General features: G+C 68.9%; 47 protein-coding genes. 18 read left to right on the forward strand and 29 right to left on the reverse strand.

Translation table 11 applies throughout. The annotated features are described in order from the left end of the window. Positions 1–396: 396 nt before the first annotated feature. Together B0F77_RS41610 and B0F77_RS41615 are read right to left on the reverse strand one after the other, a co-directional pair. A complete protein-coding gene (locus tag B0F77_RS41610) occupies positions 397–1,857 on the reverse strand; it encodes an NF041680 family putative transposase (RefSeq protein WP_086668576.1) in 1,461 nt (486 codons plus the stop codon). 120 nt (positions 1,858–1,977) lie between these two features. Further along, on the reverse strand, positions 1,978–2,361 hold the full coding sequence (locus B0F77_RS41615; RefSeq protein WP_086668577.1) for a helix-turn-helix domain-containing protein: 384 nt from the start codon (positions 2,359–2,361) through the stop codon (positions 1,978–1,980). A 42-nt stretch (positions 2,362–2,403) separates the two neighbouring features. Here B0F77_RS41615 and B0F77_RS41620 point away from each other — a divergent pair, with 42 nt between their 5' ends. Further along, positions 2,404–3,213, forward strand: a complete 810-nt coding sequence (locus B0F77_RS41620; protein ID WP_086668578.1) for a class I SAM-dependent methyltransferase — start codon at positions 2,404–2,406, stop codon at positions 3,211–3,213. Here B0F77_RS41620 and hsaB read toward each other — a convergent pair. From hsaB to B0F77_RS41660, 8 genes are read right to left on the reverse strand one after another with little or no spacing between them, the layout of a single operon-like run. Then, complete coding sequence (gene hsaB, locus B0F77_RS41625) at positions 3,199–3,762, reverse strand: 3-hydroxy-9,10-secoandrosta-1,3,5(10)-triene-9,17-dione monooxygenase reductase subunit (RefSeq protein WP_086668579.1); 564 nt, start codon at positions 3,760–3,762, stop codon at positions 3,199–3,201. The genes B0F77_RS41620 and hsaB overlap by 15 nt on opposite strands. Then, positions 3,762–4,664, reverse strand: coding sequence for an iron-dependent extradiol dioxygenase HsaC (gene hsaC / locus B0F77_RS41630; protein WP_086668580.1), 903 nt, complete (start codon positions 4,662–4,664; stop codon positions 3,762–3,764). The genes hsaB and hsaC overlap by 1 nt, the downstream gene beginning before the upstream one ends. Further along, positions 4,664–5,473 carry a 4,5:9,10-diseco-3-hydroxy-5,9,17-trioxoandrosta-1(10),2-diene-4-oate hydrolase gene (gene hsaD, locus B0F77_RS41635; RefSeq protein ID WP_086668581.1) on the reverse strand — a complete coding sequence of 270 codons (810 nt, stop codon included), beginning with the start codon at positions 5,471–5,473 and terminating at the stop codon, positions 4,664–4,666. The genes hsaC and hsaD overlap by 1 nt, the downstream gene beginning before the upstream one ends. Before the next feature lie 10 nt (positions 5,474–5,483). After that, positions 5,484–6,650, reverse strand: a complete 1,167-nt coding sequence (gene hsaA / locus B0F77_RS41640) for a 3-hydroxy-9,10-secoandrosta-1,3,5(10)-triene-9,17-dione monooxygenase oxygenase subunit (protein WP_086668582.1) — start codon at positions 6,648–6,650, stop codon at positions 5,484–5,486. Further along, positions 6,647–7,657, reverse strand: coding sequence for a 4-hydroxy-2-oxovalerate aldolase (dmpG, locus tag B0F77_RS41645; RefSeq protein ID WP_086668583.1), 1,011 nt, complete (start codon positions 7,655–7,657; stop codon positions 6,647–6,649). Before dmpG ends, hsaA begins: the two co-directional genes overlap by 4 nt. Further along, positions 7,623–8,501 (reverse strand): acetaldehyde dehydrogenase (acetylating), encoded by an 879-nt coding sequence (locus B0F77_RS41650; RefSeq protein WP_086668584.1) that lies wholly within the window; start codon positions 8,499–8,501, stop codon positions 7,623–7,625. The genes dmpG and B0F77_RS41650 overlap by 35 nt, the downstream gene beginning before the upstream one ends. Before the next feature lie 10 nt (positions 8,502–8,511). Further along, positions 8,512–9,282: a fumarylacetoacetate hydrolase family protein gene (locus B0F77_RS41655; protein ID WP_086668585.1), complete on the reverse strand. Its 771-nt coding sequence runs from the start codon at positions 9,280–9,282 to the stop codon at positions 8,512–8,514. Further along, complete coding sequence (locus tag B0F77_RS41660; protein ID WP_086668586.1) at positions 9,276–10,733, reverse strand: FAD-binding protein; 1,458 nt, start codon at positions 10,731–10,733, stop codon at positions 9,276–9,278. The genes B0F77_RS41655 and B0F77_RS41660 overlap by 7 nt, the downstream gene beginning before the upstream one ends. 131 nt (positions 10,734–10,864) lie before the next feature. Here B0F77_RS41660 and B0F77_RS41665 point away from each other — a divergent pair, with 131 nt between their 5' ends. Genes B0F77_RS41665 through B0F77_RS41685 form a run of 5 tightly spaced genes read left to right on the forward strand, consistent with a single transcriptional unit; the run spans position 10,865 to position 15,627 of the window. Further along, positions 10,865–12,436 (forward strand): FAD-dependent oxidoreductase, encoded by a 1,572-nt coding sequence (locus B0F77_RS41665; RefSeq protein ID WP_086668587.1) that lies wholly within the window; start codon positions 10,865–10,867, stop codon positions 12,434–12,436. After that, positions 12,433–13,575, forward strand: coding sequence for a 3-ketosteroid-9-alpha-monooxygenase, oxygenase component (locus tag B0F77_RS41670; RefSeq protein WP_086668588.1), 1,143 nt, complete (start codon positions 12,433–12,435; stop codon positions 13,573–13,575). The genes B0F77_RS41665 and B0F77_RS41670 overlap by 4 nt, the downstream gene beginning before the upstream one ends. Beyond that, complete coding sequence (locus B0F77_RS41675) at positions 13,572–13,811, forward strand: hypothetical protein (RefSeq protein WP_425435806.1); 240 nt, start codon at positions 13,572–13,574, stop codon at positions 13,809–13,811. The genes B0F77_RS41670 and B0F77_RS41675 overlap by 4 nt, the downstream gene beginning before the upstream one ends. Beyond that, positions 13,804–14,772 carry a ferredoxin--NADP reductase gene (locus B0F77_RS41680; protein WP_086668589.1) on the forward strand — a complete coding sequence of 323 codons (969 nt, stop codon included), beginning with the start codon at positions 13,804–13,806 and terminating at the stop codon, positions 14,770–14,772. The genes B0F77_RS41675 and B0F77_RS41680 overlap by 8 nt, the downstream gene beginning before the upstream one ends. Positions 14,773–14,784: 12 nt before the next feature. After that, entirely contained in the window at positions 14,785–15,627 is an 843-nt protein-coding gene (locus B0F77_RS41685) for a MaoC/PaaZ C-terminal domain-containing protein (RefSeq protein WP_086668590.1), read from the forward strand. On the opposite strand, the gene B0F77_RS41690 is transcribed toward B0F77_RS41685, so the two are convergent. The 7 genes from B0F77_RS41690 to B0F77_RS41720 form a co-directional block, all read right to left on the reverse strand. Continuing rightward, a complete protein-coding gene (locus B0F77_RS41690) occupies positions 15,599–17,053 on the reverse strand; it encodes an arabinofuranosidase catalytic domain-containing protein (protein ID WP_086668591.1) in 1,455 nt (484 codons plus the stop codon). The two genes, B0F77_RS41685 and B0F77_RS41690, sit on opposite strands and share 29 nt — an antisense overlap. Positions 17,054–17,189: 136 nt before the next feature. Then, positions 17,190–18,350: a lipid-transfer protein gene (locus B0F77_RS41695; RefSeq protein ID WP_086668592.1), complete on the reverse strand. Its 1,161-nt coding sequence runs from the start codon at positions 18,348–18,350 to the stop codon at positions 17,190–17,192. Further along, positions 18,347–18,730: a MaoC family dehydratase gene (locus tag B0F77_RS41700; protein WP_086668593.1), complete on the reverse strand. Its 384-nt coding sequence runs from the start codon at positions 18,728–18,730 to the stop codon at positions 18,347–18,349. The genes B0F77_RS41695 and B0F77_RS41700 overlap by 4 nt, the downstream gene beginning before the upstream one ends. After that, positions 18,717–19,604, reverse strand: a complete 888-nt coding sequence (locus tag B0F77_RS41705) for a bifunctional MaoC family dehydratase N-terminal/OB-fold nucleic acid binding domain-containing protein (RefSeq protein ID WP_086668618.1) — start codon at positions 19,602–19,604, stop codon at positions 18,717–18,719. Before B0F77_RS41705 ends, B0F77_RS41700 begins: the two co-directional genes overlap by 14 nt. After that, positions 19,604–20,731, reverse strand: coding sequence for an acyl-CoA dehydrogenase family protein (locus B0F77_RS41710; protein ID WP_086668594.1), 1,128 nt, complete (start codon positions 20,729–20,731; stop codon positions 19,604–19,606). The genes B0F77_RS41705 and B0F77_RS41710 overlap by 1 nt, the downstream gene beginning before the upstream one ends. Then, entirely contained in the window at positions 20,721–21,683 is a 963-nt protein-coding gene (locus tag B0F77_RS41715; RefSeq protein ID WP_086668595.1) for an acyl-CoA dehydrogenase family protein, read from the reverse strand. The genes B0F77_RS41710 and B0F77_RS41715 overlap by 11 nt, the downstream gene beginning before the upstream one ends. Positions 21,684–21,756: 73 nt before the next feature. Beyond that, positions 21,757–23,652 (reverse strand): acyl-CoA dehydrogenase family protein, encoded by a 1,896-nt coding sequence (locus B0F77_RS41720; RefSeq protein ID WP_086668596.1) that lies wholly within the window; start codon positions 23,650–23,652, stop codon positions 21,757–21,759. A gap of 159 nt (positions 23,653–23,811) precedes the next feature. Here B0F77_RS41720 and kstR point away from each other — a divergent pair, with 159 nt between their 5' ends. After that, entirely contained in the window at positions 23,812–24,387 is a 576-nt protein-coding gene (kstR, locus tag B0F77_RS41725) for a cholesterol catabolism transcriptional regulator KstR (RefSeq protein ID WP_242642927.1), read from the forward strand. A gap of 21 nt (positions 24,388–24,408) precedes the next feature. After that, complete coding sequence (locus B0F77_RS41730) at positions 24,409–27,714, forward strand: HEAT repeat domain-containing protein (protein ID WP_086668598.1); 3,306 nt, start codon at positions 24,409–24,411, stop codon at positions 27,712–27,714. Here B0F77_RS41730 and B0F77_RS41735 read toward each other — a convergent pair. Then, positions 27,699–28,841: a phage tail sheath family protein gene (locus B0F77_RS41735; protein WP_158102973.1), complete on the reverse strand. Its 1,143-nt coding sequence runs from the start codon at positions 28,839–28,841 to the stop codon at positions 27,699–27,701. The two genes, B0F77_RS41730 and B0F77_RS41735, sit on opposite strands and share 16 nt — an antisense overlap. 129 nt (positions 28,842–28,970) lie before the next feature. Between B0F77_RS41735 and B0F77_RS41740 the strand changes: the two genes are divergently transcribed. The 4 genes from B0F77_RS41740 to B0F77_RS41755 all read left to right on the forward strand — a co-directional run bounded on the left by B0F77_RS41740 (position 28,971) and on the right by B0F77_RS41755 (position 33,224). Further along, a complete protein-coding gene (locus B0F77_RS41740; protein ID WP_086668600.1) occupies positions 28,971–29,369 on the forward strand; it encodes a hypothetical protein in 399 nt (132 codons plus the stop codon). A 161-nt stretch (positions 29,370–29,530) separates the two neighbouring features. Continuing rightward, a complete protein-coding gene (locus tag B0F77_RS41745; protein WP_086668601.1) occupies positions 29,531–30,106 on the forward strand; it encodes a (2Fe-2S)-binding protein in 576 nt (191 codons plus the stop codon). Next, positions 30,106–31,083: an FAD binding domain-containing protein gene (locus B0F77_RS41750; protein ID WP_086668602.1), complete on the forward strand. Its 978-nt coding sequence runs from the start codon at positions 30,106–30,108 to the stop codon at positions 31,081–31,083. The genes B0F77_RS41745 and B0F77_RS41750 overlap by 1 nt, the downstream gene beginning before the upstream one ends. Beyond that, positions 31,080–33,224, forward strand: coding sequence for a xanthine dehydrogenase family protein molybdopterin-binding subunit (locus tag B0F77_RS41755; RefSeq protein ID WP_086668603.1), 2,145 nt, complete (start codon positions 31,080–31,082; stop codon positions 33,222–33,224). The genes B0F77_RS41750 and B0F77_RS41755 overlap by 4 nt, the downstream gene beginning before the upstream one ends. Positions 33,225–33,560: 336 nt before the next feature. Here B0F77_RS41755 and B0F77_RS41760 read toward each other — a convergent pair whose 3' ends face one another. The 5 genes from B0F77_RS41760 to B0F77_RS41780 are packed head-to-tail and all read right to left on the reverse strand — an operon-like array spanning position 33,561 to position 39,301. Then, the gene (locus tag B0F77_RS41760) at positions 33,561–34,922 is read right to left on the reverse strand and encodes a cellulose binding domain-containing protein (RefSeq protein WP_211294295.1); all 1,362 of its coding nucleotides are present in this window, start codon (positions 34,920–34,922) and stop codon (positions 33,561–33,563) included. Beyond that, positions 34,907–36,310 carry a beta-N-acetylhexosaminidase gene (locus tag B0F77_RS41765; RefSeq protein ID WP_086668604.1) on the reverse strand — a complete coding sequence of 468 codons (1,404 nt, stop codon included), beginning with the start codon at positions 36,308–36,310 and terminating at the stop codon, positions 34,907–34,909. The genes B0F77_RS41760 and B0F77_RS41765 overlap by 16 nt, the downstream gene beginning before the upstream one ends. Beyond that, complete coding sequence (locus tag B0F77_RS41770; RefSeq protein WP_086668605.1) at positions 36,307–37,125, reverse strand: carbohydrate ABC transporter permease; 819 nt, start codon at positions 37,123–37,125, stop codon at positions 36,307–36,309. The genes B0F77_RS41765 and B0F77_RS41770 overlap by 4 nt, the downstream gene beginning before the upstream one ends. Then, a complete protein-coding gene (locus tag B0F77_RS41775; RefSeq protein WP_211294296.1) occupies positions 37,122–38,066 on the reverse strand; it encodes a carbohydrate ABC transporter permease in 945 nt (314 codons plus the stop codon). Before B0F77_RS41775 ends, B0F77_RS41770 begins: the two co-directional genes overlap by 4 nt. Next, positions 38,063–39,301, reverse strand: a complete 1,239-nt coding sequence (locus B0F77_RS41780) for an extracellular solute-binding protein (protein ID WP_211294297.1) — start codon at positions 39,299–39,301, stop codon at positions 38,063–38,065. The genes B0F77_RS41775 and B0F77_RS41780 overlap by 4 nt, the downstream gene beginning before the upstream one ends. A gap of 178 nt (positions 39,302–39,479) precedes the next feature. Between B0F77_RS41780 and B0F77_RS41785 the strand changes: the two genes are divergently transcribed. Then, on the forward strand, positions 39,480–40,244 hold the full coding sequence (locus tag B0F77_RS41785; protein WP_086668606.1) for a GntR family transcriptional regulator: 765 nt from the start codon (positions 39,480–39,482) through the stop codon (positions 40,242–40,244). Between the two features lie 24 nt (positions 40,245–40,268). Here B0F77_RS41785 and B0F77_RS41790 read toward each other — a convergent pair whose 3' ends face one another. Further along, positions 40,269–41,966 (reverse strand): cation:proton antiporter, encoded by a 1,698-nt coding sequence (locus tag B0F77_RS41790; protein ID WP_086668607.1) that lies wholly within the window; start codon positions 41,964–41,966, stop codon positions 40,269–40,271. Between the two features lie 133 nt (positions 41,967–42,099). Between B0F77_RS41790 and B0F77_RS41795 the strand changes: the two genes are divergently transcribed. Continuing rightward, positions 42,100–43,281 (forward strand): chymotrypsin family serine protease, encoded by a 1,182-nt coding sequence (locus tag B0F77_RS41795; RefSeq protein WP_143467198.1) that lies wholly within the window; start codon positions 42,100–42,102, stop codon positions 43,279–43,281. Here the strand turns inward: B0F77_RS41795 and B0F77_RS41800 are convergent. After that, the gene (locus tag B0F77_RS41800; RefSeq protein ID WP_086668609.1) at positions 43,262–44,887 is read right to left on the reverse strand and encodes a purine-cytosine permease family protein; all 1,626 of its coding nucleotides are present in this window, start codon (positions 44,885–44,887) and stop codon (positions 43,262–43,264) included. The genes B0F77_RS41795 and B0F77_RS41800 overlap by 20 nt on opposite strands. 78 nt (positions 44,888–44,965) lie before the next feature. Between B0F77_RS41800 and B0F77_RS41805 the strand changes: the two genes are divergently transcribed. After that, positions 44,966–45,433 carry a hypothetical protein gene (locus tag B0F77_RS41805; protein ID WP_086668610.1) on the forward strand — a complete coding sequence of 156 codons (468 nt, stop codon included), beginning with the start codon at positions 44,966–44,968 and terminating at the stop codon, positions 45,431–45,433. Here B0F77_RS41805 and B0F77_RS41810 read toward each other — a convergent pair. Then, on the reverse strand, positions 45,430–47,409 hold the full coding sequence (locus B0F77_RS41810) for a serine/threonine-protein kinase (RefSeq protein ID WP_143467199.1): 1,980 nt from the start codon (positions 47,407–47,409) through the stop codon (positions 45,430–45,432). The genes B0F77_RS41805 and B0F77_RS41810 overlap by 4 nt on opposite strands. A gap of 123 nt (positions 47,410–47,532) precedes the next feature. Continuing rightward, the gene (locus B0F77_RS41815; RefSeq protein ID WP_086668612.1) at positions 47,533–48,159 is read right to left on the reverse strand and encodes a class I SAM-dependent methyltransferase; all 627 of its coding nucleotides are present in this window, start codon (positions 48,157–48,159) and stop codon (positions 47,533–47,535) included. Between the two features lie 70 nt (positions 48,160–48,229). On the opposite strand from B0F77_RS41815, the gene B0F77_RS41820 reads away from it, so the two are divergent. The 3 genes from B0F77_RS41820 (at position 48,230) to B0F77_RS41830 (ending at position 52,337) form a co-directional block, all read left to right on the forward strand. Continuing rightward, positions 48,230–49,141: a helix-turn-helix transcriptional regulator gene (locus B0F77_RS41820; RefSeq protein ID WP_211294298.1), complete on the forward strand. Its 912-nt coding sequence runs from the start codon at positions 48,230–48,232 to the stop codon at positions 49,139–49,141. A gap of 98 nt (positions 49,142–49,239) precedes the next feature. After that, positions 49,240–49,713 (forward strand): GtrA family protein, encoded by a 474-nt coding sequence (locus B0F77_RS41825; RefSeq protein WP_245849346.1) that lies wholly within the window; start codon positions 49,240–49,242, stop codon positions 49,711–49,713. A 149-nt stretch (positions 49,714–49,862) separates the two neighbouring features. Continuing rightward, complete coding sequence (locus tag B0F77_RS41830) at positions 49,863–52,337, forward strand: AAA family ATPase (RefSeq protein WP_086668614.1); 2,475 nt, start codon at positions 49,863–49,865, stop codon at positions 52,335–52,337. On the opposite strand, the gene B0F77_RS41835 is transcribed toward B0F77_RS41830, so the two are convergent. Both B0F77_RS41835 and B0F77_RS41840 read right to left on the reverse strand, forming a co-directional pair. Further along, positions 52,285–52,626, reverse strand: coding sequence for an EthD family reductase (locus B0F77_RS41835; protein WP_086668615.1), 342 nt, complete (start codon positions 52,624–52,626; stop codon positions 52,285–52,287). The two genes, B0F77_RS41830 and B0F77_RS41835, sit on opposite strands and share 53 nt — an antisense overlap. Positions 52,627–52,637: 11 nt before the next feature. Beyond that, the coding region (locus B0F77_RS41840; RefSeq protein WP_143467200.1) for a type I polyketide synthase at positions 52,638–55,649 on the reverse strand (3,012 nt) is incomplete at its 5' end.

Raw genomic sequence — 55,649 nt, forward strand, 5'->3', positions numbered from 1 at the left:
CGAAAGCGATACGAAGCACTCACACGCGAGCGCGCTGGATTCAGCGGTGTCGGTGGAGCAGCGAGTGGTGCAGGCCGAACAGCAGCGCCTTGGGCTCTAATAGTGCTTTGTCGGGTCCGGAGGGACGGACTTCCGCGACAGCGGGCACAGGCGACCCCGGTGGTCGCGCTCTCACGATGCTGCACCTGTAAGTTGGTTGTAGTTACGAGCCGATGTAATCGATTGCAGATCACCTCAACTACCACCAACTGCGCTGGTAGTGGCCATGGGAGCGCGTTCTTCAAGATCGAATCGTGGCGCAAGGCCCGCTGCCTGGAGCCGAGGTTGGGCCATGCGCGCACCGACACACGTCTGCGCAGGTCCAGGCAACCCGACAAAGCACTACTAGCTTGAGTTTTAACCTGTCTGGTCCGGGTGTGGGTGGCAGGGCTCGGTTGTGTTGTGGTGCTTGTGTTTGCGTCTGTCTGCGCTGGTGTCGATGTAGACGTTGTGGCGTGGTGCTGGGTGTTTGTTGGGCGTGCCCGCGGGGCGGCCGGGTCCGGGGCGGGAGGGTTTCGGTGCGCCGGCCGGACGGGCGGTGTGCGTGCGCAGGTTCCGAAACCCGCGGCGGACGCGTGCCGGGGAAAGCCGTCGCGGGTCCGTCACGGGTTTTTCCCAGCGGCGGCGCAGATCGTGTGCGAGGTGGCGGGCCAGGCGTAGCTGGGTGTAGGCGGCGATCAGCAGCCAGGTCCAGCGGTCGGCTGCCTCGGGGCAGCGGAGCTTCGGTGTGGTCCAGCCGAGAGTGTGTTTGAGCATGCGGAAGGTGTGCTCGATGTCGAACCGGCGCAGGAACGCCTGCCAGCACACGTCGACCATGGCCGGGTCGAGGCCGATGCGGGAGTGCCAGAGCCACACGGGTTTCGGTTGTGCTCCGGAGGGAAGCCGGTCGATCTGCAGGCGGATCACGGTGCCCTCGATGATCGGCAGGTCACCGGTGTGGTCGACCCAGGCGGTGCGGTGGGTCAGCCGGGGATGCAGCCGGTCCCATGCCCGGACATACGCGGTGCCGTAGAGCCGGGTCGGGGTGTGGGTGGTGAGGTCGGGCTCGTCCCAGGTCGCGGGGTCGGCGAAGGCGAAGTCGGCGCCGTGGCGGCGGGGCCGGCCGGTCGTGCCGGGCGGGCGCGGCGGTGGCCGGCGGCGCAGGGTCCTGCGGGTGCTCATGCGCACCAGGACCGCGATCGGCAGGCCGGCCAGCACGTGCGCGAGGCGCGGGCCGTCGTAGCCGGCGTCGGCGACCAGCAGGATGTCCGGATCGCCCGGCCGCCAGTGCCCGGCGGTGACGAGCCGGTCGACCACCTCGCGCACCTGCCGGGCGGTGACGGTGGCCGCGTCGTCACCGGGCTTGAGCCGGATCACGTCCAGCGGCGCGGTCCAGGAGCTGCGTCCCGCCTCCAGCGCGACCAGTACCGAATAGGGCCAGCCCGGCACCATGATGTGCTGGTTCTTGCCCCGCCCGTAGGTGTGGCACAGGATCCGCTGCGCGCTGGTGTGCGCCTCGGGCCGCAGCCAGCTGGTGATGTCCACCGCCAGTACCAGCCGGCCGTCGGCGGCGCGCGGTAACCGCGTACCGGCGAGGGCGGTGCGCAGCCGGTCGATCTCGACACGGCCGCGTGCCAGCGCGGCGTAGCCGCTGCCATGCCCGCGACGATGCTCGCCGGTCAACGACAGTTCCGCGATCGACCGCACCGGCCCGTCCGCGCACAGCACCGCGTCGCACAGTTCGAACAACGCGTCCGCCCGCCGCGGCAGGCACCGGTAGAACTCCCGCCGGAACCAGGACAGGTCCCCGCCCGCACGGGTCTCACCGGCATCCTGCACACTGATCAACTGAAGCCCTTGGCAGCGATCTTCTTCCCTAGACAAGAAGAATGATCAACCAAGGGCTTCACCCATGATCAACCAGGGCGCCGACCAGCCACTCACAGGTTAAAACTCAAGCTAGACCTGGCCCAGCACCCGGCGGAACGACGGGCACTCCAGGTGCGACGGTGCCGGGCAGGCCGCCGCATGACGCAGATCGTCACGCATCGACGTGAGCTTGCGGATGGTCGCGTCCAGCTCGTCCGCCTTGGCCGCCAGCATCGCGCGGTTCGGGCTCGGGCGGCCGTCCGGGGCGAACATCAGCAAGATCTCCTCCAGCGAGAACCCGGCCGAGCGGCAGACCGCGATCAACGCCAGCTGCTCCAGCACGGACGTGGTGAACACCCGCGCCAGGCCTCGGCGGCGCACGCAGGTGATCAGGCCGCGTTCCTCGTAGTAGCGCAGTGTGGACGCTGGCACGCCGGAGCGCCGCACCACCTCGCCGATTCCGATCTCGTCCACGACACTTGACCTCAAGCCGACTTGAAGTAGGACGGTAGAAGCATGACATCAGAGGTGAACAGCGCCCAGGCCGAGTGGTGGAACGACGCGGGCAAGGGCTGGGCGCAGGTAGAGGACATCGTGGACCTGGTGCTTCGCCCGTTCCAGGACCTGCTCGTCGAAGTCGCCGGGGCACGGCCACGCACCAGGGTTCTCGACATCGGGTGCGGTACCGGCGCGGTGACGCGGGCGATCGCGGAGGCACTCGGGGTGCCCTGCGTCGGCGTCGACATCTCCGAGTCGATGCTGGCCGCGGCACGCGAGCACGGGAAGGCGGAGTTCATCCGGGCCGACGCGCAGGTCCACCGGTTCGACGAGAGCTTCGACCTGATCGTCTCGCGGTTCGGGGTCATGTTCTTCGACGACCCGGTCGCCGCCTTCCGCAACCTGCTGGGCGCCACCACACCCGGCGGTGAACTGTGCTTCATCACGTGGCGAACCCCGGACGAGAACCCGTTCATGACCACCGCCGCACGCGCCGCCGCGTCGGTACTGCCGGACGCACCGGCACCGGATCCCGACGCGCCGGGGCCGTTCGCCCTCGCCGACGCCGCCAAGACCCGGAAGATCCTCGACCAGGCCGGGTGGAGCGGGATCGACATCAGCCCGGTGGACCGGATCTGCACGATGCCCGAGACCTTGCTGGAGCCGTACCTCAGCAACCTCGGCCCGATCTCGCGTGCCCTCAAGGAAGCCGAGGATCCGGCCGAGATCCTGGCACGGGTCCGGGGCTCGTTCGACGAGTTCGTGCACGGCGACGAGGTGCGCGTTCCAGGCGCGTGCTGGCAGATCACGGCCTCAAATCCATTCTGACTGGCGTTGCCACGTCATGAGGTTGTCCAGCACTTCGCCAGACCAGCCGCGCGTGTCGAGTTCGGCGTGTGAGGCGTAACGGCCGCGGTAGAACAGCAGCGGCTGTGCCTCGCGCGTCGGGCCGAGTTCGACGACCGACCCGACGACCACGTGGTGGTCGCCGGCGTCGTGCACCACCGAAACCCGGCAGTCCACCCACGTCAGTGCCCCGTCGAGCACCGGAGCGCCGGTGCTCGACGGGGTCCAGGACACGCCGGCGAACTTGTCCGCGCCGGCCTTCCCGAACACCGTCGACACCTCGCGCTGGTCCTCCGCCAGCACGTTCACGCAGAACGCGCCGGACGACGCCATCGCCGCCCAGCTGCGCGAAGTCCGTTGTGGACAGAACAGCACCAGCGGCGGATCCAGGGACAGGGCCGCGAACGACTGGCAGGCGAACCCGACCGGCCCGTCCGCGGACATGCCGGTCACCACGGTCACCCCGGTGCAGAAGTGACCGAGAACGGCCCGGTAGCGGGCTAGCTCCGACTGCGTTGCTTCTGACTGCATTACTTCTGGTGGCCAACGCTGAAGTCGTGTCCCCACAGGCTCACCGCCGTGCTCTCGCGTGCGATCCAGTCCTCATCGGACACCTGCCGTCCCTCGCAGCCGAACTCGACGTCGAACCCGCCGGGTGTCTTCATGTAGAACGACAGCATCAGGTCGTTGACGTGCCGGCCCAGAGTCGCCGACATCGGCACCTTCCTGCGCATCGCCCGGTCCAGCGTCAGCCCCACGTCGTCGGTGTTCTCGACTTCGACCATGAGGTGCACGATCCCGCTCGGCGTCGGCATCGGCAGGAACGCCAGGCTGTGGTGGCGCGGGTTGCAGCCGAAGAACCGCAACCACGCGGGCGGCCCGTCAGCAGGCCTTCCCACGAACTGCGGGGGCAGCCGCATCGAGTCGCGCAACCGGAACCCCAGCACGTCGCGGTAGAAGTGCAGCGCGGCCTCATCGTCCGAAGTGGACAGCACGACGTGCCCGAGGCCCTGCTCCTCGGTCACGAACCGGTGCCCGTAGGGCGACACGACCCGCCGGTGCTCCAAAGCCGCGCCGTGGAAGACCTCCAGGGTGTTGCCGGACGGGTCCTCGAACCTGATCAGTCCGTTCACCCGCCGCTCGGCCAGATCCTCCGGCGACCCCTCGACATAGGAAACCCCGGCCGACGCCAGCCGCTTCGCCACTTCCTCCAGCTCGGCCTCGGTCGCGGCCTCCCACCCGGAAGCCTGCAACCGGTCCTGCTCACCGGGCACGATCACCAACCGTGCCGGGAAGTCGTCCATCCGCAGGTACAACGCACCAGGAGTCGACCCCTTGCCCTCGACCATGCCGAGGACCTTCAACCCGAACTCGCGCCACCGATCCATGTCGGTGGCCTCGATCCGGAGATATCCCAGCGAACGGATCCCCATCACGCCTCCGTCAAGAAATCGGTCGCGAGCCGGTTGAACTCGTCGAACTTCTCCAGCTGAGCCCAGTGCCCGCACCCGCCGAACACGTGCAGCTGCGCGCGCGGGATGAGCTTCAACGCCAGCAAGGCGCCGTCGAGCGGGTTCACCCGGTCCTCCCGGCCCCACACCAGCAACACGCGCTGCCGCAACCGATACGCCTCGCGCCAGAGCATGCCCTGCTCGAAGTCGGGCCCGGCGAACGACTTGCCCAGCGCGGCCATGGCGCGCAACGACTCCGGCTTCGACGCCGCCTCGAACCGTTCGTCGATCAGCTCGTCGGTGACCAGCGACTGGTCGAACACCATGATCCGCAGGAACTCCTCGATCTTCTCCCGCGTCGGCGTGCGGGCGAACGCGCTGAGCTTGCGCACGCCCTCCGTCGGATCCGGGGAGAACACGTTGAGGGACAACCCGCCCGGCCCCATCAGCACGAGCCTGCCCGCTCGTTTGCCGTGGTCCAGCGCGAACCGGACCGCGGTGCCGCCTCCGAGCGAGTTGCCCAGGATGTGCGCCTGCTCGACGCCCAGGTCGTCGAGCAGGTCCTTCAAAGCCCTTGCCGCGAACGTGAAGTACTGGTCGTGCTCCGCGGGCTTGTCCGACTGCCCGTAGCCGGGCAGGTCGACGGCCAGCACGCGGAACGACTTCGCGAACACCGGGATGTTGCGGCCGAAGTTGCTCAGCGACGAGGCACCTGGCCCGCCGCCGTGCAACAGGACCAGCGTCTCCGAGTGGTCCGTGCCCGCTTCGTGGTAGTGCAACCGAACCTTCACAGCACTCCCCTCAGAACAGCCCGTCGCGGACCTGGATGCCGAGCTCTCCCTTGCCGTACAGGACGAGCACGCGCTCCGGGTCGTTGGCCGCGTGCACCCGTGCACCGTGCGCGTCCCGCCAGAACCGGGGCAGCGGCCCGCCGGCGTTGATCGCCTTGCCGCCCGCGCTCTCGAAGAGCCGGTCGATCGCGGAGATCGCCCGCGCGCTACCGAGCACCTGGTCGCGCCGGGCCCGCAGGCGCAGCTCGATCGGGATCTTCGTGCCGGCGACGGCGTGTTCCCACTCGTCGTTGATGTTCTTCTCGAGCTGCCACCAGGCGGTGTCGATGTCGTTGGCCGCCGTGGCGATCCGCACCTGCGCGAACGGGTCCTCGACGGACTTCTCGCCCAGGTAGGCGGCCCGGACGCGCTCGCGGGTAGCACCCACGTGCACGTCGTACGCGCCGTACGCCATGCCGATCATCGGCGCGGTGATCGCGAACGGGTGGATCGACCCGTACGGCATGCGGAACAACGGTCCGGGGTTGACGTCCTGGCCAGGGCAGATGCATCGGGCCGTGTGCAGCATGCTCAACGTGCGGTGCTCCGGCACGAACGCGTCGGAGACCACGATGTCGTTGCTGCCGGTGCCGCGCAGCCCGACCGTGTCCCAGACGTCGTTGATCGTGTAGTCCGCGATCGGCAGCAGGAACGTGCGGAAGTCGACGGGCTTGCCCTCGTCGTTCATGACCAGGCCGCCGAGCAGCACCCACGTGGCGTGGTCGCAGCCCGACGAGAAGCTCCACTTGCCGCTGAACCGGAAGCCGCCCTCGACCGGCGTCGCCCTGCCGACCGGCGCGTACGACGACGAGATCCGGGTGTCCTGGTCCTCGCCGAACACCTCGTCCTGCGCCTGGACGTCGAACAGCCCGACGTGCCACGGGTGCACGCCCAGCACGGACGCGACCCAGCCCGTCGACCCGCACGCGCTCGCGATCAGCTTGACCGCCTCGTAGAACGCGAGCGGGTGCGACTCGAACCCGCCGTACCGGACGGGCTGGAGCATCCGGAAGAACCCGGTCTCCTGCAACGCCTTCACCGACTCCGGTGGCACCTTGCGCAGCTCTTCCGCCTCCGCCGCGCGGTCGCGCAGAGCAGGCAGCAGCTCCCGCACCTTGCCGAGGATTTCCTCGCTCATCCGACGTTCTCCCTGCTCAGCTCCAGTGCGATGTCGATCAGCTGGTCTTCCTGCCCGCCCACGAGCCGGCGTTCTCCCGCGCGGATGAGGATCTGCGCGCCGGACACGCCATAGCGTTGAGCCTGCGTGTACGCGTGTTTGAGGAAGCTGGAGTAGACCCCCGCGTACCCCATCATCAGCGCCATCCGGTCGAGCAGGCACTCCTCTGGCATGACGGGCCGGACGACGTCCTCGGCCGCGTCCACGATCTTGAAGAAGTCGACGCCGGTCTCGAACCCCAGCTTGTCGCACACGCCGACGAACGCCTCCAGCGGCGTGTTCCCCGCGCCCGCCCCGAATCCGCGCACGCTGCCGTCGATCTGCCTGGCGCCCGCCCTCGCGGCGGCCACCGAGTTCGCCACGCTGAGCCCGAGGTTCTCGTGCCCGTGGAAGCCGACCTGCGCGTCCTCACCGAGTTCGGCGACCAGCGCCGACACCCGATCGGAAACCTGTTCCAGCACCAGGGCTCCGGCCGAGTCGACCACGTACACGCACTGACAGCCCGCGTCCGCCATGATGCGGGCTTGACGAGCCAGCGCCTCCGGCGGTTGCGAGTGGGCCATCATCAGGAACCCGACGGTCTCCAGTCCGCGCTCACGAGCGAGCTGGAAGTGCTGGACGGACACGTCCGCTTCGGTGCAGTGCGTGGCGATCCGGACGATCGAGGCGCCGTTGTCCTGCGACACCAGGATGTCGTCCTTCACGCCGACACCGGGCAGCATCAGCACGGCGATCTTCGCCTGGGTCGCGGTCTCCGCCGCGACCTTGATCAGGTCCTGCTCGGGCGTGAGGCTGAAGCCGTAGTTGAACGACGAGCCGCCGAGCCCGTCGCCGTGCGTCACCTCGATCACCGGCACCCCGGCGCCGTCCAGTGCCGCCACGATCGAGCGCACGTCCTCGACGGTGAACTGGTGGCGCTTGTGGTGCGAGCCGTCACGCAGTGACGTGTCGGTCAGCCGCAGCTGCATTGGCGATCTCCTCCCCCACCTTGGTCGCGGCGGCGGTCATGATGTCGAGGTTCCCGGCGTACGCGGGCAGGAAGTCACCGGCACCGGCGACCTCCACGAAGATCGACACGCGACCGGCGTCGAACTGCGGTTCGCTCAGCAACCGGAAACCCGGTACGTACGAACGGATGTCGGTCTCCATCCTGGCGATCGAGTCCGTGATCAGATCCGGGTCGGCGTCCTCCGGGATCGCGCAGAAGATCGTGTCGCGCATGATCATCGGCGGGTCCGCCGGGTTCAGGACGATGATCGCCTTGCCGCGTTCCGCTCCCCCGATGGCCTCGATGCCGTGGCTGGTGGTGCGGGTGAACTCGTCGATGTTGGCCCGCGTGCCGGGTCCGGCCGACACCGACGCCACGCTCGCGACGATCTCCGCGTACGACACCGGTACGACCCGGGACACCGCGTACACCATGGGAATCGTGGCCTGGCCACCACACGTGATCAGGTTCAGGTTGGGCGCGTCCCGATGCTCGCCCAGGTTCACCGGCGGCACGACGTACGGCCCGACCGCCGCCGGCGTCAGGTCGATCGCCCGGATCCCGGCCTCGGCGTAGCGCGGCGCGTTCGCCCGGTGCACCGCCGCGGACGTCGCCTCGAACACGACGTCCGGCAGCTCGTCCTGACGCAGCAACCACTCCGCGCCGTCGACCGAGACCTCCAGGCCCAGCGACGCCGCGCGCTTGAGACCCTCGCTGGCCGGGTCGATGCCCACCATCCAGCGAGGCTCCAGCACGTCGGAGCGCAGGAGCTTGTAGAGCAGGTCGGTGCCGATGTTGCCGGAGCCGACGATGGCCGCCTTCACTCAGTCACCCCTATTCGAACTTCAGGTCGACAGAACCAAGTCCAGCGAACTCGGCGTGGAACTCGTCTCCCGGCCGCGCGTCGATCGCCCGCGTGCACGATCCGGGCAGCACGATGTCGCCGGCCAGCAACCGGACACCGAACGAGGCGACCTTCTGCGCGAGCCACGCCACCGCGATCGCCGGATCGCCCAGCACCGCGTCACCACGTCCCTCGGCGACCACTTCACCGTTGCGGCGCAGTGTTGCCGCCACCGCGCCGATGTCCAGTTCGGACGGACGAACGCGCTCGGAGCCCAGCATGAACCCGGCCGACGACGCGTTGTCCGCGATGGTGTCCTGCAGCCCGATCCGCCAGTTCTCGATCCGGCTGTCGATCAGTTCGATGGCCGGCGCGACGAACTCGGTGGCGGCCAGCACGTCCTCGACCGTGCAGCCCTCGCCGGGCAGGTCGCGAGCCAGCAGGAAGGCGATCTCCACCTCGACCCGCGGGTACAGGTACGCCGACGCGTCGGCGGTGCCCGCGAGCTGCATGTCGTCGAGCAGGTGGCCGTAGTCCGGTTCGTCGACGCCCATCATCTGCTGCATCGCCAGCGACGACAGCCCGACCTTGTGGCCGATCACGTCCCGGTTGCGGTGACGGACGTTGAGCAGCTGGATCTCGTACGCGTCCACCACGTCGATCTCGGGATACAGCTCGACCAGCGGCTTGATCGGCACGCGGTCGCGTTCCGCCACGCGCAGCAACTCGGCCGCCGCCTCCCGCTTCTGGATCGTCAGCACTTGGCCTCCTTCGCGACGTGTTCCCCAGCGCGGCGGCCCGAGAAGACGCAGTCGGCGAGCGCGAGCCCGCTGACGTAGGACTCCGAGCACACCCCGACGGCCGACCGGCCCGCCGCGTACAGGCCGGGAACTCCCTGCACCTGACCGGTTTCCTCGTCGACGACGAGTCCGCCGAGCGTCAGCATCGGGCACGGGTAACCGAACCCCGCGCGCACCGACACGTTGATCAACGAATAGGGCGGCTTCCCGAACGCCTCGGGCGTGCCGATTCCTGCTTTCGAAGCCACTTCCTCGATCGTGGGCGCCGTGACCAGTCCGTGTCCCAGCAGGTGCCGGACCTGCCAGCGCTGGAACGGCGCCGTCTGCGTCCCGACCTGGGCCCGCGCCACCGCCAGGATGTCGTCGTCGATCAGCAGCCACGCCCTGCCGCCGCGCGCGACGATCTCGCTGCCGATGGCCGCGCCGTACCGCGTCGCGTCGCCGAACCGCCGGCCCTCGCTGTCGACCAGCACCCCGCGCTGCAACGCACTGGGCGGCGTGATGAACCGCCACACCGAGATCCTGTCCATCCGCGCGGTCTTCCCACCAGCGGCGATGCCGAGCCGGATGCCGCCGCCGTCGTCACCGGGGGTGCCCAGCGCGAGCCCGCCCCGGTACGCCGGAGCGTTCTCGTGCGCCCACGCCCGATCGGCGATGAACCCACCGGCGGAGATGATCACGCCCTGCCGCGCGGTCACGGTCACCGTGCGGGCGAACCGTTCCAGCCAGGCCGCGAGCCCGAAAAGCCTCCTGCCCAGTGGCGGGTAGTAGAGCCACGGCTTGGCGCCCGCCTTCGACAGCATCCCGTGCAGGACCTTCGGCAGGCCGGACAGCGCGCGGCACCGAACGCCTGTGACCCGGCCGTCCGTCGTGACCAGCTCCACCGCACGGGTCTGCGGCATGATCCGCACGCCCGCCCGCCGGGCCGCTTCCGCCAGCCGGGTGAAGAAAACGCCGCCCGAGGTGCCTTTCGCCCTGGTCCGGTGCCCGCGCGGGGCCGGGTTCGGCCAGGCGTCCTCGCTGCCGGACTGGTACAGGTAGTAGTCGTCGGTCGGATACGAGGTCTTGAACGGGCTCAGGGCCGAGGAAAACGGCACGCCCTGGTCCTCCAGCCAGGCCAGCATCTTCGCGCTGTCCTCGCAGAACCGGCGCAGCGTCGCCTCGGACACCGCGTCCCGGACCTCGTGTCGCAGGTACTCGACCATCGCGTCGACCGAGTCGGCGACACCGGCCTCGACCTGCTGCCGCGTCCCCCCGCCCGCGTAGACGACGCCGCCGGACAACGCGGTCGCGCCACCCCCGGCGAACCGGTCCAGGACCACCACGGACGCACCGGCGGCAGCGGCCTCGATGGCGGCGCACGCACCAGCGGCACCGAAACCGATGACGACCACGTCCGCGGAGACGTCCACGCTTAACCACCGTGCCCAATCACTATGGGAAACGTGTTCTCGGTGAGTCGACTTGCCTGGAACTCCTACACCATAGCGCCAAAGCGCCTCAGAACTATAACCTGTTCTAGTCCGACTTCCGGGGAGGTGCGATGTACGACGTGATCGTCGTCGGCAGCGGTGCGGCAGGCATGACAGCCGCGCTCTGCACCGCTCAACACGGCCTGCGCACCCTCGTCGTCGAGAAGGCCGAGCACTTCGGCGGCTCGACCGCGCGGTCGGGCGGCGGCATCTGGGTGCCGAACAACGCCGTGCTCGCCGCCAACGGCGTGACCGACTCACCAGAGCAGGCGAGCGCCTACCTGGAGCACATCGCCGGGGAGGTGCCCGCCGAGCTCCGTGAGGCGTTTCTCGACGCCGGACCCGCGATGCTCGCGTTCGTCGTCGCGCACACACCGCTGAAGTTCCGCTGGGTCCGCGACTACGCCGACTACTACCCAGAGGCACCCGGCGGCCAGCCGCGGGGCCGATCGGTCGAGCCCTTGCCGTTGAACACGAAACTCCTCGGCGACGACCTCAAGGACCTCGAACCGCCGTACGTGCCGACACCGGCGGGCATCGTGATCACCCAGACCGACTACCGGTGGCTCACGCTGATCGGACGGCATCCGCGCGGCCTGGTCACCGGCGCCAAGGTGTTCGCCCGCCGGTTCCTGCCGGGCAGGCGGCTGACCATGGGCCAAGCACTGGCGGCCGGTCTGCGGGCCGGCCTCAAGGCGCTGAACGTCGAGATCCGGCTCAACACCGCGATGACCGACCTGCACTACGAGAACGGCCGGGTCGCCGGCATCCTCATCGGCGACCGGCTGATCACCGCGAAGCACGTCGTCCTGGCCGCGGGCGGGTTCGAGCACAACGAGCGGATGCGCAAACAGCACCAGGACATCGGTACGGAGTGGACAGTGGGCGCGAAGGCCAACACCGGTGACGGCATCGAGGCAGGCATGCGCGCGGGTGCGGCCGTCGGGCTGATGGACGACGCCTGGTGGGGCCCCTCGGTCCCGTTGCCGCGCGGCCCGTTCTTCCTGCTCGCCGAACGCTCACTGCCCGGCTGCGTGCTGGTCGACAAGATCGGGCGCCGGTTCGTCAACGAGGCGGCGCCCTACATCGACGTGGTCAACGCGATGACCGGCGACACCTGGCTCGTCTTCGACCAGACCTACCGCGGCCGCTACCCGTTCTGCGGCATCCCGCCACGCCGTCCGCTCCCCCGGCGCTGGAAGGAATCCGTCCTCACCGCGCCGAGCCTCGAAGAACTCGCCCAGGAAGCCGACCTGCCCGAACTCGTCGAGACCGTCCGGCGGTTCAACACGCTGGCCGTGGACGGTTCGGACGCCGACTTCCACCGCGGCGAGAGCGCGTACGACCGCTACTACGGCGACCCGCGCAACGAACCGAACCCCAACCTGGCGCCGCTGACCACCGGCCCGTTCTACGCGGTCAGGATCGTGCCCGGCGACCTCGGCACCAAGGGCGGCCTGCGCACCGACACCCGCGCGCGGGTGCTGCGCGAGGACGGTTCGGTGATCGAAGGCCTGTACGCGGCGGGCAACACCAGCGCGTCCGTGATGGGTCACACCTACGCGGGCGCGGGCGCCACCCTCGGACCGGCCATGACGTTCGGTTATCTCGCCGGCCTCGACATCTCTGGAGGAGAGTCATGACGCAGGACGCCGTACGCAACATCGACACCGGCGCGCCTCCAGCGCGGTTCGCGCGCGGCTGGCACTGCCTCGGACTGGCCAGCAGCTTCCGCGACGGCAAACCCCACGCCGTGGAGGCGTTCGGCACCAAGCTCGTGGTGTTCGCGAGCGAGGACGGCAAGATCAACGTGCTCGACGGGTACTGCCGGCACATGGGCGGCGACCTCACCCAGGGCACGATCAAGGGCAACAACATCGCCTGCCCGTTCCACGACTGGCGCTGGGCGGGCAACGGCCGGTGCGTCGACATCCCTTACGCCAAGCGGGTTCCGTTGCGGGCGCGCACCCGGTCGTGGATCACCCTCGAAGAGAACAAGCAGCTCTTCGTGTGGAACGACCCGCAGGGCAACCCGCCGCCAGAGCACGTGACGATCCCGCGCATCGAGTCCGCGTTCAGCGACGAGTGGAGCAACTGGACCTGGGACTCGGTGGTGATCGAGGGCGCGAACTGCCGCGAGATCATCGACAACGTCGTCGACATGGCCCACTTCTTCTACATCCACTTCGCGTTCCCGACCTACTTCAAGAACGTGATGGAGGGCCACGTCGCCTCGCAGTACCTGACCACGCGGGGACGGCCGGACGTCGCGATGGGCTCGAACTACACGGGTGACGTGGAGGTCCGGTCCGAGGCCGCGTACTACGGGCCGTCGTACATGATCGACTACCTGTGGAACGACTACAAGGGCATCGAGATCGAGACCGTGCTGATCAACTGCCACTACCCGATCACGCCGAACTCGTTCCGGCTGCAGTGGGGCGCGATCGTGAAGAAGCTGCCCGGTGTCGACGACGTGCACGCCGACAAGATCGCGGCCAAGTTCGCCCGCGGCATCGGCGTCGGGTTCCTGCAGGACGTGGAGATCTGGCAGAACAAGACGCGGATCGACAACCCGCTGCTGTGCGAGGAGGACGGGCCGGTCTACCAGCTGCGGCGCTGGTACGAGCAGTTCTACGTGGACGTGGAGGACGTCAGCGACGACATGGTGCGGCGCTTCGAGTTCGAGGTCGACACGAGCCGCGCGGTCGAGGTGTGGGAGAAGGAGGTCGCCGAGAACCTGGCCAGGAGGGAACCGGCACCTCAGGAGTCGGCGACGTGAACGAGCGCGAGGAGTTCCTCGTCGGCGGCATGGAACCGGTGCGCTGCGACTGCGGTAATCGGGTGCTGGTGAAGAAGAACAGCCCGCAGCACACGAGCGTGCAGTGGCTGTCCGACACCAGCTCCTGTCCGGAACTGTGCGGGGCGCGGCTCGCGTTGGTGCCGACGTGCCTGCGCCTGCGCGACAGCATCGAGAAGGCCGTGCGCGAGGGAACGCTGGAGGTCGCCGATGGCTGAGGTGCACCGGCTGCGGGTCGACGCCGTGATCGAGGAGACCGCCGACGCGCGCTCGTTCGTGTTGTCCGGCGCCGCGTTCTCGCCGCGACCCGGCCAGTTCCTCACCGTGCGGGCGGGCGAGGTGGCGCGCTGCTACTCCCTGTCCAGCGCGCCGGGTGAGCCGTTGAAGATCACGGTCAAGCGCACGCCGGACGGGTACGGCTCGGCGTGGATGTGCTCTTCGGTGTCTGCCGGTATGGAGCTGGACGTGCTGGCACCGGCCGGGGTGTTCACGCCTTCGTCGTTGGACGGCTCGTTGCTCGCGTTCGCCGCCGGCAGCGGGATCACGCCGGTGATGTCGATCATCAGGGCGGTGCTGACCCAGGGCTCCGGGCGGGTGTTCCTGGTGTACGCCAACCGGGACGAGAGCTCGGTGATCTTCGCCCGCGAGTTGGACGAGCTGTCGCGTTCCTACCCGGATCGGCTGACTGTCGTGCACTGGCTGGAGTCGGTGCAGGGGTTGCCGCACGTGAGCGCGCTGCGGGCGTTCGTCCGGACCTGTGACGAGGCGTTCGTGTGCGGGCCGGGGCCGTTCATGGAGGCGGCGCGCAAGGCGTTGCACGATGTTCCGGTCGTGCACATCGAGAAGTTCGTGTCGTTGTCGAGCGATCCGTTCTCCGAGGTCGTGCCGGTGGCGGACGACCGGCCGGACGCGGTGGTCGAGGTGTCGCTGGACGGCTCGCAGCACCGGTTTCCCTGGCCGGCCCGGCAGAAGCTGCTCGACCTGTTGCTGGAGAAGGGACTCGACGCACCGTACTCGTGCCGCGAGGGTGCGTGCAGCGCGTGCGCGTGCCGGCTGGTCGAGGGCGAGGTCAAGATGCTCAACAACGACGTGCTCGACTCCGAGGACATCGCCGAGGGCATCGTGCTGGCGTGCCAGTCGGTTCCGGTCACCGACACGGTGAAGATCACCTACGAGTGAGGGGCGCTTTTCATGCCGATCGACCCTGCCGTTGCGATCGGGGCGGAACTGCCCGAGATCAAGTTCTCCTGGACGCAGTCGGACGTGCTGCTCTACCACCTGGCTTTGGGCGCCACCGAACTTCGTTACGTCTACGAAGAAGGACTGCGGGTGCTGCCGACGTTCGGCGTGGTCGCGCCCCGGTTCCACGAGACCGCGCCGCCCGCCGTGTCGTTCCCCGGCGTCGACATCGACCTGGCACGGGTGCTGCACGGCACGCAGGAGATCACCGTGCACACGGCTCTGCCGACCGAGGGCGAGGCGGTGCTGCGGACGCGCATCGCGGACGTGTGGGACAAGGGCAAGGCCGCGGTCATCGTGCAGGAGTCCACGGCGCTGGCTCCGGACGGGACCGCCCTCTACACGACCAGGTCCAGCATCTTCGCGCGCGGGGAGGGCGGTTTCGGCGGCGAGCGCGGCCCGTCGGGCAAGGTCGAGGTGCCTGCCAGGGAACCGGATGCCGTCATCGAGACCGCGACGCTGCCGCAGCAGGCCTACCTGTATCGGCTTTGCGGCGACCGGAACCCGTTGCACGCCGACCCGGAGTTCGCGCGGCGGGCAGGTTTCGACGCGCCGATCCTGCACGGGCTGTGCACGTACGGGGTGGTGTGCAGGGCGGTGATCGACGCGCTGCTCGACGGGCCGGAGCAGGTGCTGTCGTTCGGGGCGAAGTTCGCGGGTGTGGTCTTCCCCGGCGAGACGCTGACGACGCGGGTGTGGCGGGACGGTCCGCGGCTCGTGCTGACGACCTCGGCCGGGGACCGTCCCGTACTCGCTGACGCCGTGCTCAGCCTCGCAGAGTCCACTGTTGGTTAGCGCCGCCGTGGCACGACCAGAGGATGAGTTTCGTGCCGTTGGCCGTACCACCGGCGTTGGCGTCCAGGCACAGACCTGACTGCACGCCGGAGATGGAGCCGTTCGAGTTGACGTTCCACTGCTGGTTCGCACCGCCGTGACAGTCCCAGATGATCACCTGGGTGCCGTTCGTGGTGCCCTGACCGTTGGCGTCCAGGCACTTGTTGCCGTAGACCTGCAGCTTCTTGTCCGCCGCGTAGGTCCAGCGCTGCCGGTCGGCGCTCTGGCAGTCGGCCAGCTGCGCCTGGGTGCCGTTGGTGTTGGCCGGCGCGTCGACGCACCGGTTGGACTGGCCACCGACGATCTGCACGCCCGGCTGTGGATTGCCGCCTCCCGGCGGGGCGTAGCCGGCCGCGGCGATGTTGGCCTGCACGGCGTCCTCGGTGGCGTTCGTCGGGTAGCCGGAGGTGAGCACGCCCTCGAAGAACGTGCCGGCGCCGGTGACGCTGTTGTCACCGCCGATGCCGAGGAGGATCGCGCCCTGCTTCTTCATCGGGTGGTAGCCCTTGGGGCGCGGACCGTCGAACATGGTCGACAGGCCGCCCGACTGCGCGTTGCCGCCGCGGATGGCCCAGTGGTTCGACTCGCCCTTGACGACCGCCGTCACGAAGCGGTGGTTGATGGTCGGATTCTTGTTGTAACCGGCGTTCACACCGGAGAACAGGCCCCACTCCAGATCGCCCATGACCCACGGACCGGGGCCGTCGCCGTAGCCCCACTGCTTGCTGGATCCGAAGTAGACGGTCTCCATGATGGCTGGGCTGTCGGCGGTGTTGGTCGTCTGCGCGTTGCCGTAGTCGAAGCAGCACCACTGGTTGTAGTGCTGGCCGTCGACGACGGCGTAAATGCCTTCCGGCTGGTCACCGGTCGCGACACCGTTCGTCCTGTTGTTGCGGTAGCCGGTGCCCGGCGAGATGTAGACGCCGTAGGCCTTCTGGCCGCCGACGGTGACCGGTGCGGCCTTCGCGTCGGCGAGCTTGTCCCATCCGCCGGGCTCGGGACCCTTCCAGGTGCCGGGAGGCGCCTGGGTGAGGTGGTTACCCCGGCCGGACTGGTCGTAGATGACGCTGATGAGGCAGGTCGCGGTGGCGCAGAACGCGTCCTGGGCGGCGCTGTCGGCCACCCCGCCCGCGCTGAGCACACCGACGTCCCGCGTGGTGTTGTCGGTGGACCTTCTGACCTGGTAGAGCGGGCCGTTGTAGTTGCCGTACAACGCCCTCGTGGTGCTGTGCGCGGCCACGCAGGGTGTCCCGCCTGTGGCGTAGATGTCGCACGGACCGGATGCCGCAGCGCGTGCGCTCGGCTCCTCGGACAGAGCGATGGCGGGGACAGCGAGCGCGAGTGACGCCGCGACAACGATGCTGAGACGGGCTGATCGACCTCTCATGCCTGCCGATGCCTTCCGTGGGAGGCCCCGGGTCGAACCGGTCCGTCAAAACCCAGGACAAGGCTGAATACCGTCAACTGCACAACGTCCCGCAATTGACGGTGTTCAGCAAGGCAGGCGTGTCGAACGACGACGCCTATGGTCGAACCGGTTCGACGGACTGGGCCAGGACCAGGCCGCTGGTCGGAACGCCGGTGCCGGCGGTGACCAGGACGTGCTCGACGTTCGCCACCTGGTTCACCGCCGTGCCGCGCACCTGACGCACGCCCTCGGCGATGCCGTTCATCCCGTGCAGGTAGGCCTCGCCGAGCTGGCCCCCGTGCGGGTTGAGCGGCAGCGCGCCGTCCAGCTCGAGAGCGCCCGACGCCACGAAGTCGCGCGCCTCACCCTTGCCGCAGAAGCCCAGTTCCTCCAGTTGCACCAGCACGAACGGCGTGAAGTGGTCGTAGAGCACGGCGACGTCCACATCGGACGGACCGATGCCGGACTTCGCCCACAACCCCCGTGCCACCACGCCCATCTCGGGCAGGCCGGTCAGGTCGTCGCGGTAGTAGCTGGTCATCGTGAACTGGTCGGCACCGCTGCCCTGGGTGGCGGCCTTGATGTACGCGGGCTTGTTCGGCAGGTCCCGTGCCCGTTCCGCCGAGGTGACCACGATGGCCACGCCGCCGTCGCTTTCCTGGCAGCAGTCCAGCAGCCGCAGCGGTTCGGCGATCCACCGGGACGCCTGGTGGTCCTCCAGGGTGATCGGCCTGTTGTGGAACCACGCGTGCGGGTTCGTGGCGGCGTGCTTGCGGTCGATCACCGCGATGCGGCCGAAGTCTTCCGAGGTCGCGCCGTACTCGTGCATGTACCGGCGGGCGAACATGGCGACCATCGCGCCCGGCGTGCCCAGGCCCATCGGGTACGACCAGCTGTTGTCGATGTTCACGGCGGCCGCGGTCTGCACCTGGCCGAACCGGTGGCCCGACCGTTCGTTGAACGCCCGGTAACACACGACGACCCGAGCCGCGCCGGTCTCGATCGCCATCGCGGCCTGCTGGACGGTCGCGCACGCCGCCCCGCCGCCGTAGTGGACGCGGCTGAAGAACGTGAGCTCCGGGATGCCGAGCTCACGGGCCACCGCGATCTCGGCGTTGGTGTCCATGGTGAAGCTGACCAGACCATCCACATCGGACGGTTCCAGGCCGGCGTCCGCCAGCGCCGCCCGCACGGCCTCGGCGGCCAGCTGGAGTTCGCTGCGGCCGGAGTCCTTCGAGAAGTCGGTCGCGCCGATCCCGACGATCGCGGCGGTCATGCCGGCACCTCGATCTTCACGGTGCCGGTGACGTGGTCGCCGTGCGCGGTCCGGCCGACGACCTCGATGGTGAGGTCCTGTTCTTCGCGTCCGATCACCTGGCCGAAGAACTTCAGCGTGTCGTAGGCGAAGCAGGGTGCGCCGAGCCGGATGTTCACCTGACGCACCAACGCTTCCGGGCCCGCCCAGTCCGTGACGTACCGCTGCACCAGGCCGGTCGTGGTGAGGATGTTGATGAAGATGTCCTTCGAGCCGCGCTGGATCGCGAGGTCGCGGTCGTGGTGGACGTCCTGGAAGTCGCGCGTGGCCAGCGCGGTGCTGATCACGAACGTCGGCGTGGCCTCGACGTGCCACTCCGGCAGGGAATCACCGATCCGCACGGGGCCTCCAGCTCGGCATCGTCAGTTCGTCGTCGATCTTGGTGAACACGACCTCGACCGGGAGTCCGATGCTCGGTTCGCCGTCCAGTTCGCCGAGCATCCGCACGCCCTCGTCCAGTTCGATCAGGGCGATCACGAACGGGGTCTGCTTGCCCGGCACCTGCGGGTGGTGGTGCACGACGTAGCTGTAGACCACGCCGCGGCCGTCCGAGACGAGGTACTTCGGCTTGGTGGCACCGCATTCCGGGCACATCGGGCCCGGTGGGTGTCTGAGCAGCCCGCAGCCGCCGCAGCGCTGGATCCGCAGCTCGCCTTCCCCGCACCCCTCCCAGAAGTACGCGGTGTCGCGGTTGATCGACGGCCGGATCGCCTGCGCTTTCGGGGTTTCCCGCCGCGGTTCGGACTTCTGGGCGGCGGGCTTGAACTTCAGCACCCGGAACCGCATCTCGGCCACGGCCTCGTCTCCGACCCACCAGGTGCTGCGAGTCGTCACGAACCAGCCTTCGCCCAGCCCCGTTCTCTTCGGGCCGGTGACGTCCTCCAGGCTCGTCGTCACCGAGAGGTGCTCGCCGACCTTGAGGTAGCGGTGGTAGGTCTGGTCGCTGTTGGTGGCGACCACGGACGTGTACCCGGCCTCGTCGAGGATCTTCATCATCGCGCCGAGCGGGTCGTCGAGGGCGCGCTGGCCGTGCAGCCCTGCCATCGTCCACACCTGGACCATCGCGGGCGGTGCGACCTCGGTGTAGCCGGGGTGCTGGTCGCCGATGGCCTCCAGCCAGTTGTTGATCATCGGCAGGTTGACCGGGTCGCGCGCCAGCCGTGGCGCCGACTCGCCCTGCTCGGCGATGCGCGCGGCCTCTTTCTCGATGTCGATCATCGCACCACCCGTGGCAGGCCGAGTCCGATGTTGGCGATCAGCTCACGCTGGATCTCGTTCACTCCCCCGCCGAAGGTCAGCACGAGGTTGCGCCGCGCCTGCACGTCCAGCCACCGCACCAGGTCCGCGTCGGCGCCGTGGCGTCCGACCAGTTCTTCGAGCAGCCGGCCGATGCGCTGGGTCCGGTCCGCGGCGAACACCTTGGTGGCGCTGGCGTCCGCGACCTCCACCTCACCGCCGGCGACCTGCCAGTTGAGCAGCTCGTTCACCCGGTGCACGGCTCGTGCTTCGGCGAAGACCCGTCGGACATCCGGTTCGTCGAGGAGCTGACGGTCCGCGGCCCAGCTGTGAACCCGTTCGATCAGCGCGCCGAGCCGGCCGGACGGGCCGAGCATCACGCGTTCGTGGTTGAGCTGGGTGGTGATCAGCCGCCAGCCCTTGTTCTCCTCGCCGACGCGTCGGTTTTCGGGCACCCGCACGTCGTTGTAGTAGGTGGCGTTGACGTGGTGCGCGCCGTCGCAGGTGATGATCGGCGTCCACGAGTAGCCGGGGTCCTTGGTGTCGACGATGAGGATCGTGATGCCCTTGTGCCGCGAGTCCGGTGCTCCGGTGCGACAGGCCAGCCACACGTGGTCCGCGTCGTGCCCGCCCGTCGTGAACGTCTTCTGCCCGTTGACGACGTAGTGATCGTCGGTGCGAACCGCCTTGGTGCGCAACGCGGCGAGGTCGGTGCCCGCGTCCGGCTCGGTGTAGCCGATGGCGAAGTGGATGTCGCCCTTGAGGATCCGCGGCAGGAAGAAGTCCTTCTGCTCCTGCGTGCCGAACGCCTGCAGCGTCGGCCCGACCGTCTGCAGCGTCACGTACGGCAGCGGGACGTCCGCGCGGGCGGCCTCGTTGACGAAGATCTGCTGCTCGATCGGCCCGAAACCCTTGCCGCCGTACTCCTTCGGCCACCCGACACCGAGCCTGCCGTCGCTGCCGAGCCTTCTGACGAGCTCGCGGTAGGTGTGACCGTGCCGTTCGGTGAGCATCGCCTCGCGTTCCCCGGCGGACATGAGGTTCGCGAAGTACTCGCGCAGCTCGTCCCGCAGCGCGACCTGCTCGGCGGTGAGGTCAATGAACATCGATGGCTCCCAAGCGGTGCTCCACTCCGCCGACGAACCGCGTCAGCTCCTTGGCCATGCCGTAGTACCGGTGCATCGGGTAGGTGATGTCGAGGCCGAGGCCGCCGTGCAGGTGGTGACAGGTGTGCACGGCCGGCATGGCTTCGGCCGCGAGCCAGTAGGCGGCGGTGTCCAGGTCGTTGTCGTCGAGGCTCCAGCAGGCGGTCAGGGCTGCCAGGTGGAGGGTGCGGGCGGCGATGTAGACGTCCGCGACCTGGCTCGCCGCCGCCTGGAAGGTCGAGATGGGTTTGCCGAACTGGTGGCGGGTGCCGACGTGCTTGACGGTCAGGTCGAGGGCGCCGGCCAGCACGCCGTCCGCGACCGCGCAGGCCCCGGCCAGCGCGAACCGGCGCAGGTCGGCGGCCGCGCCGGTCAGCTCGTCGCCACGGGCGCGGTCGAAGCGCACGGTTCCGTCCGATGTGGACACACCTGGTTGCGCGGGATCGACGACGAAGACGCCGGCGTCGGTGCTGACGAGGATTCGCCGGGCCTCGGTGGCGTACGGCACGTTGATCTTCACGCCGGTGATGCCGTCCGGGCCCGCTGTCGTGGCCGGCGAGGCCGGTAGCGGATGGGACGGTTCGCTCAGCGCGGCGGTCAGCACACCATGCTGTTCCGTCACCAGCGGCAGGAGCTCGTCCTGTTGCTCCGGGGTGCCGTGCCTGGCGATCGGCAGCACGCCCAGTGCGAGTGTGGCCAGCGCCGGAACGTCCGCCGCTCTCCGGCCGACCTCGGTGAGCAGCACGGCCGTCTCCAGCACGCCGAGCCCGTCGCCACCGAGCCGTTCCGGAACGGCCAGGGACAGCAGTCCCGCCTCCCCCAACGCCTTCCAGGGGGTGTCGCTCTCCCTGCCCAGCACGTCGGCCGCCAGCGCGGCGATCTCCTGCTGGGTCTCGTCGAGCTTGAAGTCCATCAAGGCTCCTCAATATTTGCGGCGATCTCCTGCTGGGTCTCGTCGAGCTTGAAGTCCATCAAGGCTCACTGCGTCAAATTTCCCTGGGTAGACCGAGAATTCGTTCGCCGGCGAGGTTCATCAGCACTTGCGTGGTGCCGCCCGCGATGCTCAGGCACCGCGTCAGCAGGAACTCGTGGACCAGCTCGCTGCCGACCGCCGCGCCCGGCCCGAGCAGCTCGACCGCGAACTCGGCGACGTCCTGCCGTTGCCGGACCCCGACCAGCTTGCGCACGCTGGACTCCGCGCCCGGCTCCTGCCCGCTCAGCACCCGCAGGCTCGCCCGCAGGTCCAGCGCGGACACCGCGAGCCCCTGGGCCACCAGTTCGCCCAGGCGTTCCGGATGTTCGGCGGCTTCTGGTTCTCGCAGAACACGTTCCAGTGCCTCGCCCAGCGACGACCCCATCGCGACGCGTTCGTTGGCCAGGGTCGTGCGGGCGAGCCGCCAGCCGTCGTTGATCTCGCCGACCACGCAGTCGTCCGGCACGAACACGTCGTCCAGGAAGACCTCGTTGAACCGCGCGTCGCCGGTGATCTCCCGCAACGGCCGCACGTCGACACCCTCAGCACGCATGTCGACCAGGAAGTACGTGATGCCCTTGTGCTTCGGCGCGCTGGAGTCCGTGCGGGCGAGGCAGATCGCCCAGTCGGCCTGGTGCGCGAGCGACGTCCACACCTTCTGCCCGGTGAGCCGCCAGCCTCCCTCGGCCCTGACCGCCCTGGTGCGCAACGAGGCCAGGTCCGAACCCGCCTCCGGCTCGCTGAACAGCTGGCACCAGGTGAGCTCACCGCGCAACGTCGGCCGCACGAACCGTTCCTGCTGCTCCGGCGTGCCGTGGCGGAGGATCGTCGGCCCCGCCCAGCCGCCGATGATCAGGTCCGGCCGGCGCACCCCGGCTCGTGCGAACTCGCCGTCGATCACCAGCTGCCGGGCCGGTGAGGCGTCCTGCCCGTACGGCCGAGGCCAGTGCGGCACCAGGAACCCGCTGTCCGCCAGCCGTTCCCGCTGTCGCGCCGCGTCCAGCCCGGCGATCTCCTCGGCGAACGCCCGCACCTCGTCGTCCCGTTCGACGTCGACGGAGTGCGACCTGCGCGCCCCCTTCAGCGCCAGCTCGGCGACCCGGCGACGCCACCTCGCGACACCGCCCGCGAGCTGCTGCAACGCCAAGGCCCGGCGTAGATGGCGATGCGCGTCGTGTTCCCAGGTGAACCCGATCCCGCCGAGCACCTGGATGCAGTCCTTGGCGTTGCGCACCGCCGCGTCGAACGCCACCGCCGCCGCGACCGCCGCCGCCAGCGGATGTTCCTCGTCACCGACCGAGCTCGCGGCATCCCACGCGACCGAGCTCGCCTGCTCGGCGCGGCACAGCATCTCGACGCACAGGTGCTTGATCGCCTGGAACGACCCGATGACACGCCCGAACTGCTGACGCTGTTTCGCGTACTCCACCGCGGTGTTCAGGCACCACGTCGCCACCCCGCTCGCCTCGGCGGCCATCAGCGTGACCGCGAGGTCGGTCGGATCGGCGACCTCGACACCAGGCCCGTCGGCCACCACCGATCCGAGCGACCGGGACAGGTCGACGGCTTCGAGCTCGGTCACCTGCCCGACCGGCACGAGCCTCCACGCGTCGTCGTGCACCAGCACGTGCGTCGCCTCGGCGGCGCCCACCACGTGCTGTGGCGAAAATCCGAACCCGGCGATCCCGTCGAAGTCCGGGAACAGCACCGAGACCAGCGCCGTGGGCAGCAACGGCCCCGGCACGAGGTGCTCCGCCGCCCGCTCCAGCATCACCGCGAGATCGGCGACCGTGCCGCCCTCCCGCGTCACCTCGAAGAACCCGACCCGGACGAGATCAGCCCACTCGCCCTTGGCCGCGTCCACGCTGTCCCGCAACGCTCGTTGTTCCCCGGTCGTGGCGATCGGCATGCGGCCTCCTCGAAGACATGAAGGAGTTTATAGAACGTGTTCTAATTCGAGCAACAGATCATGGCCGCCAAACCGATCGAGTATGATGAGAGGGCAGCTGCAACACGTTTCAGGAGGATCATCTCCGTGTCACCTTCGAAGTCCCGCACGGACGCGCTGATGGCGGGCGAGGAGCTCAGCTCCGCGGCCCAGCGCGAACGGCGCAAGAGGATCGTCGACGCGACCATCGCGCTGGCGTCCAAGGGCGGGTTCGACGCCGTCCAGATGCGCGCCGTCGCCGACCGGGCGGACGTCGCGCTGGGCACGTTGTACCGCTACTTCCCGTCGAAGGTCCACCTGCTCGTGTCGAGCCTCGCCGTGGAACTGGAGCGCGCCCAGGAGAAGATGGACCGCACCACGGTCCCCGGCGACAGCCCCTACGAGCGCGTGCTGTTCGTGCTCGGCCGCATCACCCGCGGCCTGCAGCGCAACCCCCACCTCACCGAGGCGATGACCCGCGCGTTCACCTTCGCCGACGCCTCCGCCGGCGCCGAGATCGACCGCGTGTCCTGGCTGATGGAGTCGATGTTCACCCGCGCGATGAGCGAGGAGGAGCCGACCGACGAGCAGAAGGCGATCGCCCGCGTGATCGGCGACGTGTGGCTGTCGAACCTGGTCGCCTGGGTGACGCGCCGGGCCACGGCCACGGACGTCGCGAACCGCCTCGAACTCACCGTGCGACTGCTGCTCAAGTAACAACGGCCTTACTCTGAGCGGGTGCAGCGCATCCGCGTGTTCCTGTCGTCACCGGGCGACGTCGCCGACGAGCGCGCGATCGCGCTCGAGGTGCTCGACCGGCTGCCGTACGAACCTGCGTTGCGCGGGCGGGTGGCGCTCGAGGTCGTCGCGTGGGACAAGCCCGGCGCGGGCGCGCCGATCCTCGCTTCCGGCACACCCCAGGCGTCGATCGACAGCGGACTGCCGCGGCCGCGGGACTGCGACGTGGTCGTGGTGCTGTTCTGGGCGCGGATGGGCACTCCGTTGCCGTACCCCGAGTACTCGCGTGCGGGTCAGCCCTACCTGTCCGGTACGGAGTGGGAGTTCGAGGACGGCGTCAGCGGCAGCGGACAGGTGCTGCTCTACCGCCGGACCACCGAGCTGTTGATCAGCGCGTCCGATCCGGAGCGGACGAAGAAGCAGGAGCAGTACGACCGGGTCGAGGGCTTCTTCGCGCGCCTGCGGGATCCCGTGACCGGAGCGATTCTGCGTGGCCACAAGGGGTACGCGGCTCCCGAGCAGTTCCGCGAGGAGCTGAGCGCCGACCTGCGCGAGGTGCTGCACCGGCTGGTCGTCGGTGAGGCCAGGCAGGACACCGGCCCGCGGTGGCGGGGGTCGCCGTTTCCCGGGCTGCGGTCGTTCACGCCGAACGACGCGCCGATCTACTTCGGACGCGGCCGCGAGACCGACGAACTGGTCAGCCGGGTCGACGCCAGCCGGTTCGTCGCGGTGGTCGGCGCCAGCGGCTCTGGCAAGTCCTCGCTGGTGGGCGCCGGACTGATCCCCCGGCTGGCCGCGCGCGGGTGGACGGTGCCCGAGCACACCGGCAACCAGTGGTTCGGCCCGCGCTTCACGCCGGCCGAACTGGGCGACGATCCGTTCCTCGCGCTCGCCGTGAAGCTCGGCGGGACACCGCGTGAAGTCGTGCGGGACCTGCGCGCCGGCGACCTCGCCCGGCACGTCACCGGTGAGACGCTGATCTTCGTCGACCAGTTCGAGGAGCTCTTCACGATCGTCGCGCCGGAGCACGTCGAGCCGTTCGTCGCGCTGCTCGCGAACCCCGGCCCTGCCCACGTCGTGGCCACCGTCCGCTCCGACTTCTACCACCGGTGCGTGGAGATCCCGGCCCTCGCGAAACTGCTGGAGACCGGCCAGTTCCCGCTGTCGACGCCGACCGACACGTTGATCGACATGATCGCCAGGCCCGCCGAGCGCGCCGGTCTGGAGTTCGACGAGGGACTGCCCGGCCGGATCCTGGACGACGCCGGCAAACAACCCGGCACCCTCCCCCTGCTCGCCTACACCCTCGACGAGTTGCACCGCGTCTGCCCCGGCACGCTCACCCACCACGCGTACGAACGACTCGGCGGCGTGGCGGGCGCGATCGGCACCCGAGCCGAGGACGTGTTCCAGCGCAAACTCGACGACGCCACCCGCGCCACCTTCGACGCGGTGTTCCGCGAACTGGTCGACATCGACGAACACGGCCACGTGGCCCGCCGCCGCGCCCCACTGTCCACTGTGGTCACGAATCCCGCCGCGGAGCGCCTGATCGACGTCTTCGTCGAGGCCCGCCTGCTGGTGCGCAGCGCCGACGCCGGCCAGGAACCCGTGGTGTCCGCCGCGCACGAGGCCTTGTTCGGCAGCTGGGACCGCCTGCGGGAGTGGATCGAGCTGGGCCAGGACGACCTCGTCCTGCTCCGCCGAGTCCGTGCCGCCGCCCGCGAGTGGGACGAGGCGGACCGCGCGGACGCCTACCTCTGGCAACACGAACGCCTCCAGCCGGTGTACGAGATGATCGCCCGCCTGCAGCCGACCGTCGATCCGGTGCTGGAGCAGTTCATCCGCCCCGAACACGAACGCCTGCTGGCCGAGTTCACCTCCCCCGCACTGGAGGGCTACCGACGCCAGAACATCGCCGACCGCCTGTGCGTCATCGGCGTCTACGTGGTCCCGGAACTGATGGACGCCATGCTCGACGGCGTCCCGGCCGTGCGCACTGCCGCGGCGGCCGCACTCGCCCGGCTCGCCCCGGCGTCCGTCATCGGCCTGGTGGAAGCGGCGGCCCATCACCCCTCAGCCGATGTGCGGCTCGCCGCGCTGAGTGCGTTGCGGCAGACCACAGATCCGCAGGTCGTCCCGGCCCTCGGCCACGCGCTGCACGATCCCGACGACCGCGTGCGCTCCCTCGCCAGCGGTGGTCTGCGCGCCATCGGGGGTGCCGAGGCGCAGGCGATCCTCGCGGCCGCTTCGACCGACGCCGACGTCGACATCCGGTGGCAGGCCGTCGGCATGCTCGGCGCGTTCGGTGAGGCGGCGGTCAGTCCGCTGCTGCTCGCCATGCGCGACAACGACGTCCGGGTGCGCACCGACGCGCTCCGGGCTCTGCAGGCGATCTGCGCCGACGCACCGGAGCCGTTGATCAGTGCGTTGCACGACCAGAGCGCGAGCGTGCGGGCCGCGGCCACCGAGGTGCTGGGGACGCTGGACGAACGCGCGATCCCGGCGTTGCTGGCGGCGCGTGACGACCTGGACGACGACGTGGCCTGGCGAGTGGCCGATGCGTTGGAAGCCCTGGGGCACAACGATCCGGTGGACGAGTTGATCGCCAACCTGCCGGACGGCATCGAGGCGCTGGTGCGATGCGGCGACGAAGCGGTAACTCCTTTGCAGGCTGCGCTCATGTCGCCCCGCCCCAGTGAGGTGCGAGTCGCCGCCGCCCGTGCGCTGAGCCGGCTTGGTCCCGACGGCGCCGAAGCGCTGCAGGCAGCGGTGGAGGACGAACGTCCCCAAGTCTGGCTCAGGGCCATGGATGCGCTGGAAACCTGGCCCGGTGGCATGAACGACATGCTCAACCGCCAGGCGCGGCAGTGTGAGGTCGCGATAGCCCTGCTCCCCACGAGCGATCTTCTTCTTGCCGCAGCGCTCATGGATGCGCCGACTCGCCAAATGATCGCGCAGACGCTGCAGATCAGGTCCACCGAGGAGGTGAAGGCCACCGTCGTGCGGCTCATGCAGGACAGAGAACGATCTGTGTGGGCCGCCGCCACGGACAGCGCTGCGGTAATCGGTTCGGAGATGCTGCCGCTGCTGGCGCCCTTGGTGCACAGCGCGAACTCGGATGTACGAACTGCGGTCGAGCTCGCGCTGCGTGCGATCGGCGGCGAAGCTGTGCCCTGGCTGCTCGATCTGGTGTCCGCATCCGACCAACGCGCACGAAAACTGGCCATCGCGGTGTTGACCGACATCGGCACGCCGGCAGCCGTGTTCGGGCTGGCTGAGCGCGGGATTCAGCCGAGGAAGTAGACCACCCGGAAGAACAACGGCCCCCGTCCCACCGTGATCCCGCACTCGGCGACGATTTGGTTCGCGTCCCGGGTCTCCGGCGGGTTCGCCGCGTCGTCGCACCGCACCGAATAGGCCTCGGCCGGGGTCTCACCCTCCAGCGCACCTGAACGCCACAACAACCCGAGGAACTCGTCCAGCGCACTCTCGATCCGCTGGAAAAGACCTTTGTCGTACGAGTCCTCGAAGATCACCCAACTCGTACCCGCGACGATGTTGCGCCCGACGAAGTTCATCAGCCTCCGCCGGTCCAGCCGGAACCACGCCGGATCGCTCGACATCGTGCGCGCACCCCACACCCGGATGCCGCTCGCCATGGAGACCAGGCAGTTGACGCCCCACGGATGGAGCAACTCCTGTTCGGTCTTCATGAGGTCCTCCTCCAGGCCGATCACGCCCCGCAGTTCGAGGTTCGCGGCTTGGCGATGCGGCCCCCGCAGCAGATCGGACCGCGCGTAAGCACCTGCGACGTGGCCACACGGCGGTACGGACACGATCCCGGTGTGGTCGATGATGCGCAGCCAGGGGTAATACAGCGCCGCGAACTTCGAGTCGTAACCGCGATGGGTTCGCCAGTTCCGGACCTCCTGTGCGCCGAGCCCCGGTGGCGGGTCGATGATCGCGATGCGGTCGCCCATCATCTCGCAGTGCGTGATGGCGTGTAGCCGACCGGCGTGTGCGGAGTCGTCGATGCCCGTCAGGTCGGGCAGGCACACCGTTGAGACGTCCTCAATGCGCTCTAGCATGGTGAACGCCTCGTCGAGGTTGTCGGTCGGGACGATCCAGCACCCCGTGCCGCCATTCTGGAAGAAGCCCTGCACTGCGCGCGGCAGGTTCACGGTTTCTTCGGACACGTCCCAGAACTGGCGGCGATAGGCATCCCAGCTGGTCACGTAAACCGGCTCGGTCCCATCCTGACGTGCGGGGCGGCCGATGAAGGCGGCGATCGAGTGTTCGGCCAGCCATTTCGCCGGGATGCCCGGCTTCAACGGCCGCGGCGGTTCGTAGGGGCGACGCAGCTGCGGGTTCGTCCAGGAGCCGACCTCCACCTCTTCGATGTAGACACCGGGGCGCAAGTAGGTTGGCACGCGCACATCGTGACACCTCGGCACCCGGCGCGGCATGATCTCGGGCGTGCGCGTCGTCCTCAGGTACGACCCGCCCGTCACCCCGGCGAATGATGCGAGCGCAGCCCGACCGGCCATAATTTCTGTCCTGTGAAGACACTCATCGTCCTCGCCGTGCTGGCCGTGATCGGCGGCGGCACGGTGTTCCTGGTGAACCAGAAGGGCGGCTGGACCACGCTGACCGGCAAGGCCTGGGCCATCACCTACGAGGTCAAGGCCCAGCCCGCCGACACGGCCGTGGACGTGACCTACGCCGAGAACGCCGATCGCTACCGCAAGGAGACCCCGAAGTCGGTCACCACCAGCAAGCCGCTGCCGTGGCAGCACGAGGTCGTCATCAACGCGGGCGAGAAGGCGCAGGTCTCCGCCACGCCCAAGGGTGACCAGGTGCTGACGTGCCGGATCCTGCTCGACGGCGTCAAGGAGCTGGCGACGGCGACCGCGAAGCCCGGCCAGGAGGTCACCTGCGAAGCCGTCACCGGCGGCTGATTCAGCACACTGAACCGACAGGTTGGCACAAACACGACGAATCGACCCGATACATCGGATCTATTAGTACCGGAACTGACGTTACCGGCCAGATTCGGCGCGTTGGCGCCTTGACCCATCGGGTCGATACTGCTTGTGTGGCCCCGAGTACAGGGGGTCACATGACGACCAGCAGGCGGCAGTTCTTCGGCCAGGCGGCGGCGGTGTCGGCGGGCGTCGCGTTGTCCGCACCGGCGGCCGAAGCCTTGGCGAGCGCGGCACCACCCGAGGCACAGGGCCTGGTCGAGGTGGCGTTCAAGGTCAACGGCGAGCGCCAGAAGCTCAGTCTCGACCCACGGGTGACGCTCCTGGACGCGCTGCGGGAACGGCTCGGGCTCGTCGGCACGAAGAAGGGCTGCGACCGCGGCCAGTGCGGCGCCTGCACCGTGCACGTGGACGACCGGCGGGTGCTGTCGTGCCTGACGCTCACGGCGACCTTGCAGGGCAAGGAGGTCACCACGATCGAGGGCATCGCGCACGGCGACGAGCTGCATCCAGTGCAGCAGGCGTTCATCGACCACGACGGCTTCCAGTGCGGGTTCTGCACGTCCGGGCAGATCATGTCCGCGGTCAAGGTCGCCGAGGACCGCGAGGTGCGCACCGACGACCAGATCCGCGAGGCCATGTCCGGCAACCTCTGCCGCTGCGGCGCCTATCCGAACATCCTCGAAGCGATCAAGCAGGTCAAGGAGAGCTGATGCGCGCGTTCGACTTCGCCACGGCGTCGACCGTCAGCGACGCCCTGAAGCTCGCCCGGCCGGGCTCCGCGTTCCTCGCCGGCGGCACCACCCTGGTCGACCTGATGAAGCTCGACGTCATGACGCCCGACCGCGTGATCGACGTCAACGCCCTGCCGCTCAAGGGAATCCGGCTGCGTGACGGCGCACTGCACATCGGCGCGCTGGAACGGATGGGCGACGTGGCCGCACATCCGGTCGTCACGTCCGTTCACCCGATGATCTCGCGAGCGTTGCTGCTCAGCGCGTCCGGGCAGCTGCGGAACATGGCGAGCATCGGCGGGAACCTGATGCAGCGCACCCGTTGTGACTACTTCCGCGACGTCACGTCGGCGTGCAACAAGCGCCTGCCAGGCAGCGGCTGCCCGGCGCTGACAGGGATCAACCGCGGCCACGCGATCCTCGGCACCAGCGACTCCTGCGTCGCGACCCACGCCAGCGACGTCGCCGTGGCGTTCGTCGCGCTGGAGGCCGAAGTCGTGCTCAGGAGCTCCGGCGGCGAACGGACGGTGCCGCTCGAGGAGTTCTACCGGTTGCCGGGCAGCACGCCGGAGCGGGAGAACGTGCTCGGGCCGGGCGAGCTGATCGCCGAGGTGGTCGTGCCGACACTGCCCTGGGCACGGCACTCCACCTACCTCAAGATCCGCGATCGGCAGTCCTACGAGTTCGCGCTCACCTCCGTCGCGGCGGCGATCAGCCTCAAACGCGGCGTGGTGCAGGACGTCCGGCTCGCGGCCGGCGGGGTCGGCACGAAACCGTGGCGGCTGCGAGCCGTCGAGGAAGCCCTGAAAGGCGGGGTGGCGATGGAACGGACCTTCGCCGACGCCGCCGAGTCCGCGGTGGACGGAGCACGCCCGTTGGCGCACAACGCGTTCAAACCAAGCCTGTTGAAACGCTCGATCGTCCGCGCCCTGCTCGACGCGGCGGGTGTGCGGTGATCGGGCACTCCGTCGACCGGGTCGACGGCCGGATCAAGGTCACCGGCGCGGCACCCTACGCCGCCGACACCAAGATCCCCGGCGTCACCTACGGCCACCTGGTGACCAGCACCGTCGGTCGCGGGCAGATCACCGGCATGGACACGGCCGCGGCGCTCGCCTCCCCCGGCGTGCTCGCCGTGTACACGCCGTTCAACCCGCTCAAGCTCTTCGCGTACGTCCAGGAGCAGAACGACGAGCGGCTGCCTCCGTTGCAGGACAAGGAGGTCCGGTTCTTCGGCCAGGCCGTCGGCTTCGTGGTCGCCGAGACGTGGGAACAGGCGCGCGACGCCGCCGGCCTGATCACGACGACCTACCAGCAGCAACCACCGGTCACCGAGTTCCCCGGCCGCACCCTCCAGAAGTTCGAGGAGGTAGAAGAAGTCGTCGGCACTCAGGCCCTGGGCGACATCACCTTCACCGCCAGCTACACCACGCCGTTCCAGCACCACTGCGCGATGGAACCGCACGCGACCGTGGCGACCTGGACCAACGACCACCTCACCGTCTACACCGTGTCCCAGGGCGCGTTGCTGGTGCAGCGCAGGCTGTCCGAGACGCTCGGCATCGACCCCGCGAAGATCCACGTGCTCAGCCCGCACGTGGGCGGCGGGTTCGGCGGCAAGTGGGGCAACTGGGCGCAGGTGCCGCTGGCGTGCGCGGCGTCGCGGGCGCTCGGCCGGCCGGTCAAGGCGGCGCTCACCCGCGAGCAGGTGTTCGCGATGGCGGGACACCGGCCGATGACCGAGCAGACCATCTCGATGACGTGCACCGCGGACGGCGAGCTCACCTCGATCGTCAACGACGGCGTGACCAGCCGCGGTCTGGGCGGCAACTGGTCCGAGTCCGTGGCGAACTGGACGCTCACCACCTACGCGAGCCCGAACATCCGCGTCACCAAGACGATCGTGCCGCTCAACCTCGGCGCCGCGACGGTCATGCGCGCGCCGGGCGAGGCGAACGGCTCGTTCGCGTTGGAGAGCGCGATGGACGAACTGGCCGAACAACTCGGCATCGACCCGGTCGAGATGCGGCTGCGCAACTACGCCACCCTCGTGCCCAACACCGGGAAACCGTGGTCCAGCAAGCACCTCGACGAGTGCTACCGGCGCGGCGTCGAGGAGTTCGGCTGGTCACGCCGGCCCAAGCAGGTCCGTGCGGGCGTCGACGGCGACTGGCTCGTCGGCACCGGCATGGCCACCGCGACCTACGGGGCGTCACGCGGACAGGCGTCCATCAAGGTCAGGCTGCATCCGGACGGGACGGCGTCGGTGTCCGGCACCGCGGCCGATCTCGGCACCGGTCAGTACACCGTGTTCGCCATCCTGGCCGCCGACGAGCTGGGCATCCCGGTCACCCGCGTGCGCCCGGAGCTCGGCGACTCCACCTCGCCCGCCGCGGCCAACGCGGGTGGTTCGAACTCGACGTGCACCAACGGCCCGGCCGTCCAGGTGGCCGCCAGATCCGTGCAGACCGAGCTGATCTCGCTGGCCGTCACGAACCCGCGTTCCCCGTTCCACGGCAAGGATCCGGCCGAGGTCGGGTACCGCGACGGCAGCGTGTCGTCCGGCGGCCTGACGATGAGCTTCGGCACGCTGCTCACGACGTGCGACGTCGGTGGTGTCGAAGCGATCGGCACGTCACCCCGGCTGGTCGACCCGGAGCACGGCTACCGTTCGTTCGGCGCGCACTTCTGCGAGGTGCGGGTGCACCGGCTGACCGGCGAACCGCGGGTGACCCGCTGGCTGTCCGTGTGCGACGCGGGCACGATCGTCAACGCCAAAGCTGCTCGCAGCCAGATCCAGGGCGCCGTCGTGATGGGCATCGGTCAGGCGTTGCTGGAGGCCACCGAGGTCGACGCCAGCGCGCGGTTCACCAACGCCAACCTCGCCTCGTACCTGGTGCCGGTGCACGCCGACATCCCGCGCATCGACGTCCGGTTCCTGGACCACCCGGACCCGCTGGTCAGCGGGCTCGGTGCGAAGGGCATCGGCGAGCTCGGCATCGTGGGCGTGGCCGGCGCGATCGCGAACGCCGTGCACCACGCCACCGGCGTCCGGGTCCGCGATCTGCCGATCACACTGGACAAACTGCTGGGGTGATCTGAGCAGGCCGCCAGAAGTTGTGTGAGCTACCCGCCACGCGCCCAGCCCGTGGCTCTCATGGCGTCTGCAAGTACCACCAACTCAACATCAACAGGCACTTTTCCACTACCAACAGGGTTGTTCTGGTCCGCGGGTTCGGCGGACGGCGAACTGGTTGGGGGTAGTTGAGGGCGAGTCGATCAAGGGTTGGTGGTACTTGCAGGACTCTGTTGGCGAATCGTGGCGATGCCCGATATGTCCGGCTGACCGCGTCCGGGTTTGCCAACAGAGTCCTTGCAGACGCACTCGGCATCAGCGGGCCCAGAGGCTCGGGCAACACTTTCGGCCAGATGCTCACACGTTGTCGACGTGCTCGACGCCCGCGCTGCGGTAACTCTGCACCGCTGTCTTCACCTCGGCCGGGCTGAGCACCTGGTCCTTGGCGAAGTACACGTAGTCGACCTCCTGCTGGTAGGCCCGCTCGGCGCTGCTGCCCTGCAGGCCGCCCGAGATGAACCACAGGTTGAAGTTGATCGACATCGGCGTCTCCGGGTAGTACTTGTCGCCGTGGTCGGCGACGAGCGTGCCGTCGATGTAGTACTTCACGCGCCCGTTGGCGACCTGGAAAACCAGGTCATGCCAACCGTTGTAGCTCGCGCGCTCCTCGTTGTGGATGTTGTCGGCGACCCACGGCTCGTTCTGGTAGGTCTCCCACGTCGTCTCGTACATGATGTTGGCCGGTTCACCCCAGCCGCCGTTCGGCAGATACTCGAAGTCGATCTCGCCGTAGTTCGGGTCCATCGGCGCGTTGAGCGGGGTGATGGTGAAGAACGTCTGCACGACGTGGTCGCCGTCCGGGCCGAAAACGGGCGCGTCGCTGAACTTCACCCTGGACGCGTAGGTGCCCTCGAAGAACTTCCGCTGGTGGAACATCTCGGTCTGCCTTGCCGCGGAACCGTTGTTCCACGAGTCGAGGCGCATGACCTTCTGGCCGTCCACGGTCGGGAACGTCACGCGCGACGGGTCCCATTCCGCGCCCGGCACACCGGGGCCGCCACCGCCGGACCGGACGGTCCAGCCGCGCTGGCCGATCCGCGCGTCGCTGGAACTGGTGTAGCTGAAGTCGTCGAACATCTTGGGGCCGTTGGGGTTCGGCGGTGTCGACGACGTCGTGGTGGGCGGGCTGCCGCCGGGCGGAGTGCCCCACAGCAAGGTTCCGCCGCGGTACACGGTCACCTCGTTCCACGCCGAGTAGGTGCTCTCGCCGCGGAACGAGTAGTCGTCGGACTGGGTGATCGAGCCCCAGTTCGTCCGGTAGAACCGCAGTTGCAGGTCACCGGTGTCGGCTCCGGCGTTCAGGGTGCCGGCGCCGGCGGTGAAGCCCACCTCCAGGTAGCGGTCGGCCGAGCCGCCGGTCAGGGTGCCGAACTGGCCGGTGACGTTGGCACAGCCGCGCACGGCCCACGAGCAGGCGAACCGGTAGCCGACGTCCGGCGTCTCACTGCGGAAGTAATACCGGATTTTGACGTCCGACAGCGGCACACTCGTGGTGCCGCTGTTGACCAGCTTGAACCACGGTTCGACCTGGTCGGTGCTCGCACCGGAAGCGCTGGTCCGGTACTGGGCGGTGATCGCGTCGGCGGCGAAGGCGTTGGGCGCGACGGCCAACGCGGCCACGGTCAGTGCCGCGCAGGTAACGGCTATGAGTGCTCGCAAGGTTCTCTCCTCACTTCGGCAGGGATGGACAGTGCGGCGAGCCTTGATGCGTGGGAGCGCATCCGTGTGGTGAAGCCCTCCCAGTCCGGTCGCTGCGACCAGAGGGTGTCGGCCAGGGCGACGAGACGCGGGAAGGCCAGGTATTCCAGGTGTTTCGGGGTGCGGACGTGTTCGGTCCACAGCTGGCACTGGGCGCCGAGCACGCCGTCGGGCAGCGGTACGCGGTAGACGTCCTTCGTCGTCACGACGAAACCGGGCTGGCCGGGTGGTTCGTGCGCGCCGTCCGACTGCGGGTAGTCCAGATAGGTGGACGTGTGCGGGGTCATGACCACCGGCTGGCCCTGCTCGAGTGCGATCGCTGCCTGGCTTTCGTCCTTCCACGGCATGACGACCGAGCGGGGGTCACCGGTGGGTTCCCAGGCCGCGGGGACGCGGCCGCGGTCGAGCAGGTACTGGGCGGCCTGGCGGAGGAACCGGCCGTGCACGTCCTCGGGCAGCAGGCATTCGTCGCCGCCGAGGTGGACGTGCTCGTTCGGGAACACCTCCAGCACCTCGGCCAGCACCTCGCTGACGAAGCCGATCGCGTGCGGGCCGAACGCGGCATCGCTGATGCCCCACCGGGTCCAGACCGGCAGCGGTTCCGGCGCGACGCCGAGGTCCGGGTAGGCGGCCAGGGCCGCGCGGGCGTGACCGGGCATCTCGATCTCCGGCATGATCCGGATGCCGCGCTCCGCCGCGTGCGCGACGAGCCCTTCGAGTTCGCCGCGGGTGTAGACGCCGCCGTGGGGCGTGCCGTCACCGTTGGTCTCGGTGCGCCAGCCGCCGATCGAGGCCAGCTTCGGGTGGCTCGGCACCGGCATCCGCCAGCCCTGGTCGTCGGTCAGGTGCAGGTGCAGGACGTTGAGCTTGTGCAACGCCATCAGGTCGATGAACCGCCGCAGCACGGGCACCGGCTGGAAGTGCCGGGCGACGTCGAGCATGAACCCGCGCCACGGCAACCTGGGCACGTCCCGGATGTCGGCGCCGGGCAGCGTCCAGTCCACTTCGGACACTCTGCTGGAGCTGAGCGCTTCAACCGGCAGGAGCTGGCGGATCGTCTGCACGCCGTGCGCGAGGCCGTTCGACGTGCCGGCACGCAGCAGGACGCCGTGTTCGTTCACGGTCAGCGCGTAGCCCTCCGCGCCGAGCCCGACGAGCTTGGCGTCCAGCGCGATGACGACCTGACCGTGGTCGGCGATCGGCAACGGCAGCCCGGTGGCCGGCCGCAGGAGGGTGCGGAGCAGTCTGGCCGCCTGCTCCGCACCGGGCGTGACCCGCACGCTCGTGCCTCGGTCGAACGTGAAGCCCTTGCCGCGCCGCACGACCCTGGTCGGGAGCGGAACGATCATCCCTTCACCGCCCCTCCGACGATGCCGGTGGTCACCCGGCCCTGCAACACCACGAAGATCAGCAGCACCGGCAGCATGAACAGCGTGGAGGCGGCCATCGTGGCGCCCCAGTCGGTGCCGAAGGTGTTGTTGAACGACGACAGCCAGACCGGCAGCGTGCGGTCGTCCTGGTCCTTGATGATCAGCACGTTGGCGAAGGCGAACTCGTTCCACGCGGTGATGAACCCGAACAGCGAGGTGGCGAGCAAACCCGGTGCCAGCAACGGGAAGACCACCCGCCGGAACGCCTGCCCGCGCGAGCACCCGTCGACCTGCGCGGCCTCCTCCAGGTCGACCGGGATGGCGGCGAGGAACCCGCGCAGCGTCACGATGGTGAACGGCAGCGTCATCATGAAGTAGACCAGCGTGAGCATCCAGAGCGTGTCGAGCATGCCGGTGTCCCTGGCGATCACGTAGACCGGGATCAGCAGCGCCTCCCACGGCGTCATCTGCGCGACGAACACCATCAGCACGAACGCCCTCCGCCCTTTCCACCGCAGCCGCGCGACGGCGAACGCGGCGAGCAGGGCGATGAGCAGAGCGAGCAGCACCGCCCCGCCCGCGACCAGGAGACTGTTGCGCCAGAACGAGAAGAACCCCTTCGCGGCGATCGCCGTGCCGAAGTGGTCGAACGTGATCGAGGCCGGGAAGAACGTCGGTGTCGCGCTCTGGATGTCCTTCGTGGGCTTGAAGGCGGTGAGCACCATCCAGTACACGGGGAAGACCGAGATGACGAAGACGAGGAGCGCCGCCGTGGTGCGCGCGAGTCGGCTCATGCCTCCTGCTCCTGCCGGTAGAGCTGGCGGAAGTACGCGAGCAGCGCGAGCACGAGCAGCACCACCATGAGCATCGACACGGCCGCGCCGAGGTCGTAGCGCTGCAACGACTGCGCGACCTGGAACGCGTAGACCGGCAACGTCGTCGTGGCCTGGCCCGGACCGCCCTGGCTGATCACCCAGATCTGCACGAACGCCTTGACGACCCAGATCACCTCCAGGCACGTGATCAACCCGAACATGGCCCTGAGCAGCGGAAACGTGATGGTCGAGAACATCCGCCACGCGCCCGCGCCGTCGATCCGCGCGGCCTCGTACAGCTCCTGCGGCACCGTGATCATCGCCGCGTACAGAGACAGCGCGGCGAACGGGATCGACTGCCAGACGATCAGCGTCACGAGGATCCCGAACGTCGCCTCGCCGTCGGCGAACCAGGTGTAGTCGCGGTACTCCTCGAAGCCCAGCGTCACCAGCGCCCAGTTCACGACGCCGAGCCGGGACTGGAAGAGCCACTGGAACACAGTGGTCGCCGCGATGATCGGCGTCGCCCAGGTGAGCACGAGCCCGCCCATCACGAGCAGCCGGAGCCACCTGTCCAGCCGCACCAGCAGAAGCGCGACCAGCGTGGACAACACCATGATCAGCACGACGTTGATCGCGGTGAACCACAGCGTTCTCCTGACCACGCCCCAGAACTCCGGGTCGGACAGCACTCGTGCGTAGTTCGCGACCCCGACGAACCTGGCGTCGCCGCGGACGAGTTGCGGCAGCCCGAACTCCTGCAGCGAGATGATCACGTTGCGAATCAGCGGGTACAGCAACAGATACGCCGTGGCCAGCAACGTGGGCGCGATCAGCAGGTACGGCAGTATCGGGTGCTTGCGGCGTCTGGGCACGGCCGGCGCGGTCGTCCGCACCGGCCGGTCTGCCAGGAGCGTCATTTCCCGGAGTTCAACGCTTGGGTGATGACCTCGTCGGCCTTCGCCGCCGCTGTCTTCGGATCGGCGCCGGTCAGGACCGCCGTCTGGAACTCCTTGATCGGGTTGCGCGCCTCGACCGCCGCCCAGTTCGGTGAGTTCGGCGTCGCGTGCCCGTTGGCCGCACCGACCGCCATCGCCGCCGTGCCGGGGTCGCCGCCGACGTCCTTGGCGAGCGACTTGCGGTTCGGCACGTAGTTCATCGCCTTGGCCAGCTCGACCTGCCACTTCTCCCCGGCGAGCGCCTTGACGACCTCGTACGCGCCTTCCTGCCTGCTCGATGCGAGCGGAATGATCAGGTCGGAGCCACCGGTGAACACCGCACCGGGCTTTTCGGCCGTCTTGCCCGGGATCGGGAAGAAACCGATCTTGCCCTCCAGCGCCGGGTTGGCCTTCGTGACGAGCTTCGCCGCGCCGGGCACCGCGATGAACTGCGCGACCTTGCCGGCGGCCACCACGTCGGTCTGCTGCGGCTTGGCCTCGTCGGAGTCCTTGGGCCCGTCGCCCAGCGCCTGCAGCTTCCGGTAGAAGTCCATGCCCGCCAACGCTTCCGGCGTGTTCAGCGAGCCCTTCCACCTGTCGCCGTCCCGCTTGGCCAGGTCGCCACCCTCGTCCCAGACGAAGCCTGAGAGCGTGTACCAGTTCTGGCCGGGCAGGTAGATGCCCTGCTGCTCGCCCTGGTCGAGCTTCGCGGTGGCGGCGAGCCACTCCTCGCGGGTCTTCGGCGGTGTCACCTGCACGGCCTCGAACAGGTCCTTGCGGTAGATCACGACCCGGTTCGCCGCGTAGAACGGCACACCGAACTGCTTGCCGTCCACCGCACCGGGTTCGGACAGCCCGGGAATCCAGTCCTCACCCTGGAGCTCGGCCTTGCGGTTCGTGAGGTCGGTGACGCCCTTGCTGGCCACGTACTGGGCGACCTGGGTGTTGCCGACCTCGATCACGTCCGGCGGATCCGTGCTGGCCAGCGCACTGGTCACCTTCTGCGTGATGCCGTTCCACTCCTGAATCTGGATCTTGACGTCGAGGTTCGCGTGCTCGCGTTCGAACTCGCTCTCGAACCTCGACACGAAGTCGTCCGTGGCCGTGTCCTTCATCAGCCACACGGTGATCTCCTGCTTCTCATCACCCCCTCCCGCGGACGTGCCGCAGGCGGACAGTGCAAGCGCCAGAACGAGCAAGGCAGCGGAGCGCGACACGACTCACCTCTCGCTGGGATATGACCAATTGGTCAGGTCCGATGGAGTGGGTAGAAAGTGGCATAGACCACTTCTCAGGTCAACCCCCAGCTCGAACACGTGAGAGCGCTCCCGATCTTGCGCAGACTGGTCACTTACCACTGGTATGCCATACTGGCCGCCGACGAAGCGGAGAGGCATGGGCGAAGCGATCCTCAAGCGGGAGCGGGTCCGCGACCACCTGCTCGAACTCATCGAGACCCACCCGGCGGGAGCCCCGATCCCTGCCGAACGCGTGCTGTGCCAACAACTCTCGGTGTCCCGCCCAACAGTGCGCTCGGCCGTCGAGGAACTGGTCAACACCGGCCTGCTGGTCCGCCAGCACGGCCGCGGCACCTTCGTGGCCCGCGCCAAGATCACCCAGGAAATGGTCTCCGGCACCGGCTCCATGTCCCTGCCCCAAGCCTCGGGCACGTGGTCGTCCCGAGTGCTGGAACACGCCCGCATCCCGGCCGGCGCCCGAGTGGGCCGCCGCCTGCACCTCTCCCCCGCCGCCGAGATCCACTACATCGCCCGCCTGCGCCTGGTCGACGGCGAGCCCATGGCACTGGAATACCTGCACGTTCCCGCACTGGTCGCGCCCTCGTTGACGTTGCACGACATGGAGTCCGGCGACTTCTACGAACGACTGCGCGAACACGGCGTCCACGTTTCCGAGGCCGTGCAGTCGATCGAGCCGACGGTGACCAACGAGTCCGAGGCCTCGCTGCTCGGGGTGCCGGAGCTGGCGCCGGCGTTGCTGTTCGAGCGGCTCACCACGGACGTGGAGGGGCGGCACGTCGAGTACGTGCACTCGATCTACCGGGGGGACCGCTATCGGATCGTGTCGAAGCTGACGCTCGGGGACTCGCCGCGGAGCACCGTTGATGTGCAGGCGCGGATCGGCAACTCGGGCCCGTTCTGACGTAACCGCCGGGCTCCTGCGCTGTCAGAAGAACCGGGCGCTCTGGCTGTCGATGAACGTCTGCGCCCGCTCCAAGGTGTGCGACGCGTAAGTCCCGCCAGCCCGAGCCTCCAACAGCGCGTTCTGCTGAGCCTCCGTCATCATCCGCTGCAACTCCCGGCGCTGGTGCACAGCACTGTCCGGATCCTGCTCCAGGAACACCTTCTCCACCCCCTCGCTCATCGCGAGCGTCCGTTCCCGGGTCTGCTCCAGCAACTCCGAGTCGAACTCCTGCCCGTTCTCCCGGCACAGCTCAGGATTCCCGAGAAAACTGTGGGTAGCCGTCATCAGCTCCCCCGCCAGCCGCGCATACTCCCGTCGCTCGTGCTCGGAGTCGTTGCCACGAACGCCGAGCCACCGAATCACCAGCGGCAGCGAACCGCCCTGCACCACCAGGGTGACGATCGCGACCGTGAAGGCGATCAGGATCAGCTCCGGCCGGTACGGCAGGTCCGTGGGCAACGTCTGGGCGGCGGCCAGCGTCACGACACCGCGCATCCCGGACCAGGCGAGCACCGCGCCGCCGCGCCAGCTCAGCCCCTCGCTCGCGTAGAACGCCACGTCGGCCTGTCTGCGTTGCAGCGCACGGACTCCGCGGTCGTACCGCCTCTCGTCGCCGGGGCGGGGGCCGCGTGCCGTGAGACGGTCCAGAAAGGACTCGATCTTGTCGGCGAACGCGTCCGCACGGCGTTGCTGGCGGCGCAGCAGCGCGATCAGCGGGATCACGAACACCCCGCGCAGCAACACCAGAGCCAAGGTGACCAGCAGGCCGATCACCAGGGTTCGGGCCAGCCCCTCCTGAGCCACGTCGTTGACGACCGAGGTGAGTTCGAAGCCCATCAGCAGGAACACGCCGTTCTCCAGCAGCAGCTGGATCGTGCGCCAGTTCGTGCGTTCGGAGATGCGGTCGTGCGCGGTGAACTTGCGGGCGCTCAGGTGTCCGGTGATCAGGCCGGCCACGACGACGGCGATCACGCCGGACGCGTGCACCTCCTCGGCCGGGATGAACGCGAGGAACGGCACGACGTACGAGATCGCGGTCGTCAGCACCGGCTGGCCCTGGATCCGCGAGCGCACCAGCACCGACACGATGCCGACCGCGGTTCCGATCACCACTCCTACGGACACGGCGAACGCGAAGTCACCCAACGCCCCGCCGAACGACACGCTGGCCGTGATCGCGACGATGGCCGTGCGCAGCAGCACCAAAGCGGTGGCGTCGTTGACCAGTCCCTCGCCTTCGAGGATCGTCACGAGCCGCGGTGGCAGGCCGAGCTTCTTGCCGATCGAGGTGGCGGCGACCGCGTCCGGCGGGCTGATCACCGCGCCCAGCGCCAACGCCGCCGCGAACCCGATCTCCGGCAGCGACCACCAGATCAGCAGGCCCGTCCCGAACGCGGACACGGCCACCAGCAGCACCGACAGCGACCCGATGGTCGCGAAGTTGCGCCGGAAGTCCACGACCGGCACGTTCACCGCCGCCGAGTACAGGATCGGCGGCAGCACCACCGTGAGGATCACCTCCGGCTCCACGAAGACGTGCGGAGCGCCGGGCAGTTGACTGCACGCCATGCCGACGAGCACGAGCAGCACCGGCGCCGCGACGCCCAGCTTGGGAGCGAAGTACGACACCGCCACGATGATCAGCACGCCCACGACCGCGAGCATCGCCAGTTCCTGCATGACGTGCAGTTTGTCTGATGGAGACCGATCTTGCCCGGGATGCAACAGGGGAAATCCCGGGGTGCTGATCACACCCCGCGCCGTGATCCGCTGCGCTGACCGGATAGTCCGGTTCACTAAGGGGGAGATCACGTTGAACAGACGGACATGGGCGGCCGCCGCACTCGCCGCCGGGTCACTGCTCGCGGTGCTGCCCGGCACGGCGACCGCGGCCCTCTCGACGGACGACGCCATCCCGCCGGTCGCGGACCGCGTCTACGAGCTCGGTCACGACCGCGGCTTCACCAGCCAGCGCACCGACTACCAGCACCGCGCCATCACCGTCCGCTGGTCCGGCGCCGTTCCGCAGGACGTGCAGCAGTACGCCGACTCCAAGCCCAACGGCGTCACCGTCACGATCGTGCCCGGCGCCAAGTACTCCCGCGCCCAGGCCGAGGCCGCCCGCACCAAGCTGCAGAACAGCGCCTACGGCCGTCAGCTCGGCATCGTCTCCACGTCACTGCGCCAGGACGGCAGCGGCGTCGACGTCAACGTCGCCACCACGCAGTCGACGTTCGCGGCCACCGAGGCCAAGCAGGTCGCGGGCATCGACGACGTGCAGATCAACTACGGCGCGCAGGCGCCCCAGGGCTACTCGCGCCCCAACGACGCGGCGCCGTGGAAGGGCGGCGCGAGGATCGTGCACGGCGGCAGCGGCGCCTGCACGTCCGGGTTCGCCGTGCTCAAGGGCAGCACCGGCAAGCTGATCACCGCCCGCCACTGCGACCCCGGCGCCAACGCCGCGGTCACCGACGGCGCCGGCCAGCAGATCGCACCCGGTGGCGCGTCGGTCGCGGGCATCCCGGCCGTCGACTCGCTGATGATCGACCCGTCGGCCTCCCCCGCCACCACCCCGAAGGTCTACCGCGGCGCGTGGAACAGCAACACGACCTCGACGGTGAAGAACTACGCGTCGAACTGGCCTGGCGACCCGGTCTGCAACTCCAGCTCCAGCACCGGCGAGCACTGCGGTGAGGTCTACGACGACAGCCAGAACATCAGCTTCGGCGGCGTCACGGTCAACGTCATCCAGGTGAAGGCGACCTCCGGGATCATGGGCGGCCAGGGCGACAGCGGTGGCCCGATGTTCAAGAAGCTGTCCAACGGCGTGCAGGCGCGCGGCATCCTGCTCGGCCCGGACACCGACTTCGGGCAGACCACCTCGTGTGGCACCACCGACCCGGAAGTCGGTCAGATCTACTGCTCGCGGTACATCAACTACGTGCCGATCAGCACGATCCTCAACGCGTGGGGCGTCAGCCTGGAAGTGGGCTGACCGGCAGGACATGACGGCCTTCGCGATCGGTGCTCAGGCACAACGAGCAGATCTCTCCGCCGATCGCGCTGGCCGTCATGTCCGGCCTCTCGTAGGACTCATGGCACACCACGCACTCGTACAGCGTCCCGCTCGGGTTGCCGTCCGCGTCCAGCACCGGTTCCTCGATGCCGTCATCGGTGCGGCGCAGGTAGAACCGGCCACGCGTGAGCACCGCGAGCAACGGCGTCAGCACGATCGGGATGCCGACCGCCACCAGCGGCGAGTAGGGCTGGACGGCCGCGCCGAACAGTCCGAAGTAGACGGAGATGGACAGGATCGACGAGGCGAGGAACGACCCGACGCCCACCGGGTTGACCGCGTAGAGCATGCCCCGGCGGAACTCCGGCTGCTTCGGCGACAGCTTCAGCAGGTACTTGTTGATCACGATGTCCGTGGCGACCGTGACGACCCACGCCATCGCGCAGTTCGAGTAGAAGCTCAGCAGGTTGTTCAGGAAGCTGAACATGTTCGCTTCCATCAGCACCAGCGCGATCGCGAGGTTCACCAGCACGAACACCAGCCGCCCCGGATAGTGCTTGGTCACGCGGGTGAACGAGTTGGTCCACGCCAGCGACCCCGAGTAGGCGTTGGTGACGTTGATCTTCACCTGGCTCAGCACCACCAGCACGAGCGCGAGCGGCACCACCAGCCACGGCGGCATGAACTGCTTGAACACCCCGGTGAACTGCTCGATCGGCTCCACCGCGGCGACCTTCCCGACCGCGTCGAGCACGTAGACGGCCATGAACACGCCGAACGTCTGCTTGAGCGCGCCGAACACCACCCAGCCAGGTCCGGCCAGGATCGTCGCCGTCCACCAGGCCCGCTTGTTCTCGGCGGTCCGCGGCGGCATGAACCGCAGGTAGTCGATCTGCTCGCCGATCTGCCCCATCAACGACAGGCACACGCCCGCGCCGAGCATCACCGCCGCCGCGTTGACCCCGCTGTCGCCGTAGGCGAGGAATCGGCTCACGGAGTCCGGGTCGGCGATCACCAGGTACAGCAGCGGCGCGACCATCAGCAGCAGCCACAACGGGTTCGTCCAGCTCTGCAGCTTCGCCAGCACCTTCATCCCGTAGATCACCAGCGGGATGATCACCAGCGTCGACGTGGCATAGCCCAGCCACAACGGCAGCCCGAGCGCGTACCGCAGGCCCTGCGCCATGATCGAGCCTTCGAGCGCGAAGAAGATGAACGTGAAGCTCGCGAAGATCACGCTCGTGATGACCGACCCGTAGTAGCCGAACCCGGATCCGCGCGTGATGAGGTCGAGGTCGATGTTGTACCGGGCGGCGTAGTAGGCCAGCGGGAACCCGGTCACGAAGATGACGATCGCGGCGAACCCGATGGCCAGCAACGCGTTCCCGGTGCCGTGCGTGAGCCCGATGCCGGCGCCGATCGAGAAGTCGGCCATGTAGGCGATCCCGCCCAGCGCCGATGCCCCGACGACCGACGGAGTCCACCGCCGGTACGTCCGCGGCGCGAACCGCAGGGTGTAGTCCTCCAGCGTCTCCTTGGACGCAGCGGCGGCGGGCGCGCGCTCCACAACCTCGTCAACCGTCATGGACCCCGACGCTAGGAAGCACGCGTTTCAGCCGATCACCGCGTATGTGACGGGCGTGTGACGCTAAGTTCATCGATCATGGATGACCTCGTCGAGTTCATGAAGGAACGCAGGCGCGCCGACGAGGCGGCCGCGCGGGCATGGGCCGCCCGGTCCGCCACCATCACCGGATGGGCCCAGAAGGTCGCGTCCGTGCTGACACGCCACCAGATCCCGGCCGAGCAGACGCTCTACGACCGGGTCGGCGACCAGAAGGTCCGCATCGCGGCCGGGTGGCTGGTGCTCACCACGAGGACCCCGAGCGGGGCGCGTCCCGGCGTGCTCAAGGACGCCGGGATCCTCCTCACGCCGGGCGGGGAACTCTGGCAGTACGACAACGAGTGGCCGATGTCCGCCCGCCTCACCGCGACGATCCCCGCGTTCCGCACCGCCGAGGGCGCCGCGTTGATGGCCAGGTGCGAGTGGATCCTCGACAACGTCATCGAGGCGTTCGCGGACACGCTGGACCGCAACGGCGTCGACGTCAGTGAACTCGAAGACCTCTAGCGAGCCGGCAGTTTCCAGATCCGGATCGACTTGTCCGCGCCGGCACAGGCGATCCGCTCGCCCTTCGGGTCGAACGCCACGTCCTCGATCCGCGCCCCGGCACCGATGACCATGGCGCGGACGGACTTCGTGCCCACATCCCACAGCTGCACGGCGTTGCCGTGGCCCCAGGTCGCGATGGTCCTGCCGTCCGGGTGGTACAGGGCTTTGGTGATGATGTCGTCGCCCTCCGTCCGGTCGAACACCGCCTTGCTCTGCCCGGTCTCGACATCCCACAGCTGCATGCTGTTCGAGCCGTCGTCGTCGGGAACCGCGAGCGTCTTGCCGTCCGGGGAGAACGCCGCGCCGGGGGCGCTGGAGTCCTTGATGACCTTCACGGTCTTCCCGGTCGCCGGGTCGACCAGTTTGATCTCCTGGAACTTCGTGCCGCCGTAGGCCAGCAGCGACCCGTCCTTGTTGAAGGAGAGCTCACTGCCGCCGTCGGCCTCGGTCAGGCCGATCTTCACCTTGCGGGTCGCCACGTCCCACACCTTGAGGCCGCCGCCGTGGGTCAGGCCGACGATCGTCTTGCCGTCCGGGTGGAAGCGCAGGGTCTTCATGATCGACCTGGCGTCCTCGAGCGTGCCGATCTGCGTGCGGTCAGCGAGGTTCCAGAGGTAGGTGGTGCTGTCGCCGGTGCGGTTGCCGCCCGCCGCGAGGATCTTGCCGTCGGGGCTGATCGCGACCGCGCACGACGAGGCGCCGCCCGGCCCGTCCGGGTTCTGGACCGTGCCGAGCAGCTTGCCGGTCCCGGTGGTGTCCCAGATGCGGACGACGGCGCCGTCGAGGTCGTCGTCGCCGCTGACGAGGATCTTGCCGTCCGGGCTCCACGCGATCGACGTGACGGTCGCCTTGTGGTCGGAGAGCTGGATGTGCTCGGTGATCTCCTCCGGGCGTCCCGGCTGCGCCACCGACGAGGTCGTCGACTCCTCGGAGCCGCCCTCCTTCTTCGAGGCGAGGTTGTTGTCGTTGTTGGTCGGCAGCTGTGCGCCCCCGCCGTCGTTGTTCCGCGTGTTCAGCCACCACGCGGCACCACCGCCGAGCGCCACGACCGCGCCGACGCCGGCGAGCAGCACCGTGCGTCTGCTGGGGCCGGATCTGATCGGGACCGGCACCGCCAGTGCCACGGGTGCGCCAGCCAGCAGCGCGTAGGCCTGGCCGATCGACGCGCGTTCGGCCGGGTTCTTGCGCAGCAGGCCGCCCAGCAGTGACGACAGGCGGCCGGCGCGCTGAGGTGGCGCCGGTTCCTGCGTGAGCAGCATGGACAAGGTGGTCATGAAGTCCTGGCCCTGGTACGGAGGCCGGCCCTCCACGGCGGCGTAGAGGGTGGCGCCGAGCGACCACATGTCGGTCGCCGGGGTGATCGGCGCGCCGGTGCCCTGCTCGGGCGCCATGTACGCGGGTGTGCCGACGATCGAACCGTCGGTGGTCAGCGGCGCGTCGCCGGTGAGCCGCGCGATGCCGAAGTCGGTGATCACGACCCGGTCGCCGGACAGCAACACGTTGGCGGGCTTGAGGTCGCGGTGCACGATCCCGGCCTCGTGCGCCGCCCTGAGCGCGCCGAGCATCGCGTTGGCGACGTAGGCGACCTGCTCGACCGGCAACGCGCCCCGGGCCTTGATCGCGTCGGCCAGGGAGCCGCCGCTCACGTACTCCATCACGATCATCGGCGTGCCGTTGTACTCGACGACGTCGTGCACGGTGACGATGCCGGGGTGGTTGAGGTGACCGGCGAGCTGCGCCTCGCGCATGGCGCGCTGGCACAGCAGCTCCCGTTGCTGGGCGTCGAGACCGGCGGGCAGCAGCAGCTCCTTGATGGCCACCTCACGGCCGATGACCTCGTCACGGCCGAGCCAGACCCGGCCCATGCCGCCGGTGCCGATCACCTGAACCAGCCGGTAGCGCTGCGCCACCAGACTTCCCGTCGCGTCTGTCACGGCGGGCAGCTTAGATGGGAACGGGCCGTGTTTCGTGCGTATCTCTCAAGTTCGAGAATTACCGGAACTGTTGGCAGCAAAGAAACATAGTGCGCCTTCAATCGGTCGGCTATAGACCTGTCGCTAGTGGACTCTCGCGACCTCGACCCCGACCTCCCCGAACATTCGCAGCTTCAGCGTCCTGGTCGGCTCCACGGTGAAGCCGGCCGCGGCGATTCGCTTCGCCACGGCAGGTCCGTGCTCGTGGTCGTGGCCGTGATCGTGCCCCTTGCCGTGGCTGTGCACCGCGTCGGCCAGTACCAGCACGCCGTCCGGCCGCAGCACGCGTCGCACCTCGGCGAGCATCTCGTCCTTCGACGAGGCCTCCAGGTGGTGCAGCATCAGACTGGAGAACACCACGTCGAACGAGGCGTCCGGGAAAGCGAGCTCCTGGGCGAACCCGCGGTCCAGCTGTGCCGTCAGCCCCGCCCGCCGGATCTTGCGCTCGGCACGGGCCAGCATCTTCAGATCCGGATCCACGCCCACGAGTGCCACGTCGCGGAGCCGCTTCCCGGTCCCTCGCAACAGGTTTCCGGTTCCGCAGCCGACGTCCAGCACGCGGTGGCCGTCCCGCAGCCCGGCCAGCGCGATCATCTCGCGGTGCACGTGCCGCAGCCCGGACACCTGGTGCAGCACGTCGTAGAAGGGCAGCAGGTAGTGCTTGCCCATGCCCGGCAGGTAGTCCCGCTCCTGGGACGATATTTCGGCCATTGCTCCATTGTGACTGCACTTCCAGCAAGGTTTCTGTGTCGATCGACGGTTTGAGTGGGATGATTTGACGGTGCGAGCCCGACGAACTGCCCCGCGTGCGGACGAACCGGCGACCTACACGTGGCAGCCGATGCCCGGCGAACTGTCCGTGGCGGTCGTGCCCCTGGGACACGACGCCCACATCGACGGCGCACATGAGGCGCACTCGCACGACTTTCCCGGCATCTCCTTCTTCTCCGGTGACGGCGGCATCGTGCGCACCGGGAAGCAGGTCCGGCACGTCGAGGCCGGTGACCTGTTCGTCATCGCGCCCGGCGACGTCATGGGCCGGGCCGACCGCGATGACCTCCTTGGCGCGCAGGGCTGGGGCGTGTTCTTCACCGCCGACGCGCTCGGCCCGGAGACCCCCGGCGCGCACCTGGCGTGGCGTACCCATCCGCTGCTGTTCCCGTTCGTCCGCGGCGGCGCGACCGGTGCGTTGAGGCTCAAGGTGCCGCCCGAGGACCGGAACCAGTGGGCGGCCCGCGTCGAGGCGCTGCGCGACGAGCTGACGCACCGCCCCGAGGGGTACCGCGAAGCCGTGTCCGCGCACCTGGTGCTGCTCCTGGTCGGGGTGTCGAGGCTGGCCGCGGACGTGGTCGGCGACCTGCGCGAGAACGCCGAACCGATGCTCGCCGAGGTGTTCGACGTGATCGAGCGTCGGTACCCGGAACCGTTGTCACTGCGGGAGGTCGCCGAGGCCGTGAGCATCTCCCCCGGCCACCTGACCTCGACGGTCCGCAAGCGCACCGGTCGCACGGTCCAGGAGTGGATCACGGAACGCCGGATGGTCCAGGCGCGGCGGCTGCTGAGCGTCACCGAGTTGACGATCAGTGACATCGGGCGGCAGGTGGGCTTTCCGGACGCCGGGTACTTCGCCCGGACGTTCGGCAAGCTGCACGGGATGAGCCCGACGTCGTGGCGGCGGATGAACGGCCGCTGAACTCCTGCGAACGGCCTGGCGAGCGGCGGCCGTTTCGCCGGGTTCGCCCTGCCCGGTCGTGGCACTGTCGTGCTGTGACCGTCGGCGAGCAGACCACCTTGAGCACCAGCGAAAGCGACCTCGGGGCGAGGTTCCACGACCTGATGGAGGTCGTCGTCCGGCGGTTGCCGTTCGGTCTCGCCGGGGTCGTCGCGCCCAGTTTCCTCGGCTTCGCGCTGATCAACGGCTGCACGTTCGGCATCGACCTGATGCTGCTCGCGCTCTTCCGCAGTGGTCTGGGCCTGCCGGTGCCGATCGCCTTCACCATCGCCTACGTCCTGGCGTTCGGGCTGAGCTTCGTCCTCAACCGCGCGCTGAACTTCCGCTCGCACGCGCCGGTCGGCCCGCAGGCGGGGCTGTACGCGGTGGCGATCCTGATCAACTACTTGGCGTTCATCCTCGGCGTCGGCAGCGCGCTGACCGCGATCGGCGTGCAGTATCTGCTCTCCCGCGTCGTCGCCGGCGTCTGCGAGGCCGCGTTCATGTACAGCGTGATGCGCTGGATCATCTTCCGCGACACCAAAGGTCACTGATTTCGTCAGGGCGGGTGTCCCCGGTAATCCATGCCAAATCAATGCCATGACGTGACAGCTCAAGGTCGTCACTTTAGGTTCAGAGCCAGTCATTCTCCGTCAACGGCGTAGCCCACCTCGGCGGCGCGCGACGCCAGGAGGACCGGCTGATGCGACTGGTGGAACGGGAAGAACAGCTCGCTCGCCTGGAGGCGATGTTCGCCGACTGTCTGGCGGGCCGCGGACGGATCGTGCTGGTCAGCGGCGCGCTCGGCAGCGGGAAGACGGCGTTGCTGCAGGAGTTCGGCGAGCGAGTGGCCTTCGCCGGAGCCGCTTTCGTCAGCGCGGTCGGGTCGTGGGCGGAGCGCGGCCTGCGGTTCGGGGTGGTCAGCCAGCTCCTGCACGACGCGTCCGTGTCGGCGCTCGGCCGCCGGTTCGTCAGCGCTGTCCTGCACCGCACCGTCCTGCTGGGCCCGGCACTGCACGCGCTCTGCCTGGGCCTGCTGGAGATCACCGAACGGGTGCCGCTCGTCATCGGCGTCGACGACGTGGACCTCGCCGACCAGGCGTCGCTGAACTGCCTGCTGTCACTGGCCCGGCGGCTGCGGTCGGCGCGGGTGCTGTTCCTGTTCACCGAGTCCGCGCAACCGCGGTCGTCGTTCCGGATCGAACTGCTCCGCCTGCCGCAGTGCGCGCACCTGACCCTCGAACCGCTGACCGAACGCGGTGTCGCCACCATGCTCGACTCACCGGACGCCGAGCGGATCCACGCGCTCAGCCGCGGCAACCCGTTGCTGGCGCGGGCCATCGCCGAGGACGACCTGCAGCAGGCCGTGCTGCGCTGCCTGCACCGCGGCGGACCGCTCGTCCGGCACACCGCGCGGGCGATCGCGGTGCTCGGCGAACGCGCCACGCCGACGGCGATCAGCAGGTTGATCGGGGTCGACCGGCACGCGATCACGCACGCCCTGCGCGTGCTGACCGCAGCGGGCCTGCTGGGCGGCGGCAGGTTCCGGCACGCCGGCACGCGGGACACCGTGCTGGCCGACGCCCCACCGGCCCAGCGCGGCAGCCTGCACGCCCGCGCGGCACGCATGCTGCACGACCGGGGCGAGGCCGCCGAGGTCGTCGCCTGGCACCTGCTCGAAGGCCCGCCGCGCTGGCACGAGTGGGTCGTGCCGGTGCTGCGGGCGGCGGCCGAGCACGGCCGGGCGGACTTCGCGACGCGCTGCCTGGAACTCGCGCGCAAGTCCTCTGTGGACCCGGCGGAGAAGGCCGCGATCACCGCCGAGCTCGCCCAGCGCGAGTTCCGATCGAACCCCATGGCGGCCGGCCGGCACCTGTCGGCGTTGCGAGAAGCGTTGCGGGCCGGTCATCTCGACCGCTCGGCGACGGTCACGGTGGTCAGCCAGCTGCTGTGGCACGGACGGGCCGGCGAGGCACTCGACCTGGTGCGGGACCACCCGGACGCCGAGCGGTTCCTGGCCTCCGCGCACCCCGCGCTGGCGCGGTGGCGACGCCATCCGAACTCCCCGCTCACCGACCTGCTCGGGCGCCAGGACGGCTCCGCGGCAAGGCGTGCCGAGCGAGTGCTTCGCGGCACGCGGTTGAGCGGTGAGATGCCGTGGCCCACGGTCTTCGCGGTGCAGACGCTCATCTACGCCGACCGGCTGGACAGCGCGGCCGCGTGGTGCGGACGGTTGCTGCACCAGGCCGGCGACAACGTGACGTGGCAGGCGATGTTCTCCAGCCTGCGGGCGGAAGTCGCGCTGCGCCAAGGTGATCTGCGGGCCGCTCGACGCCTGGCGAGGGTCGCGCTCGGGCTCCTGCCGCCACACGCCTGGGGCACCGCGGTCGCGGGCCCGTTGAGCTGCCTGATTCTCGCGTGCACGAGGGCCGGTCGGTACGCCGAGGCGGGCGAGCACGTCGCGCAACCCGTTCCGGAGGCGGCGTTGCAGACCCGGTTCGGCCCGCACTACCTGCACGCGCGCGGCGAGTACCACCTCGCGACCGATCGGCCCGACGCCGCCTTGGCCGATTTCCGGGCGTGCGGCGAACTGCTGCGCGCGTGGGGTCAGGACCATCCCGGTGTAGTGGCGTGGCGGGTGCACGCCGCGCGGGCGCTGCTGGCTGTGGGCAGGCCCGCCCGGCACCTGCTGATCGACCAGCTGGACCTGACCACCCAGCGATCACGCGCGCGCGGCCTCGCGTTGCGCGTGCTGGCGTCGCTCTGCGATCCCGCTCTTCGGACGCGGATGCTCGCGGAGTCCGCCGAGATCCTCGAGGACCGCGGCGACAGGTTCGGCCTGGCACAAGCCCTGGCCGACCTGAGCGCCGCGCTGGGCGACCACCCGCGAGCCCGGATGATCGCGCGCCGCGCGTGGCACGTGGCACACGAGTGCGACGCGCATCCGCTGCTCCCCGCCGACGTGCCGGATGTGACCGGACAGGTGGAGGTGCTGACGGAGGCCCAGCGCCGGGTGGCCGCGCTGGCCGCCGACGGTCACACCAACCGGGAGATCGCGCGCAGGCTGTTCGTCACGACGAGCACCGTCGAGCAACACCTCACGCGCGTCTACCGGAAGCTGGACATCAAGCACCGCAGTGAACTTCCGGCCGGATCTCGTCGACGATCTCGCCGGTGAACACGACGACCCCGGCACCGGCGAAGTTCGCCATGTCGGCCTGCGCGGCCTGACCTTCCGGCGTGCTCATCGCGGCCTGCAGCGCCTCGGCGGAGTCGGCGATGATGTCGACCTTGACGTAGAACGGCGGCGGCGTGCCGTCCGGGTTCGACGCGAGCTTCGTGGCGGTGGCGCCGCGCAGCCCCAGTTCGACGACCTTGCGGGCCAGCGGCGCGTGGACGGTGAAGAAGTGCTCGTCGAACGCCTCGGGGTCGGCCGGGTGGTGGTAGAGGCAGGTGAAGACGTACATCGGTGGTCCTTTCACTGGGGGAAATAACCGGTGCGCTCGAAGAACCGGATGCAGGTGTCCAGCAGGTCGTCGGTGATCTCCGGACAGGGGAAGCCGGCTTCGGCCGTCTCCCCGGCGTCATAGGTGATGCGAAGTTCTTCCGCCTGGGTCGCTTCGGTGAACACGTCCAGGAGGGCGTTCGCGGCGTTGTCCGGATCGCTGCGGACCCTGTCGTTCCACTGCTCTCTCGGTAGTTCTTCGAGCTGGTGGCCGTGGTGCCTGAGCCGGTCGACGAGTTTGTTCAGACTCACCGGTTCCGAGCTGCAGAGGTGGTAGGTGGCCTGCTTGGGTTCCTTGGGTTTCTTGGACAGTCCGACGATGGCCGCGCTGACGTAGTCGACGGGCGCGATCGTGAACAGCGCTTTCGCTTGTGCCGGCACGGCTTTGGCCTGCAGACAGCCTTTGAGGCTGCGCCACACGAAGTCGTTCGTCTGGCAGGCGCCGCTGACTCTGCTGCCGCACACCGTGTCCACCCGGTAAACCGTGACGGGCAGGCCTCGGCGTTGTGCCTCGCGCACGATCTCCTCGGCGACCCACTTGCTCTGCTGGTACCCCGTCGGCAGCTGCTCGACTGGTCCGGTCTCGGCATCCGTGGTCTTCGGGCCGCCCGGCCGCGCGAACACTCCCGTGGTCGACACGTAGTGCACTTTGGCCGTCCGATGCCTCGCGGCCAGGCGCAGCACTTCTTCCGTGCCTTTGACGTTGGCCGCCTTGAGCTCCTGGTACGGCTCCAGCCAGCTCACCCGCGCACCCGCGTGGTAGACGACGTCGATGGTGTGGGCCAGTTCGTCGAACCGTTGCTCGTCGAGCCCGAGTCGCGGTTCGGCAAGGTCTCCTGTTACCGCCCGGACGCGTTCGAGATCGACTTCAAGGCCATACCAGTCGAGGTTGTTCTTGAGGCGGGCCAACGCTCTGCTGTCGTCCTCGGCCCGTACCAGGCAGTGCACGCGGGCTGTCGTCTGATCGAGGAGGTCCCGCAGCAGGAACGCCCCGAGGAAACCCGTGGCGCCCGTCAGCAAGATCTCTCGCGGCTCGCCAGTAGCTCTGACCGCCGGCTGAATGTCCTCAGCCAACCCGATTTCTCCGGCGAAGTCCGTCTCGGTGGTCACGCTTTCACCGTTGAGGAACGCGGCCAGCGTTACCGGAGTGGGTTGCTCGAACACAATGGTGGCCGCCAACCGGCGCCCGGTCGCCGTGGCCAGCCGGTTGCGCAGTTCCACCGCCAGCAACGAGTCGACCCCCATGTCCCTGAACGGCTTCCCGGCGTCGAACTCGTCGTCTTCCAGCCTGAGCACAGCTTTCGTCGTCGCGCACACCAACTCGACCATGTCTTCGGCCGCGTCCGCCGCCGGTTCGGCCGTGTGGTCGGCGTCGAGCCAGTAGCGCCGCCGCTGGAACGGATAGGTCGGCAGCTTGACCTTCCGCGCGCCGGGGAACATCCCCGCCCAGTCGACCTCGACCCCGCGCACAAACGCCTCACCAAGCGCCCGCACAAACCGATCCACCCCGCCGTCGTCACGGTGCAGCGTCCCCGAAACAGCAGCCCCCTCCACCGTCTCCTCGACAGCGACCGTCAGCACCGGATGCGGGCTGATCTCGATGAACTTGCGATGCCCGTGCTCGACCAGCGTCCGGACGGCAGACTCGAACAGCACGGTCTGCCTGACGTTGCGGTACCAGTACTCGGCGTTCAACTCGGTCGTGTCGATCCACTTCTCGTCCACCGTCGAGAAGAACTCGATCTCCGCCTTCTTCGGCGTGATGCCGTCGAGCGCCTTGATCAGGTCGTCCCGCAACTCCTCGACCTGCGGCGAATGGGACGCGAAGTCCACCGGAATCCGCTTGCCGTCCAAGGCTTCCAGCGCATCCAGGTCGCCCGCCACCACGATCGACCTCGGCCCGTTGATCGCCGCCACCGCCAGCCGCGGATCACTCGGCAACTCCGTCACGACCATCATGCCGCCCCGGCCCGCCAGCTTTCGGGCGATCAGCCAGCTACGCCGCGCCACAACCCTCGCACCGTCCACAACGGACAACGCCCCCGCCGTGACCGCGGCCGCGATCTCCCCCTGCGAATGCCCGACAACCGCCTTGGGCTCAACCCCTTTCCCCCGCCACAGGTGTGCCAGCGACACCATGACGGCCCAGAGCGCGGGCTGCACGACGTCGACCCTCTCCAACGCCTTCGCGTCGTCGAGCACCTCGAACAGGTCCCACTCGACCTCCGGCTCCAGGGCCTCCGCGCACTCCCGCATCCGATCCACGAACGCCGGCTCGGCCGCGATCAGGTCGACCGCCATGCCGGCCCACTGCGAGCCCTGGCCCGGGAAGACGAAGCAGACGTCGCCCTCGACGTCGGCTACCCCCTCGACCACCTGGTCACCTACGACGACGGCCCGGTGCTCCAGCATCGCCCTGGTTGTGACCAGCGAAAACGCGATGTCGGCGTTCGGTACCAGCTCCCGCACCTGCTCGACGCGCGCCCGCAACGCTTTCACACCCCGGGCCGTCACCACGAGCGGAATCGATTCGGATTGGCAGGCCCCCTGGGGGGATCGGGTCCCCACTCCAATCATCTCAGGCAGGTCTGACAATTCCTGACCAGCCGAAACCGGGCCAGCTTCCAAGATCACGTGCGCGTTCGTGCCCGACACCCCAAAAGACGACACCGCCGCCCGACGCGGACGACCCACCACCGGCCAAGGCCGTGCCGACGTCAACAACTCCACCGACCCCGAAGACCAATCCACGTGCGGCGAAGGCGAGTCGACGTGCAAAGTCCGCGGCAACACCCCGTGTCGCATCGCCATGACCGCCTTGATCACACCGCCAACGCCCGCGGCAGCTTGAGCGTGACCGATGTTCGACTTCAAAGATCCCAGCCACACCGGATCCACCCGCTGCCCGTACACCGCGATCAACGCCTGCGCCTCAACAGGATCGCCAAGCAAAGTCCCGGTACCGTGCGCCTCCACCACGTCCAC

The organism is Lentzea kentuckyensis, from assembly GCF_002150765.1.
GTDB classification, from domain to species: Bacteria; Actinomycetota; Actinomycetes; order Mycobacteriales; family Pseudonocardiaceae; genus Lentzea; species Lentzea kentuckyensis.

Bases quoted from the DNA above. Each gene is read 5' to 3' on its own strand.
- B0F77_RS41620 (WP_086668578.1), top strand. From the start codon at position 2,404: ATGACATCAGAGGTGAACAGCGCCCAGGCCGAGTGGTGGAACGACGCG.
- hsaB (WP_086668579.1), bottom strand. From the start codon at position 3,762: ATGCAGTCAGAAGCAACGCAGTCGGAGCTAGCCCGCTACCGGGCCGTT.
- hsaC (WP_086668580.1), bottom strand. From the start codon at position 4,664: ATGGGGATCCGTTCGCTGGGATATCTCCGGATCGAGGCCACCGACATG.
- hsaA (WP_086668582.1), bottom strand. From the start codon at position 6,650: ATGAGCGAGGAAATCCTCGGCAAGGTGCGGGAGCTGCTGCCTGCTCTG.
- dmpG (WP_086668583.1), bottom strand. From the start codon at position 7,657: ATGCAGCTGCGGCTGACCGACACGTCACTGCGTGACGGCTCGCACCAC.
- B0F77_RS41665 (WP_086668587.1), top strand. From the start codon at position 10,865: ATGTACGACGTGATCGTCGTCGGCAGCGGTGCGGCAGGCATGACAGCC.
- B0F77_RS41670 (WP_086668588.1), top strand. From the start codon at position 12,433: ATGACGCAGGACGCCGTACGCAACATCGACACCGGCGCGCCTCCAGCG.
- B0F77_RS41680 (WP_086668589.1), top strand. From the start codon at position 13,804: ATGGCTGAGGTGCACCGGCTGCGGGTCGACGCCGTGATCGAGGAGACC.
- B0F77_RS41685 (WP_086668590.1), top strand. From the start codon at position 14,785: ATGCCGATCGACCCTGCCGTTGCGATCGGGGCGGAACTGCCCGAGATC.
- B0F77_RS41690 (WP_086668591.1), bottom strand. From the start codon at position 17,053: ATGAGAGGTCGATCAGCCCGTCTCAGCATCGTTGTCGCGGCGTCACTC.
- B0F77_RS41695 (WP_086668592.1), bottom strand. From the start codon at position 18,350: ATGACCGCCGCGATCGTCGGGATCGGCGCGACCGACTTCTCGAAGGAC.
- B0F77_RS41710 (WP_086668594.1), bottom strand. From the start codon at position 20,731: ATGTTCATTGACCTCACCGCCGAGCAGGTCGCGCTGCGGGACGAGCTG.
- B0F77_RS41715 (WP_086668595.1), bottom strand. From the start codon at position 21,683: ATGGACTTCAAGCTCGACGAGACCCAGCAGGAGATCGCCGCGCTGGCG.
- B0F77_RS41720 (WP_086668596.1), bottom strand. From the start codon at position 23,652: ATGCCGATCGCCACGACCGGGGAACAACGAGCGTTGCGGGACAGCGTG.
- kstR (WP_242642927.1), top strand. From the start codon at position 23,812: ATGGCGGGCGAGGAGCTCAGCTCCGCGGCCCAGCGCGAACGGCGCAAG.
- B0F77_RS41745 (WP_086668601.1), top strand. From the start codon at position 29,531: ATGACGACCAGCAGGCGGCAGTTCTTCGGCCAGGCGGCGGCGGTGTCG.
- B0F77_RS41750 (WP_086668602.1), top strand. From the start codon at position 30,106: ATGCGCGCGTTCGACTTCGCCACGGCGTCGACCGTCAGCGACGCCCTG.
- B0F77_RS41765 (WP_086668604.1), bottom strand. From the start codon at position 36,310: ATGATCGTTCCGCTCCCGACCAGGGTCGTGCGGCGCGGCAAGGGCTTC.
- B0F77_RS41770 (WP_086668605.1), bottom strand. From the start codon at position 37,125: ATGAGCCGACTCGCGCGCACCACGGCGGCGCTCCTCGTCTTCGTCATC.
- B0F77_RS41775 (WP_211294296.1), bottom strand. From the start codon at position 38,066: ATGACGCTCCTGGCAGACCGGCCGGTGCGGACGACCGCGCCGGCCGTG.
- B0F77_RS41785 (WP_086668606.1), top strand. From the start codon at position 39,480: ATGGGCGAAGCGATCCTCAAGCGGGAGCGGGTCCGCGACCACCTGCTC.
- B0F77_RS41790 (WP_086668607.1), bottom strand. From the start codon at position 41,966: ATGCAGGAACTGGCGATGCTCGCGGTCGTGGGCGTGCTGATCATCGTG.
- B0F77_RS41800 (WP_086668609.1), bottom strand. From the start codon at position 44,887: ATGACGGTTGACGAGGTTGTGGAGCGCGCGCCCGCCGCCGCTGCGTCC.
- B0F77_RS41805 (WP_086668610.1), top strand. From the start codon at position 44,966: ATGGATGACCTCGTCGAGTTCATGAAGGAACGCAGGCGCGCCGACGAG.
- B0F77_RS41815 (WP_086668612.1), bottom strand. From the start codon at position 48,159: ATGGCCGAAATATCGTCCCAGGAGCGGGACTACCTGCCGGGCATGGGC.
- B0F77_RS41830 (WP_086668614.1), top strand. From the start codon at position 49,863: ATGCGACTGGTGGAACGGGAAGAACAGCTCGCTCGCCTGGAGGCGATG.
- B0F77_RS41835 (WP_086668615.1), bottom strand. From the start codon at position 52,626: ATGTACGTCTTCACCTGCCTCTACCACCACCCGGCCGACCCCGAGGCG.